The organism is Cellulomonas hominis, assembly GCF_014201095.1.
In the GTDB taxonomy this organism is placed as follows: domain Bacteria; phylum Actinomycetota; class Actinomycetes; order Actinomycetales; family Cellulomonadaceae; genus Cellulomonas; species Cellulomonas hominis.
Genome location: NZ_JACHDN010000001.1, coordinates 3,472,233 through 3,527,614, shown reverse-complemented (window position 1 = coordinate 3,527,614; position 55,382 = coordinate 3,472,233). Strand labels below are relative to the sequence as shown.

57 protein-coding genes (1 of these 57 only partly in view) are annotated in these 55,382 nt (G+C 75.1%); 19 read left to right on the top strand and 38 right to left on the bottom strand.

Features of this window, described 5'->3' with window-relative positions:
* The 12 genes from HNR08_RS16445 to HNR08_RS16390 all read right to left on the bottom strand — a co-directional run.
* A protein-coding gene (locus HNR08_RS16445) for a hypothetical protein (protein WP_146836533.1) crosses the window boundary here: on the bottom strand, nucleotides 1-227 show its 5' portion. The gene continues 61 nt to the left of window position 1, outside the view; the window shows 227 of its 288 coding nt (coding positions 1-227); its start codon is at nucleotides 225-227; its stop codon lies beyond the left edge, outside the window.
* The gene (locus tag HNR08_RS16440; protein WP_146836530.1) at nucleotides 227-874 is read right to left on the bottom strand and encodes a hypothetical protein; all 648 of its coding nucleotides are present in this window, start codon (nucleotides 872-874) and stop codon (nucleotides 227-229) included. The genes HNR08_RS16445 and HNR08_RS16440 overlap by 1 nt, the downstream gene beginning before the upstream one ends.
* Nucleotides 875-935: 61 nt before the next feature.
* Entirely contained in the window at nucleotides 936-1,277 is a 342-nt protein-coding gene (locus tag HNR08_RS16435) for a hypothetical protein (RefSeq protein ID WP_146836527.1), read from the bottom strand.
* Between the two features lie 53 nt (nucleotides 1,278-1,330).
* Nucleotides 1,331-2,359 carry a DNA cytosine methyltransferase gene (locus tag HNR08_RS16430; RefSeq protein ID WP_146836524.1) on the bottom strand — a complete coding sequence of 343 codons (1,029 nt, stop codon included), beginning with the start codon at nucleotides 2,357-2,359 and terminating at the stop codon, nucleotides 1,331-1,333.
* Between the two features lie 109 nt (nucleotides 2,360-2,468).
* Complete coding sequence (locus HNR08_RS16425) at nucleotides 2,469-2,834, bottom strand: hypothetical protein (RefSeq protein WP_183835120.1); 366 nt, start codon at nucleotides 2,832-2,834, stop codon at nucleotides 2,469-2,471.
* A gap of 131 nt (nucleotides 2,835-2,965) precedes the next feature.
* A complete protein-coding gene (locus tag HNR08_RS16420) occupies nucleotides 2,966-3,745 on the bottom strand; it encodes a DcrB/PsbP domain-containing protein (protein WP_146836518.1) in 780 nt (259 codons plus the stop codon).
* 121 nt (nucleotides 3,746-3,866) lie between these two features.
* Nucleotides 3,867-4,277, bottom strand: a complete 411-nt coding sequence (locus HNR08_RS16415) for a hypothetical protein (RefSeq protein ID WP_146836515.1) — start codon at nucleotides 4,275-4,277, stop codon at nucleotides 3,867-3,869.
* A gap of 53 nt (nucleotides 4,278-4,330) precedes the next feature.
* Entirely contained in the window at nucleotides 4,331-4,684 is a 354-nt protein-coding gene (locus tag HNR08_RS16410) for a hypothetical protein (RefSeq protein ID WP_146836513.1), read from the bottom strand.
* Between the two features lie 117 nt (nucleotides 4,685-4,801).
* Nucleotides 4,802-5,311, bottom strand: a complete 510-nt coding sequence (locus tag HNR08_RS21325; protein WP_186812756.1) for a hypothetical protein — start codon at nucleotides 5,309-5,311, stop codon at nucleotides 4,802-4,804.
* Between the two features lie 389 nt (nucleotides 5,312-5,700).
* Entirely contained in the window at nucleotides 5,701-7,926 is a 2,226-nt protein-coding gene (locus HNR08_RS16400) for a DEAD/DEAH box helicase (protein WP_183835118.1), read from the bottom strand.
* A 46-nt stretch (nucleotides 7,927-7,972) separates the two neighbouring features.
* The gene (locus tag HNR08_RS16395) at nucleotides 7,973-8,887 is read right to left on the bottom strand and encodes a TrmH family RNA methyltransferase (RefSeq protein WP_146836505.1); all 915 of its coding nucleotides are present in this window, start codon (nucleotides 8,885-8,887) and stop codon (nucleotides 7,973-7,975) included.
* A gap of 1 nt (nucleotide 8,888) precedes the next feature.
* Nucleotides 8,889-10,202: an amidohydrolase gene (locus HNR08_RS16390; protein ID WP_146836501.1), complete on the bottom strand. Its 1,314-nt coding sequence runs from the start codon at nucleotides 10,200-10,202 to the stop codon at nucleotides 8,889-8,891.
* Between the two features lie 98 nt (nucleotides 10,203-10,300).
* Here HNR08_RS16390 and HNR08_RS16385 point away from each other — a divergent pair, with 98 nt between their 5' ends.
* On the top strand, nucleotides 10,301-13,174 hold the full coding sequence (locus tag HNR08_RS16385) for an AfsR/SARP family transcriptional regulator (RefSeq protein WP_146836499.1): 2,874 nt from the start codon (nucleotides 10,301-10,303) through the stop codon (nucleotides 13,172-13,174).
* Here the strand turns inward: HNR08_RS16385 and HNR08_RS16380 are convergent.
* The 8 genes from HNR08_RS16380 to HNR08_RS16345 form a co-directional block, all read right to left on the bottom strand.
* Entirely contained in the window at nucleotides 13,112-14,194 is a 1,083-nt protein-coding gene (locus tag HNR08_RS16380) for a class I SAM-dependent methyltransferase (protein ID WP_146836496.1), read from the bottom strand. The two genes, HNR08_RS16385 and HNR08_RS16380, sit on opposite strands and share 63 nt — an antisense overlap.
* 118 nt (nucleotides 14,195-14,312) lie before the next feature.
* Complete coding sequence (locus HNR08_RS16375; protein ID WP_246803032.1) at nucleotides 14,313-15,533, bottom strand: MFS transporter; 1,221 nt, start codon at nucleotides 15,531-15,533, stop codon at nucleotides 14,313-14,315.
* Nucleotides 15,534-15,683: 150 nt separating this feature from the next.
* Nucleotides 15,684-17,666 carry an ABC transporter ATP-binding protein gene (locus tag HNR08_RS16370; protein ID WP_146836493.1) on the bottom strand — a complete coding sequence of 661 codons (1,983 nt, stop codon included), beginning with the start codon at nucleotides 17,664-17,666 and terminating at the stop codon, nucleotides 15,684-15,686.
* The gene (locus tag HNR08_RS16365) at nucleotides 17,663-19,396 is read right to left on the bottom strand and encodes an ABC transporter ATP-binding protein (protein ID WP_146836490.1); all 1,734 of its coding nucleotides are present in this window, start codon (nucleotides 19,394-19,396) and stop codon (nucleotides 17,663-17,665) included. Before HNR08_RS16365 ends, HNR08_RS16370 begins: the two co-directional genes overlap by 4 nt.
* Nucleotides 19,397-19,509: 113 nt before the next feature.
* Nucleotides 19,510-20,241: a TetR/AcrR family transcriptional regulator gene (locus HNR08_RS16360; protein ID WP_221286375.1), complete on the bottom strand. Its 732-nt coding sequence runs from the start codon at nucleotides 20,239-20,241 to the stop codon at nucleotides 19,510-19,512.
* A 160-nt stretch (nucleotides 20,242-20,401) separates the two neighbouring features.
* Nucleotides 20,402-21,613: an SPFH domain-containing protein gene (locus HNR08_RS16355; RefSeq protein WP_146836486.1), complete on the bottom strand. Its 1,212-nt coding sequence runs from the start codon at nucleotides 21,611-21,613 to the stop codon at nucleotides 20,402-20,404.
* A gap of 109 nt (nucleotides 21,614-21,722) precedes the next feature.
* A complete protein-coding gene (locus tag HNR08_RS16350; protein ID WP_146836479.1) occupies nucleotides 21,723-22,205 on the bottom strand; it encodes an NfeD family protein in 483 nt (160 codons plus the stop codon).
* A gap of 141 nt (nucleotides 22,206-22,346) precedes the next feature.
* Nucleotides 22,347-23,132, bottom strand: a complete 786-nt coding sequence (locus tag HNR08_RS16345) for an ABC transporter ATP-binding protein (RefSeq protein WP_183835116.1) — start codon at nucleotides 23,130-23,132, stop codon at nucleotides 22,347-22,349.
* A 55-nt stretch (nucleotides 23,133-23,187) separates the two neighbouring features.
* Here HNR08_RS16345 and HNR08_RS16340 point away from each other — a divergent pair, with 55 nt between their 5' ends.
* Nucleotides 23,188-23,985, top strand: coding sequence for a hypothetical protein (locus HNR08_RS16340; protein WP_146838830.1), 798 nt, complete (start codon nucleotides 23,188-23,190; stop codon nucleotides 23,983-23,985).
* Nucleotides 23,986-24,001: 16 nt separating this feature from the next.
* On the opposite strand, the gene glgA is transcribed toward HNR08_RS16340, so the two are convergent.
* On the bottom strand, nucleotides 24,002-25,222 hold the full coding sequence (glgA, locus tag HNR08_RS16335; RefSeq protein ID WP_146838828.1) for a glycogen synthase: 1,221 nt from the start codon (nucleotides 25,220-25,222) through the stop codon (nucleotides 24,002-24,004).
* 69 nt (nucleotides 25,223-25,291) lie between these two features.
* Here glgA and HNR08_RS16330 point away from each other — a divergent pair, with 69 nt between their 5' ends.
* The gene (locus tag HNR08_RS16330) at nucleotides 25,292-26,533 is read left to right on the top strand and encodes a glucose-1-phosphate adenylyltransferase (RefSeq protein WP_146838826.1); all 1,242 of its coding nucleotides are present in this window, start codon (nucleotides 25,292-25,294) and stop codon (nucleotides 26,531-26,533) included.
* Nucleotides 26,534-26,616: 83 nt separating this feature from the next.
* Nucleotides 26,617-27,255, top strand: a complete 639-nt coding sequence (serB, locus tag HNR08_RS16325) for a phosphoserine phosphatase SerB (protein WP_276509373.1) — start codon at nucleotides 26,617-26,619, stop codon at nucleotides 27,253-27,255.
* A 45-nt stretch (nucleotides 27,256-27,300) separates the two neighbouring features.
* On the opposite strand, the gene HNR08_RS16320 is transcribed toward serB, so the two are convergent.
* The 4 genes from HNR08_RS16320 to HNR08_RS16305 form a co-directional block, all read right to left on the bottom strand.
* Nucleotides 27,301-27,816 carry a SixA phosphatase family protein gene (locus HNR08_RS16320; RefSeq protein WP_246803103.1) on the bottom strand — a complete coding sequence of 172 codons (516 nt, stop codon included), beginning with the start codon at nucleotides 27,814-27,816 and terminating at the stop codon, nucleotides 27,301-27,303.
* Nucleotides 27,817-27,835: 19 nt separating this feature from the next.
* Complete coding sequence (gene fabI / locus HNR08_RS16315; RefSeq protein WP_146838822.1) at nucleotides 27,836-28,603, bottom strand: enoyl-ACP reductase FabI; 768 nt, start codon at nucleotides 28,601-28,603, stop codon at nucleotides 27,836-27,838.
* A 35-nt stretch (nucleotides 28,604-28,638) separates the two neighbouring features.
* Nucleotides 28,639-29,373 (bottom strand): 3-oxoacyl-ACP reductase FabG, encoded by a 735-nt coding sequence (gene fabG, locus HNR08_RS16310; protein WP_146838820.1) that lies wholly within the window; start codon nucleotides 29,371-29,373, stop codon nucleotides 28,639-28,641.
* A gap of 101 nt (nucleotides 29,374-29,474) precedes the next feature.
* On the bottom strand, nucleotides 29,475-29,945 hold the full coding sequence (locus HNR08_RS16305; RefSeq protein ID WP_246803102.1) for a GNAT family N-acetyltransferase: 471 nt from the start codon (nucleotides 29,943-29,945) through the stop codon (nucleotides 29,475-29,477).
* 64 nt (nucleotides 29,946-30,009) lie between these two features.
* Here HNR08_RS16305 and HNR08_RS16300 point away from each other — a divergent pair, with 64 nt between their 5' ends.
* The 3 genes from HNR08_RS16300 to HNR08_RS16290 are packed head-to-tail and all read left to right on the top strand — an operon-like array spanning nucleotide 30,010 to nucleotide 31,513.
* Nucleotides 30,010-30,378, top strand: a complete 369-nt coding sequence (locus HNR08_RS16300) for a DUF3099 domain-containing protein (RefSeq protein WP_146838816.1) — start codon at nucleotides 30,010-30,012, stop codon at nucleotides 30,376-30,378.
* The gene (locus tag HNR08_RS16295; RefSeq protein WP_146838814.1) at nucleotides 30,375-30,641 is read left to right on the top strand and encodes a hypothetical protein; all 267 of its coding nucleotides are present in this window, start codon (nucleotides 30,375-30,377) and stop codon (nucleotides 30,639-30,641) included. The genes HNR08_RS16300 and HNR08_RS16295 overlap by 4 nt, the downstream gene beginning before the upstream one ends.
* Nucleotides 30,638-31,513, top strand: coding sequence for an SURF1 family cytochrome oxidase biogenesis protein (locus HNR08_RS16290; protein WP_146838812.1), 876 nt, complete (start codon nucleotides 30,638-30,640; stop codon nucleotides 31,511-31,513). The genes HNR08_RS16295 and HNR08_RS16290 overlap by 4 nt, the downstream gene beginning before the upstream one ends.
* Before the next feature lie 128 nt (nucleotides 31,514-31,641).
* Here the strand turns inward: HNR08_RS16290 and HNR08_RS16285 are convergent, their stop codons facing one another.
* Entirely contained in the window at nucleotides 31,642-33,240 is a 1,599-nt protein-coding gene (locus HNR08_RS16285; protein ID WP_146838810.1) for an ABC-F family ATP-binding cassette domain-containing protein, read from the bottom strand.
* A 350-nt stretch (nucleotides 33,241-33,590) separates the two neighbouring features.
* Between HNR08_RS16285 and HNR08_RS16280 the strand changes: the two genes are divergently transcribed.
* From HNR08_RS16280 to ypfJ, 4 genes are all read left to right on the top strand, one after another.
* Complete coding sequence (locus HNR08_RS16280) at nucleotides 33,591-34,256, top strand: biotin transporter BioY (RefSeq protein ID WP_146838808.1); 666 nt, start codon at nucleotides 33,591-33,593, stop codon at nucleotides 34,254-34,256.
* Entirely contained in the window at nucleotides 34,253-35,035 is a 783-nt protein-coding gene (locus tag HNR08_RS16275; RefSeq protein ID WP_146838806.1) for an energy-coupling factor ABC transporter ATP-binding protein, read from the top strand. Before HNR08_RS16280 ends, HNR08_RS16275 begins: the two co-directional genes overlap by 4 nt.
* Nucleotides 35,032-35,634 (top strand): energy-coupling factor transporter transmembrane component T family protein, encoded by a 603-nt coding sequence (locus HNR08_RS16270; RefSeq protein ID WP_146838804.1) that lies wholly within the window; start codon nucleotides 35,032-35,034, stop codon nucleotides 35,632-35,634. Before HNR08_RS16275 ends, HNR08_RS16270 begins: the two co-directional genes overlap by 4 nt.
* 192 nt (nucleotides 35,635-35,826) lie before the next feature.
* On the top strand, nucleotides 35,827-36,711 hold the full coding sequence (gene ypfJ, locus HNR08_RS16265) for a KPN_02809 family neutral zinc metallopeptidase (protein WP_146838802.1): 885 nt from the start codon (nucleotides 35,827-35,829) through the stop codon (nucleotides 36,709-36,711).
* A gap of 457 nt (nucleotides 36,712-37,168) precedes the next feature.
* Here the strand turns inward: ypfJ and HNR08_RS16260 are convergent, their stop codons facing one another.
* The 9 genes from HNR08_RS16260 to HNR08_RS16220 form a co-directional block, all read right to left on the bottom strand.
* Nucleotides 37,169-38,317, bottom strand: a complete 1,149-nt coding sequence (locus HNR08_RS16260) for a TRAFAC clade GTPase domain-containing protein (RefSeq protein ID WP_146838800.1) — start codon at nucleotides 38,315-38,317, stop codon at nucleotides 37,169-37,171.
* A 121-nt stretch (nucleotides 38,318-38,438) separates the two neighbouring features.
* Nucleotides 38,439-38,774: a metal-sulfur cluster assembly factor gene (locus HNR08_RS16255; RefSeq protein ID WP_146838798.1), complete on the bottom strand. Its 336-nt coding sequence runs from the start codon at nucleotides 38,772-38,774 to the stop codon at nucleotides 38,439-38,441.
* The gene (sufU, locus tag HNR08_RS16250) at nucleotides 38,771-39,259 is read right to left on the bottom strand and encodes a Fe-S cluster assembly sulfur transfer protein SufU (protein ID WP_210736807.1); all 489 of its coding nucleotides are present in this window, start codon (nucleotides 39,257-39,259) and stop codon (nucleotides 38,771-38,773) included. The genes HNR08_RS16255 and sufU overlap by 4 nt, the downstream gene beginning before the upstream one ends.
* Nucleotides 39,256-40,587 carry a SufS family cysteine desulfurase gene (locus tag HNR08_RS16245; protein WP_146838796.1) on the bottom strand — a complete coding sequence of 444 codons (1,332 nt, stop codon included), beginning with the start codon at nucleotides 40,585-40,587 and terminating at the stop codon, nucleotides 39,256-39,258. The genes sufU and HNR08_RS16245 overlap by 4 nt, the downstream gene beginning before the upstream one ends.
* 90 nt (nucleotides 40,588-40,677) lie before the next feature.
* Nucleotides 40,678-41,439, bottom strand: coding sequence for a Fe-S cluster assembly ATPase SufC (sufC, locus tag HNR08_RS16240; protein WP_146838794.1), 762 nt, complete (start codon nucleotides 41,437-41,439; stop codon nucleotides 40,678-40,680).
* 20 nt (nucleotides 41,440-41,459) lie between these two features.
* The gene (locus HNR08_RS16235) at nucleotides 41,460-41,783 is read right to left on the bottom strand and encodes a non-heme iron oxygenase ferredoxin subunit (RefSeq protein WP_146838792.1); all 324 of its coding nucleotides are present in this window, start codon (nucleotides 41,781-41,783) and stop codon (nucleotides 41,460-41,462) included.
* Entirely contained in the window at nucleotides 41,780-43,039 is a 1,260-nt protein-coding gene (gene sufD / locus HNR08_RS16230) for a Fe-S cluster assembly protein SufD (RefSeq protein ID WP_146838790.1), read from the bottom strand. The genes HNR08_RS16235 and sufD overlap by 4 nt, the downstream gene beginning before the upstream one ends.
* On the bottom strand, nucleotides 43,039-44,481 hold the full coding sequence (gene sufB, locus HNR08_RS16225) for a Fe-S cluster assembly protein SufB (protein WP_146838788.1): 1,443 nt from the start codon (nucleotides 44,479-44,481) through the stop codon (nucleotides 43,039-43,041). The genes sufD and sufB overlap by 1 nt, the downstream gene beginning before the upstream one ends.
* A 1-nt stretch (nucleotide 44,482) precedes the next feature.
* Nucleotides 44,483-45,331, bottom strand: a complete 849-nt coding sequence (locus HNR08_RS16220; RefSeq protein WP_183835114.1) for a helix-turn-helix transcriptional regulator — start codon at nucleotides 45,329-45,331, stop codon at nucleotides 44,483-44,485.
* A gap of 170 nt (nucleotides 45,332-45,501) precedes the next feature.
* On the opposite strand from HNR08_RS16220, the gene HNR08_RS16215 reads away from it, so the two are divergent.
* The 3 genes from HNR08_RS16215 (at nucleotide 45,502) to HNR08_RS16205 (ending at nucleotide 48,402) form a co-directional block, all read left to right on the top strand.
* Nucleotides 45,502-46,452, top strand: a complete 951-nt coding sequence (locus HNR08_RS16215; protein WP_146838786.1) for an ABC transporter ATP-binding protein — start codon at nucleotides 45,502-45,504, stop codon at nucleotides 46,450-46,452.
* A complete protein-coding gene (locus HNR08_RS16210) occupies nucleotides 46,449-47,225 on the top strand; it encodes an ABC transporter permease (RefSeq protein ID WP_146838784.1) in 777 nt (258 codons plus the stop codon). The genes HNR08_RS16215 and HNR08_RS16210 overlap by 4 nt, the downstream gene beginning before the upstream one ends.
* A 238-nt stretch (nucleotides 47,226-47,463) precedes the next feature.
* A complete protein-coding gene (locus HNR08_RS16205; RefSeq protein WP_246803101.1) occupies nucleotides 47,464-48,402 on the top strand; it encodes a COX15/CtaA family protein in 939 nt (312 codons plus the stop codon).
* 19 nt (nucleotides 48,403-48,421) lie between these two features.
* Here the strand turns inward: HNR08_RS16205 and HNR08_RS16200 are convergent, their stop codons facing one another.
* Nucleotides 48,422-49,180: a DeoR/GlpR family DNA-binding transcription regulator gene (locus tag HNR08_RS16200; protein WP_146838780.1), complete on the bottom strand. Its 759-nt coding sequence runs from the start codon at nucleotides 49,178-49,180 to the stop codon at nucleotides 48,422-48,424.
* A 75-nt stretch (nucleotides 49,181-49,255) separates the two neighbouring features.
* Here HNR08_RS16200 and HNR08_RS16195 point away from each other — a divergent pair, with 75 nt between their 5' ends.
* Nucleotides 49,256-49,621, top strand: a complete 366-nt coding sequence (locus HNR08_RS16195) for a DUF4406 domain-containing protein (RefSeq protein ID WP_246803100.1) — start codon at nucleotides 49,256-49,258, stop codon at nucleotides 49,619-49,621.
* Nucleotides 49,622-49,640: 19 nt separating this feature from the next.
* On the opposite strand, the gene HNR08_RS21320 is transcribed toward HNR08_RS16195, so the two are convergent.
* Nucleotides 49,641-50,354 carry a D-alanyl-D-alanine carboxypeptidase family protein gene (locus HNR08_RS21320; RefSeq protein WP_146838778.1) on the bottom strand — a complete coding sequence of 238 codons (714 nt, stop codon included), beginning with the start codon at nucleotides 50,352-50,354 and terminating at the stop codon, nucleotides 49,641-49,643.
* Between the two features lie 207 nt (nucleotides 50,355-50,561).
* Here HNR08_RS21320 and HNR08_RS16185 point away from each other — a divergent pair, with 207 nt between their 5' ends.
* The 4 genes from HNR08_RS16185 (at nucleotide 50,562) to HNR08_RS16170 (ending at nucleotide 54,328) form a co-directional block, all read left to right on the top strand.
* Nucleotides 50,562-51,758 carry a sensor histidine kinase gene (locus HNR08_RS16185; protein WP_146838776.1) on the top strand — a complete coding sequence of 399 codons (1,197 nt, stop codon included), beginning with the start codon at nucleotides 50,562-50,564 and terminating at the stop codon, nucleotides 51,756-51,758.
* On the top strand, nucleotides 51,755-52,453 hold the full coding sequence (locus HNR08_RS16180; protein WP_246803099.1) for a response regulator: 699 nt from the start codon (nucleotides 51,755-51,757) through the stop codon (nucleotides 52,451-52,453). Before HNR08_RS16185 ends, HNR08_RS16180 begins: the two co-directional genes overlap by 4 nt.
* 94 nt (nucleotides 52,454-52,547) lie before the next feature.
* The gene (locus HNR08_RS16175) at nucleotides 52,548-53,522 is read left to right on the top strand and encodes an ATP-binding cassette domain-containing protein (RefSeq protein WP_146838774.1); all 975 of its coding nucleotides are present in this window, start codon (nucleotides 52,548-52,550) and stop codon (nucleotides 53,520-53,522) included.
* A complete protein-coding gene (locus HNR08_RS16170) occupies nucleotides 53,522-54,328 on the top strand; it encodes an ABC transporter permease (protein WP_146838772.1) in 807 nt (268 codons plus the stop codon). Before HNR08_RS16175 ends, HNR08_RS16170 begins: the two co-directional genes overlap by 1 nt.
* Nucleotides 54,329-54,348: 20 nt before the next feature.
* Here HNR08_RS16170 and HNR08_RS22795 read toward each other — a convergent pair whose 3' ends face one another.
* Nucleotides 54,349-55,248, bottom strand: a complete 900-nt coding sequence (locus HNR08_RS22795) for a GGDEF domain-containing protein (RefSeq protein ID WP_146838770.1) — start codon at nucleotides 55,246-55,248, stop codon at nucleotides 54,349-54,351.
* Nucleotides 55,249-55,382: the final 134 nt, after the last annotated feature.

Here is a 55,382-nt window from a genome sequence, read left to right as displayed (position 1 = left end):
AGGGACCCGAGCGCGAGCCGGTCCATCGGCTTGCTGGCGCCGCCGTTGAGGGCTCCGAGGGCGATGGCCAACACCATGACGGTGACGGCTGCGACGGCGGCGAGCATCGGCCCGGTGTGGGCGGCGGCGGCCAGGATCGTGAGGAGCACCAGGGCCAGCCCTGCCCCCGTCCAGGCCAGGTCTGCCTTCTCGGCCGGGCTGGGGTCGGTGTGCGGCGGGATGCCCATCAGTGCTCCTGGGGCCGGTCGGCGGTCAGCGGCGGGCGGGCGCCCGACTCGTACTGCTCGAGCAGGGCGCGCAGCGCGCGCACGTTCTGCTGCTCGGTCCGCACGAAGGTCCAGACCTGCTCGATCTCGGCCTGCTTGTCGGCCAGTGCCTCGCGCAGCCGGTCGGCCGGGGTGGTGTACCCGGCGCGGACGTAGTGCACCAGCCCGGCGGCGGACAGGCGCGCTCCGACCCTGCCGGTGCTGTGTCCGTCGAGGATCTGCACCAGGCCGCCGTCCTCCAGCGCGCGCAGCGCCGGGCGGACCTCGGGCTCGAAGGTCCACCGCTGCTCCCCGAGCCGGTGCCGGGCGGCGAGCACCTCCATGACCAGCTCCTGGGTGGGGGTCAGCGCCTTGACCCTCAGCCGGACCAGGACCTGCAGCGGGTTGGGCTGCTGGCCGAGGATCCACGGGATCGGCACGGAGAGCTCGTCGGACAGGCCGACGATGTCGGAGCCGTCCAGCTCCGGGTCGTCACCGGCCAGCCTGGCGTCCAGCTCGTCCTCGGACCAGCCGAACGTGGTGGTGATGGCGCCTCGGGCGCCCGGGGTCGCCTCGAGCATGGCGCGCAGCCGCCCACCGGTGGTGGACAGGTCGACGGTGGTGCTCACGGCGGTACCTCTCGTGTCGGGGGCTCTGACCGGTGGATGTGCGGCACGGGCCGCGACCGCCTCACTGCCCGATGAACAAGGCCCCGGCCATCAGCCCGGCCGCGGCTCCCATGAGCCCGCCGATCACCGCGCCGGAGCGGACCGCGGCCGGTGTTGTGGACACGTCGGCGCCCCGACACACCCCGAGCGCCGCGACCGCGAACAGCGGGCTGGCGATCGCGCCGTCAAGGCCTCCCGGACCCAGCAGCAGCCCGAGGATGGCGCCGACGAACGCCGACCCCCAGGTGGTCGCCCGCAGGGCCCGGTCGCCACGGCGGATCTCCTCCTGCTCGAGCTTGCGGCGGTTGGGGCGCGCCGGCGGCAGCCGGTACCCGGGGCCGTCAGGCATGTGGCTGGTGCTCATGGGGTTCCTCCTGGCTGGCTGGGCGTCACCTGGAGGATGTGCGGCAGGGCCCGCTAGGCGCCGACCAGGGGGACGGCCGCGTCGACAACGGCGAGACGGCGTGCCAGCCAGGCGGAGGTGCCGGTGTGCACGGCGTTGCCCAGCGCCGTCCATCGGGCCGTCAGCGGCATGTCAGAGGTCCAGCCGTCCGGGAAGCCCTGCAGCCGTTCCCACTCGGTGACGCTCAGGGTCCGCAGCCGCCCGGCCTGGGCGATGAGGTGGGTCTGGCGCAGCGGGCCGCCGCCGTCGTACCCGGTCAGGGTGTTCCCGTCGCCATCGGCGACCCAGGTCTCGTACCCGCCCTTGACCAGGGAGGTGCGGGCACGTGCGGACTTGCGCCAGATCAGGGCGCCATCAGGTCCGACAGGACTGAGAGCAGGGCGGGGTCCGCGCGCGTTCCGGCCGAGGACACCCGGGCGTGCAGCTTCGCCGCCTCGCTGCTCGTCACCCAGAACGGCCCATGCGGGTCGGGGGTCGCCTCCACGATGGGCGACCACGAGGACTCGACGCCGTCGCTGGGGCGTGCCGAGGTGTCGCCCGTCCACCACCCGGTATGCCCACCCATACCCGAGCTCCTCCAGGACACCGAAGACGGTGGCTGCGTCCCACCCGGTCCGGTCGACGCCGTCCTTGCCTCTGCCGGGACTGCGGAGAAGCCCGTCGGGGTTCTCGATGACGACCCATCGTGGGCGCTCGTGCTCGGGGTGCTCGTCGAGGATGCGGGCGAACTCCCAGAACATGCCCGAGCGGGCGCCGGCGAGGCCGAGGCGATGTGGAGCGGCGCCGGACAGGTCCTGGCAGGGGATGCCTGCGAAGGCGATGTCAGGGCGGCCCAGGTCTGCGGCAGCGACGTCACGGATGTCTCCCATCAGCGGGGTGTTCGGGAAGTGCCGTGACAGCACGCGCTGGCAGTTCTTGTTGAACTCCACCATGACCGTTGGTTCCCAGTCGGTCTCCGCGTGGATACCGACCTCGAAGCCGCCGATCCCGGTGAACAGGGAGGCGTAGCGCAGCGGGCTGCGGGAGGTTGCGGGGGCTGTCACGTCGGCCGGATGTGCGGCGTTCGTGCAGCTCAGATGGTGTTTCGCCCCGCTGGGCTAGCTGCAGCTCGCTAGGTCGGGTGCGAGCTCGCTCGGGCGGGCTAGCTGCTGTTCACATCGACCGCATGAACGCGTCGAGTTCGCTGACACCCTGCGCGGTGACCTCTGCAGCGAGGCGTGCGCGCAGTGCCTTGAGCTCCGCTGCCCGTGCGACCGAGTCGCGGTAGCTGCTCACGGTCCCGGGTGCGAGCGTTCCCCAAGCGCGCTCGTGGAGGTCGGGCAGGAGGTGCGGCGCACGCCGACGGGCGAGCTCGAGATCCGCGAGCAGCGGTGTCCAGGAGGTTCGGATGGTCGCGCGACCGTAGGTCGAGTCGATGGTGAGCACGGCCGCTGCGGCTGCGAGGAATGCCCAGAGCGCGGCGCCGACGGCAGGGCCTAGGACGAACCCGGCCGCCGCCCCCGCGGTGACGGAGAGCACCTGGCCTGCGGCGATCTCCTGCGCACGGCGCCTGCGGACGCCCTCGTGGTCGTGCGGCGCGAACAGCAGGTACGTCTCCTCCCCCTCGTCGTCACGGTCCGTGGTCCAGACGAGCCATCTCGGTGCGGGTCTCATGAGCCCAGCTCCAGGTCGGCCGCAGCACGCCGCGCGGCGCGCTGCAGGTCCGCGACCCGCTCGTCGAGCTCTGGAACGCACGGCCGACGAGCGCCGGTGAGCTCGCGCGGGCCGATCTCTCCCACGAGCGCGCGCGCAGCGGCGGTCACCTCTGGAGCGAGACCTCGCGAGAGCGCTGACATCGCGGCCACGACGCATTGGATGGGAGCGACCTGTGGGTGAGCGCGGGTCGCGGCCGAGGTCAGAGCGCGCCGGGAGATCGATGTGGCGCGCGCGGCCCGCGACGGGACGCAGGCGAGGGCCGTCGGTGTCGGCGTGCCCTGCTCCTGCACCAGGGACAGGGGTGCGAGGGGACCTTCTCGGTGCACCCACTCCCGCATGCTGTCCGACGGGCGCCCCGACGGGATCACCCGCTGCCAGAACGCCTGTCGCATCACCCACTGCTCGTCGGTTGTGCCCACTGGCGGGTCGGTGTCGTTCCAGTAGCTGAACTCCGTGAACTCCGGGATGGTCGCGACCGCGTCGGCGAGGCGTCGGTGGCCGCGGAGCACGAGCGCCCCGACGTCCCGCGTCTGCGGATCGACCGCCCAGCAGACGGACAGGTGGTGAGGGTCAGACCAGTGGAGCCGGGGGTCTTCTGCGGCCCGTTCGCTCATCACGGAGGCATGGCTCAGCGCGAGCACGGCGACGGGCGCGGGCAGTCGGAAGACGAGAGCGGTGTCGATGGCGGAGACCGCGACGCCGACCACTTCCTCGGCGTCGAGCCGGTCCCGCACGACGTCCAGCGCGGGTCGGTGTGCGTCAAGCACTGCCGGGAGGTCCGTCCCGGCAGCGAGCCGGAACGCTGGGGCGATACGGGTACTCACCCTTGCTGGATGTGCGGCGCGCGGCCGCCCTTCAGCCGGTGAGGTCGAGTTCCACGCCGTCCTGGTCGGCGAGGGCGAGGATGTGGTCGGCAGCCACCCGGGCCCAGAACGGCGCGGCAGGGCCGGTCGCGCCGCGGGCGAGCGCGGGCGCCAGTCGCCAACGCAGGTGGCTGCGGTGGTGCTCGGCGAGCGCGTCGACGAGCATGCGCTGGATGCCGGCGCGGGCGAGGTTCGGGTGGACCGTGATCGAGGTGATCGTGACGGTGCCGTCGCGGGCTTCGGCGTAGTCCAGGTGGGCGCCGCCGTGCCGGGGGTTGGCAGCGCGGATCGACCACTGCAGCGTGGAGCCATCGGCTCCCGTCAGTGATCGCTCGAACGTGTGCTCGGCGGTGGGGAGCGGGTGCCGGTGCACCTGACCTCCAGGTTCGTCCGATTCGAACATCCGTTCCAAGTATGCATCAGAACGGTGCCGAACCGCCGATGACCTGCAGCGAGCTACCTCCAGCCGGCGAAGCCTGCTGGCATGGCGGGCAGCTCGGCAACACGCACACCTCCCGCCTCGCGGAGGGTCGCGAGACGGAGCGTCGCCTGGGCGAGGCCGAGACGGGAGGTTTCGCGCCAGCCGTGCCAGAACCGCTGGACGACCTGCCACGGCAGCGCATTCGGGTCGGTGAGTCCATCGGGCTCCACCTGGCGCAGCACCTCCAGGACGTAGCGGTTCTCGATCGTGCCGACCGGGGCCAGGCCGTAGGCGACGACTCCCCCGGCTGCCAGCTCCTGCTCCAGGGTGACGCGCTGCAGGTTGGTCAGTCGTGCCAGCAGTGTCTTGGTGGGGGTGTGCTCGCTCATCTCCTGGCTATGTGCGGCGGCGTGTGCGCCGCGGCGCCGGCCACGCCGAGCGCTGCCTTTCCAGGATCGGTCAGAGCCGGGTCCGCCCCGACGTTCTCTGCGTGCGGCACCGGCCGCTCAGGCGGCCTCGGCGTGCCGGTACTGCTCGAGCAGGAGGCTGGCGACCTGGGCGGCGCGCTTCTCGATGTCGGGGTACAGCGGTGCACTGTCGCCCAACGCCCACCCGTGCTCTGGGGTCCATCCGTGGTCGGTGGCTGGGAACACCCCGACGTCGTCACGGTCGTAGGCCTCCTCACCGTCGGCGACCGCGTCGCAGTGCTCGGCCCAGTCCACGATCCACAGCTGCTCGTCCTGCAGGCCGTGGACGTCCAGGATCTGGCCACCGGGGGTCCGCACACCGGCGTGGACCCAGCCGGCGACGCCGTGGGGGCCGTCGGAGACCACGACGACCTCCCACCCACTCGCATCGTGCAGCGCCTGAGCGAGCCTGTGGCACTGCTCTGCGGTGAAGGTCAGCTCGTCGCAGTCCCCGATCGGGGGCACCGCGGCGGTCGCTGCCTCGCTGTGCTCCGCGAGCAACTGGCCCGCGAGCTGCATGGACCGCGGGGTGGGACGCGGCGGGTCCACGGCGGGTACCTCAAGCACTGACCGGTCAGCCCCGCCGGAGCGACCTGCCCACGTGGCCTGGTTGTCCACCCCGCCCAAGTGCAGGACGCGGCCGTTCGGTGTCCGAACGGCGAACTGGCCGGCGCTGCTGGTGACGACGGGCCAGCCGGTCACTTCGTGAAGCGCCATCGCGATGCCTCGCCCCCGGTCCTGGACCACCGCTGACCAGTCGGCGCGCGTCGGGCTGTCGTCCAGCGTGATCGACGCCTCGCCGCGCGCTCGGGTCGAGAACTGACCGCCGGAGCGCACCCCGGCCGGGGTGCGCGGATGTGCGGAGGCGTCGAAGCGCTGACCCGTCATGCCGCGTAGATGTGCGGGCGGGCTCTGCCGGCCGTTGCGCGGGCCGAGGCTCAGGCCGCGGCCCGTGTGGTGCGGGACCGCTTGGAGCGTGCCTCCACCCGCTCGGCGACGATCGCGGCGATGATCCCGCCGACGCTCGCGAGTTCGTCCGTCTCCTGAGTCGCGACGGAGGTGTCGTAGCCGCCGCCGAGAACCGGGTCGAGCACGGCTGCCTTGCGACGCTGGACCCGCTGGAGGTGCTCGTCCAGGGTGCCGGAGGCCAGCAGGGTGGTCAGCGTGATCGCTCGCGTCTGCCCGATGCGCTTGGTCCGGTCGCGCGCCTGGGTGAGCGTCGTGGGCTCCCAGTCGGACTCGACGAAGAGGTTGTCGCACGCTCGCGTCAGCGTGATGCCGACGCCGGCTGCCTGCATCGACAGCACCAGCGCCTTGTAGCGCCCGGCCTGGAAGTCCGCGGTGATCTTGCCCCGGTTGCCAGCCGATGTGGCGCCGTCGATCACGGCGACGTCGGCGCCCGCCTCCTCGATCGCGGTGCGCATGGCCGTGGCGACCTCGTTGTGGTGGCACCACACGAGCAGCGGCCGGTCGTGCCTCGCGGCGTCCTGCGCGGCGATCCAGTCGGTGATGTACTCGATGGCGGCCGGCACCTTGGCCACCCCGGCGGCCTTGCGCAGCGGGGAGATGAAGCCGATGTTGCTCGCCGCGAAGGCCCTGACCTCCTCGTCGGTGGGAGTGTGCGCGAGCCCGGCCTTGCGCTCGTACGGGGTCTGCAGCAGGGAGTCGAGCCACTCGTCGACGATGCCGTGCTGCTTGACGATGGCTGCCCGGTAGAGGGCGCTGCCCGTGGCGTCGAGGTCGATGTACTTCGCCCGTGGAGGCAGTACCTCTGGCATGGTCGGGCCGTCCGGGTCCCGGTTGTAGACCTCGGAGGCGTTGCGCCGGACCCACACGCCCGCGCTGAGGGCGACGTTCAGCTGCTCGAGAGCCCGCTTGCGGGGGCTGAACCGGCCGTACTGGTCGACGGTGCAGTAGTCCGTCAGGTACTGGTGCAGCCCGCCGAAGATGGTGTCGAGGTGCCCGCTGATCGCGAGCTGGGAGGCGAGCTGGTACGGGTTGGAGGTCATCGGGGTGCCGGAGATCGGCACGCGCAGGCCGGTGACAGCCTGTGCGACGCTCCGAACGGCCCGTGCCCGGGACGTGGCCCAGTTCTTGTGCCGGTGCGACTCGTCGACTGTGATGCCGTCGGGCGCCCAGTCGCGCAGCTTTGCGCGCAGCTCGGGCCTGGATGCGAGCAGCGAGTCCGGGACCACCACCACGCCCTGATCGGGGAACTCCCGGACCTTGCGGCCGGCAGAGACCATGACGGTCGTGCCGGCCTCGGGGCGGGCGTCAGGGTCCTTGTCCGGGTAGGCGAGCCCGTAGGCCGCGATCTCGCGGACCCAGTTGGTCAGGGCGACGGGCGGGGTGATGACGAGCAGCCGCCGGGTGCCGGCCACCGCGTGCGCGGCGATGGACTGGATCGTCTTGCCGAGCCCGGGTTCGTCGCAGAGGAACGCGTGCCCGCCGACGATGGCATAGGTCCCGGACAGCTGGTAGCCGTACAGGGTGCGCCGGGCCCAGGCAGGAAGCGGCGGCAGACCGTCCGGGGTCTTCTTGGGTGCGCGCGGCATGAGGCCGAGCAGCATCGGCCAGTCGGGCCGAGAGTTGCCGAGCGTTCCGCGGTGCACGCCGTCCACGAGGGAGCGCCCCTGCTCGAGCACCGTGCGGGGCACGCTGGTCCCCGCCGCGGCGACGTGGCGCATGTCGGGGGTGTGGATGAGCCACCGGAGTTGGTCGCGATCCCACTCCGCCCCGAGCGGGACGTGCTCGCCGGCGTCGGAGAAGCGAGGGTACAGGTGCGTGGTCCAGGGGTCGTCGGGGTCTGTCTCGATCCACGGGGTCGCCAGGTCGGCCAGGGCCCTGACGCCGGCGCGGGCGCCGTGGGACAGGTCGAGCTGGAACCCGAGCTCGGACAGCACCCGGTCTGCGTCGGGCCCCGGGTTGTGCACGATCCACGACCCGGTCGGCTTGTCGAAGTGGCGACCGGGCAGCTTGAGCAGCCAGTCGGTCAGTGTCTTGGGTCGTCCCCGGTGCACCTTGGTCTTCCCGGGCCGCGAGACCTTGGGCGCGGGGTAGGTCGGGAACTTCACGGCGACGGGCACGGGCGCGTACCGCGGGAAGGTGAGCACCAGAACGGGCCGGCGGCGGGTGCCGGACAGGGTCGCGGTCGGGGTGCTCACCCCGAGTACATGTGCGGCGGCGGCTCGCCCGGCCGGGCGCCGACCTTCAGCGGGTGCGGATGCGTGTCCCCCAGAGCGCGACGGCGAGTGCGGATGCGACGTTGAGGGAGTCCACTCCTCCGCCCATGGGGATCTTGACGGTGACGTCGGCATGCTCGAGCGTCTCGGGCTTCAGCCCGTGCCCTTCGGTGCCTACGACGAGGGCCAGGCGGTCGGGGAGGTCCTGCTCGAAGTCGTCGAGACTCACGGCGCTCGCCGACAAGGCGAGGGCCGCGACCGTGTACCCGGCGGCCTTGAGCTCGTCCATGCCGCCCTGGGGCCAGGAGTCAATGCGCGTCCAGGGCACCTGGAACACGGTCCCCATGGAGACCCTGACCGACCGCCTGTAGAGCGGGTCGGCGCACCTGGGGGTCACGAGGAAGGCGTCCGCGTTCAGCGCTGCACAGGCGCGGATCCCGGCACCTAGGTTGGTATGGTCGACGAGGTCCTCGAAGACGACGACCCGGCTCGGAGGTTGCTGACTTATCGGGAGATAAGCGCCGACGTTCGTGTGGTCGACCACGTCCTCCAGCACGGCCACCCGGCGGGCGCCGGCCAGCACCTCGGCGACCGGCGGCAGCGGCGGGCGGTGCATGGCGGCCAGCGCGCCGCGGTGCACGTGGAAGCCGGTGATCGCCTCCAGCACCGCCGGCTCCGCGACGTACACCCGCACGGGCGGGTCGCCGGGGTCGCGGGAGGTCAGCATCGCCTCCAGGTCCGGCAGCCAGCGCGGGGACACGAGCACGGACCGGGGCCGGTGGCCCGCGGCGAGCGCCCGGCCGAGCACCGTCGAGCTCTCCGCGATGTACAGGCCCTTGGCCGGCTCGTGCCGCGAGCGCAGCGCGACGTCGGTCAGGGCGACGTAGTCGGCGAGCCGCTCGTCGGCCGGGTCGGTCAGGTGGACGAGGTCGAGGGCGGGCACGTCAGGCGAGGAACTCGAGCGCGGCGGCCACCAGCAGGCGGCGGCCCGCGGCGATGGTCGGCTCGTCCAGCGGGGCGAACTGCGCGGTGTGGTTCCCGGGCACGGCGGGCGAGAACCCGGCCGCGTAGCCCTCGGGGAACAGCGCGGGGTCCATGCCGCCCCAGAACCAGAACGCGTACGGCACGGGGTCGCCGTCGTACCGGCCCTTCGGCAGCCCGTACTCGGAGAAGTCCTCCGAGCCCATGAGCGGCTCGGCCAGGCGGACGGCGCCCTCGGGCATGACCGCGCGCTGCGCCGCCATGACCCGGTCGACCACGGCGGCGGTGTTCACCGTCGCCGGCGGGTTCTCCCGCATCCCGATCGTCGGCGGCTGCGGGCAGCCCGCGGCGGCGGACTCGGCCTCGACGACCCGGCGGACGGCGGCCACCGCGCGCTCCATCGACGCGTCGGACCGGGCGCGCAGGTTCACCGTGAACGTCGCGGTGTCCGGGATGATGTTCGACTTCGTGCCGGCGTGGAACGTGCCGACCGTGACCACGACCGGGTCCTCCGGGGAGGTCTCCCGGGACACGATGGCCTGCAGCCGGGTGACGGCGTAGGCCGCGGTCAGGACCGGGTCCACCGTCACGTGCGGACGGGAGCCGTGGCCACCTCGCCCGTGGATCGTCACGTCGAGGGTGCAGGCGGCCGCCATGAGCAGCTCCCGGGAGTGGTTCGCGACCCCGGCCGGCAGCGGCCCGACGTGCTGGCCGAGCGCGACGTCGGGCTTCGGGAACCGCGTGAACAGACCGTCCTCGAGCATCGCCCGCGCACCCGCCGCGGTCTCCTCGGCGGGCTGGCCGACCACGAGCAGGGTGCCGCGCCAGGCGTCCCGGGCGCCGGCCAGCGCGTCGACGGCCGCCGCGAGCGCCGTCACGTGCATGTCGTGCCCGCAGGCGTGCATCGTGAAGACGGTCTCCCCCGCCGGGTTCACGTCGGTGTGCCGGCTCGCGTACGGCAGGCCGGTCTCCTCGTGCACCGGCAGCCCGTCCATGTCGGCGCGCAGCATGACGACCGGGCCGTCCCCGTTGCGCAGGAGCCCGACCACGCCCGTGCCGCCGACGCCCTCGGTGACCTCGAGCCCGGACGCGCGCAGCTCCGCCGCGAGCGCGGCGGCCGTGCGGTGCTCCCGGCCGGACAGCTCGGGGTGCGCGTGCAGGTCGCGGTACAGGTCCCGCCAGTGGGCGTCGCGCGGGTCGGCGGCGTCGAGCACGCGCAGCGCGCGGGTCGCGTCGGGTGCGGCGGCGGGTGCGGCGGCGGGTGCGTCGTGGGCCATGCGGCGGGTCCCTCCCAGGTCGGCGGTCGGCCCTGGCACGGTACCCCGCGGGTAGTACCCCCTGCCGCCGCGGCGCCCGCGCCCCTACCATCGGCCCCATGCGGTACGGGGTCCTGGGTCCCGTGGAGCTCGTGACCGCGGAGGGGGCGGAACCCGTTCGCGGCAGCCGTCAGCGCGCCCTGCTGGCCGTGCTGCTGGCGCACCGGGGCGCGCTCGTCCCGCGGGAGCGGCTCATCGCGGCGCTGTGGCCGGAGGGCCCGCCGCCGAGCGCCGAGCACACCCTGCACTCGCACGCGTCCCGGGTGCGGGCCCTGGTCGGGCCGGACCTGCGGGCCGTGCCCGGCGGGTACCGCCTCGACCCGCAGGACCTGGACGCCGACCGGTTCGACCGCGCGGTGCGCGAGGCGGCGCGGGCAGCGCAGGAGGCCGCGACCGTGCTCACCGACGCCCTCGCGCTGTGGCGCGGGCCGGCGTTCGGCTCGGAGGCCGACCTGCCGGAGGTGCAGGCGGAGGCCGAGCGCCTGGACGCCGCGCGCCGCACCGCGCACGAGGCGCTCGCCCGGGCGCTGCTCGCGGCGGAGCCCGGCCGGGCGGCGGAGGCCGCGGAGCGCGCCCTGGACGGCGACCCGTACCGGGAGGGCGCGTGGGCGCTGCTCGTGCGGGCGCGCACCGCGGAGGGCAGGCCGGGCGAGGCGGTGCTGGCGTACCTGCGGGCCGCGGCGGCGCTCGACGAGATCGGGCTGCTCCCGTCGCAGGACCTGCAGTCCGCGCACGCCGCGGCGCTCGCGGCGGGCCGGCCCCGGCGCCCGGCGGCGGCGGGGGCACCGGCCCGGGAGCGCGTGCGGCGCGGGCCCCCGGCGGCAGCCGGCGCGGACGGGCAGGTGGTGCTGGACGGCCCGCCGTTCCCGCGGGTGCGCACCTCGTTCGTCGGCCGGGAGGACGCGGTCGCCGCCGTGCTCGGGCTGCTGCCGTCGACGGCGCTGGTCGCCCTCGTCGGTCCCGGCGGAGTCGGCAAGACCCGGCTCGCGCTGGAGGCGGCGGCCCGGGACGGGAGGCCCGCGCGGTTCGTCGAGCTCGGCGCCGTCCGGGACCCCGCGGCGGTGCCGACCGCCGTCGCCGGTGCCCTGTCCTCCGACCCCGAGGACGCCCCGGCGCAGGCGCTCGCGCGGGCGGCCCGCAAGGACCTGCTGCTCGTGCTGGACAACTGCGAGCACCTGTCCGCGGCGGTGGCCGAGTGCGTCGACCTGCTGCTCGCCGCGCCGGGCCCGCTGCGGGTGGTCGCCACCAGCCGCACTCCCCTGCACGTCGCCGGCGAGCACGTGGTCCCCGTGGAGCCGCTCGCCGCCGGCGCCGGGGCGCGGCTGTTCCGGGACCGCGCCCGCGCGGCGTCCGGCCACGAGCCGCCCGCCGGCGCCGCGGACGCGGTGGCCCGGGTGGTCGACCGGCTCGACGGACTGCCGCTCGCCGTGGAGATGGCCGCCGCGCGCACCGCGACGCTCAGCGTCGCCGACCTCGCCGACGTGCTCGAGGCCCGGCTGGACGCGCTGGTCTGGCCGCGCCGCGACGCCCCGCCCCGGCACCGCTCGCTCGCCGCGCTCGTCGCCTGGTCCCGGGAGCTCCTCGGCGACTCCGCGCGACGCGCCCTCGACGGCTGGCCGGTGTTCGCGACCGCCTGCCCGCCGGAGCTCGCGGCCCGGGTGCTCGACGTGCCCCCGACGACCGCCGAGGACCTCGCCGCCGCGTCCCTCCTGGTCCGGGACGACCTGGACGGGCGGACCCGGTACCGGATGCTGCAGACGGTGCGCGCCGTCGTCGGCCCCCCGGCGGAGCCCGTCCGCGCGCGGCACGCCGCCGTGCTGCTCGACGTCGCCCGCGACGCCGACCGGGCCCTGCGCGGGGCAGCCGAGCCCGACGCCCGGGTCCGCCTGTCCGCCCTCCTGCCGGACCTGCGCCTCGCGCACGCCTGGTCCGCCACGCACGACCCGGACCTCGCCGTCCGGCTGACGCGCACCCTGCACCTGCACGCCGTCGACGGGCTGCGCACCGACGTCCTCGCCTGGCCCGTGCCCGGCCGCGAGGACGCCCCCGCCGTGCTGGCCGCGCTCGCCGCCCGCGCGCTGCTGCAGGGCCACCGCGCCGCCGCGGGCCGCCGCGCGGAGGCCGCGCTCGGGGCGGCGAGCGACCCCGCCGACCGGCTGCACGCCCTGGAGGTGCTCGCCGACCTCGCGCTCTTCGAGGGCCGCACCGACGAGGCCGTCGCGCACGGCGCCCGGATCGCCGCGGAGGCGCAGCACGCCGGGGACCCGCACTACCGCGTCATCGGCCTGACCTACCCCGCGCTCGTCGCCGCGTACCGGGACCGCCCGACCACCGCCCGCACCGCCCTGGCCACGCTCTCGCACGCGGTGCAGTCCGCCCCCAGCGACCGCGGCTGGCTGGCGTTCACCACCGGTGAGGTGCTGGCCCGCACCGACCCGGACGGCGCGCTCGCGGCGCTCGGCGAGGCCCGGGACCTCGCCGACCGCGTCGGGAACCGCTACCTGTCCGGCGTGGCCCGCGCCGCGACCGTCGCCGCCGTCGCCCGCCGCCCGGACCCGGCCGGCGCCCTGGAGGAGCTGCTCGACCTCGCCCGGACGTGGGCGCCGACCGGCGACCGCACCCACCTGCTCACGGCGCTCCGCAACGCCGTCCCCCTCCTGGTCCGGCTGGACCGGCCCGCCGAGGCCGCCCGGCTGCTCGGCACGGTCACCGCCCGGCAGCTCCCCGCGCCCTACGGCGTCGAGGCGGACGCGCTCGCGGACGCCCGCGCCGCGCTCGCGGACCGCCTCGGCGCGGCCCGGCTCGCCGCGTGCACCGTCGAGGGCCGGTCCACCGACCTCGCGTCGGCCGTCGCGCGGCTCGCGGCCGCGTCACACGAGCAGGCGGTAGAACCGGAAGAGGTCGTGCTCGACCGGAAGCACCTGCACCCCTGAGAACCCGGCCGCGCGGGCGTACCGGTCCAGGGTCGCGGGCCGCATCACCGTGCCGGTGCCCACGCTGGGCTCGTGCGACAGGCCGTCCGGCAGGCACACCGTCAGCGAGAAGCCGTAGAACCACCGGTCCATCGGCCCGGCCGGGGCGGTGAACTCCTCCGCGACCCGCTCGTCGGCGACCACGACCCAGCCGTCCGGCGCCACCAGCGACCGAGCTGCCGCGAGCACCGCGACCGGGTCCGCCATGTCGTGCACGCACTCGAACGCCGTGACCACGTCGAACCCCGTGTCCCGCACCGCGGCGGCGTCCGACGCGACGAACCGCACCCGGTCCTCCACCCCGAGCACCGCCGCGTGCCGCCGGGCCGCAGCGACCGACGGGGCGTCCAGGTCGATCCCGACGACCTCGAGGTCCCCGTACGCCAGCGCCAGCCCGACCGACGACCAGCCCTCCCCGCAGCCGATGTCCGCGAGCCGCGCCCCGGACCGCAGCCGCGCGTCGAGCCCGGGCAGCGCGCCCGCGACCAGGTCCGCCAGCCCGTGCAGGAAGAACGGCCGGTTCAGCGCGGCCTGCGCCTCCCGGGCGTCCGCGCCCAGCCGGTCCCAGGACACGCCGCCGCCGGACCGGTACGCCGCGTGCAGGTCGTCGACGACCCGCTGGCTCGCGGCGTGCATCCGGCCGAGCGGGGCCAGGTAGTCGGCGGAGTCGGCGTCGGACAGCACCTCCGCCGCGCCCGCGGTGAGCCGGAACGCCCCGTCCTCGGCGGCGACGTAGCCGCAGGACGCCTGGTGCTCCAGCCACTCCCGGACGTACCGCGGGTGGGTGCCGGTGCGGCCGGCGAGCTCGTCGGGGGTGCAGGGTCCGTGCTGCGCGAGCGCCCGGTACCAGCCGAGCCGCTCCCCGGCGTGCACGGCGGCGAGCTCCTGCGCCCCCAGGCTGGCGGCGAGGACGCGCGCGGCGACCTCCGCGGTGCTCGCGCCGACGGGCTCGAACAGGTCGGTCGGGCTGGTGCTGGACATGCGCTCCCCCTCGGGAGGTCGGGCCGCCCGGCCTCGTGCCGGCGGCGGACCTCCAGTGGGCACCCGGGGCCTCGCAGGAGCCTCGCAGGAGGGTCGCGGGGCCCGCCGGGGCGGGGCGTCAGGCCGGGACCGGCACCGCCGGCCGCTCCCGCTGCCACGCCCGCGCCCCGGCGAGCGCCGCGACACCCCCGGCGACGGCGACCACCGGCACCACGACGAACGCGGTGTGCGACCCGACCACGTCCGCGAGCGCCCCGAGCACGAACGGCGCGATGCCGATCGCCAGCCCGCCCGCGACGGTCGCCCGGGCCTGGGCCGCGTCGGTCCGCCCGCCGGAGGCCCCGAGCAGCAGGGAGATGCCGAGCGGGTAGTGCGCCCCGTACCCGAGCCCGGCGAGGAACAGCCCCGCGAGCGCGACCGGCGCGGACGTCGCCGTCCAGAGCACCGCCCAGCCCGCGACCGCCACGCCGAACGCGGCGGCCAGCAGCCGCGCCGGGGACACCCGCAGCGACAGCGGGCCGACGACGAACCGGATGAGCGTCATCCCCGCGACCAGCCCGGCGGTCGTCGCGGTCGCGATCCCCGCGCCGGCACCGGTGCGCTCCCGGACCAGGTCGGTCGCCCAGTACGTCGTGGCGTTCTCGACCGCGATGGCGGCCACGATGGTCACGAGGAACCACCGGGAGGCGCGCACCGCGGGCACCGCCGCGGGGACGTGCGTCCCGGGGTCGGCGGCACGCAGGCCGCGGCCGAGCGCCCCGTCCCCCGGCAGCCGGCGGACCAGCACCGCGGTGCCCACGGCGAGCACCGCGGTGACCGCGACGGCCGGCCGCCAGCCCCAGCCCGCCGCGACGCACGCGCCGACCGCGAGCGGCCCGACCAGGCCGATGCCCGACCCGACGCCGTTCGCCTCGGTCACGGCCGCGGACGCCGCGGGCCCGTGGTGGTCGGCCAGCGCGGCCTGGGCGGCGCTGATCATGACGTTGCCGCCGAGCGCGATGACCACCACCCCGCCGAGCGTGACGCCCAGGGCCGTCCCGGTGGTCAGCAGCGCGGTGCCGACGGCCAGCACGGCCCCGGCGCCCACGACCGCCGCCCGGCGTCCCAGCCGCCGCACGACCCGGGGCGTCACGGCCGCCGCCAGGATCGCCCCGACGGCCATCGCCGTGCCGTGCAGCCCGGCCTGGGCGTTGGACACGCCGAGCTCGCGCGCCAGCAGGGGCACGCTCGGGTTGAACGAGTACAGCAGCCACCCCCACATGACGAAACCGCCGTACAGCGTGAGGGTGAACCGGTCCCGGTGGAGCCGCGGCGGGTCCGCCACGGTGCGCGTCGTCACGAGCGGAACCCTACTGTCCCGCCGCGCGCGTCCCGCGGGCCCTCCGCCCCGCCCGGCCGGCTGCCCGCCCCGCCCGCGCGCGACGAGACGGCAGCACCCGGGGATCGCGGTCGTGCCGGGGTCCCGGGTGCTGCCGTCCCGTGGAGCGCCTCAGTCGTCGACGGCGACCGCGGCGGCGAACTGGCTCGCGTACAGGCGCGCGTAGGCGCCGCCCGCGGCCAGCAGCTCGTCGTGCGAGCCCTGCTCGACGATCGAGCCGTGCTCCATCACGAGGATCACGTCCGCGTCCCGGATGGTCGACAGCCGGTGCGCGATGACGAACGACGTCCGCCCGGACCGCAGCGCGTTCATCGCCTGCTGCACCAGCACCTCGGTGCGGGTGTCGACCGAGGACGTCGCCTCGTCCAGCACGAGGATCGCGGGGTCGGCCAGGAACGCGCGGGCGATGGTCAGCAGCTGCTTCTCCCCCGCCGACACGTTCGCGGCCTCGTCGTCGATCACGGTGTCGTACCCGTCGGGCAGCGACCGCACGAACTGGTCGACGTGCGTCGCCACCGCCGCCTCGACCAGCCGCTCCTCGGGCACGTCCGGGGCGCCGTAGGCGATGTTCTCGCGGATGGTGCCGCCGAACAGCCAGGTGTCCTGGAGCACCATGCCGACCTGCGAGCGCAGCGCGTCCCGCGTCGTGGCCCGGGTGTCGACGCCGTCCAGGGTGATCCGGCCGCCGTCGATCTCGTAGAACCGCATGAGCAGGTTCACCAGCGTGGTCTTGCCCGCACCGGTCGGCCCGACGATCGCGACCGTCTGCCCGGGCTCGGCCACGAGCGACAGGTCCTCGATCAGCGGGGTGTCCTCGACGTACCGGAACGACACGCCCTCGAACACCACGCGGCCCTGCACCCGCTCCGGCAGCCGCGCGGGCTCGGCCGGGTCGGGCTCCTGCTCCGGGGCGTCCAGCAGCTCGAACACGCGCTCCGCGGAGGCGACGCCGGACTGCAGGAGGTTCATCATCGAGGCGATCTGGGTGATCGGCTGCGTGAACTGCCGCGAGTACTGGATGAACGCCTGCACGTCGCCCAGCGTCATCGCGCCGGACGCCACCCGCAGGCCGCCGACCACCGCCACGATCACGTAGTTGAGGTTCGCGATGAACCCCATCGCCGGCTGGATGATCCCGGAGATGAACTGCGCCTTGAACGACGCCTGGTAGAGCTCGGCGTTCTGGTCGTGGAACTCCCCGACCGCCTGGCGCTGCCGCCCGAAGACCTTCACCAGGGCGTGGCCGGTGTACATCTCCTCGATGTGGGCGTTCAGCGAGCCCGTCCACTTCCACTGCGCCACGAACTGCGGCTGCGAGCGCTTGGCGATCGCCGCGGTCACGACCACCGACAGCGGGATGGTCACGAGCGCGACCACCGCGAGCAGCGGCGAGATCCAGAACATCATCCCGAGGACGCCGACCACGGTCAGCACCGAGGTGATGAGCTGGGACAGCGTCTGCTGGAGGGTCTGGGCGACGTTGTCGATGTCGTTCGTGACCCGGCTGAGCACCTCGCCGCGGGGCTGCGCGTCGAAGTACTTCAGCGGCAGCCGGCCGAGCTTGGCCTCGACCTCCTCGCGCAGCCGGAACACCGTGCGCTGCACGACGCCCGTCGTGATGAGGCCCTGCACCCAGGAGAACAGCGCGGACGCGACGTAGATCGCGACCACCGCGAGCAGCAGGTTCCGCAGCGTCGTGAAGTCGACGCCCTCGCCGGGGACGACGTCCATCCCGGACAGCATGTCCGCGAGCTGGTCCTGCCCCTGCTGGCGCAGCCCCTCGACCGCCTGGGCCTTCGTGACCCCCTCCGGGAGCTGGGCCCCGACGACGCCGTTGAAGATGACGTTCGTCGCGTTGCCGAGCACCTTCGGGCCGCTCACGGCCAGCGCGACCGAGGCGATGCCGAGCAGCACCACCGCGACGAGCTTCCACCGCTCGGGGCGCAGCACGCCGAGCAGCCGGCGCCCGGACTCCTTGAAGTTCAGCGACTTCTCGCCGGGCATGCCCATGCCGCCGCCCATCGGCCCCATGCCGCCGCCGCGCGGGGGCCGGCGCCGTGCCGGGGCCGGGGCGTTCTCCGTCTCGGCGCTCATGCCGCCTCCTCCGCGCTGATCTGGGAGAACACGATCTCCCGGTACGTCTCGCAGGTGTCCATCAGCTCGGCGTGGGTGCCGGTGCCGACGACGGCCCCCTCGTCGAGCACGACGATCCGGTCCGCGTCGCGGATCGTCGCGACCCGCTGGGCGACCACGACGACCGCCGAGTGCCGGGTCTCCGGCACCAGGGCCGCCCGGAGCGCCGCGTCGGTCGCGAAGTCCAGGGCCGAGAACGAGTCGTCGAACAGGTAGATCGCCGGCTTGCGGACCAGGGCCCGCGCGATGGCGAGGCGCTGCCGCTGCCCGCCGGACACGTTCGTGCCGCCCTGCGCGACCGGGGCGTCCAGCCCGCCGGGCATCTCCGCGACGAACGACCGCGCCTGCGCCACCTCGAGCGCGTGCCACAGGTCCTCGTCGGTCGCGTCGGGGTTGCCGTAGCGCAGGTTCGAGGCGACGGTGCCGCTGAACAGGTACGGCCGCTGCGGCACCAGCCCGATGAGCGACCAGAGGTCGTCCGGGGCCAGGTCGCGGACGTCCACGCCGTCGATGCGCACCGTCCCGGCCGTCGCGTCGAACAGGCGCGGCACCAGGTTCACCAGCGTGGTCTTGCCGGAGCCGGTGGACCCGATGACGGCGGTGGTCCGCCCGGGCTCGGCGACGAGGTCGATCCCGTGCAGCACCGGCCGCTCGGCGCCCGGGTACCGGAACTCGACGTCCCGCAGCTCGAGGCGGCCCCGCGGCTGCTCGAGCCGCACCGGGGCGGACGACGCCACGACCGACGACTCGGTGTCCAGCACGTCCGTGATGCGCTCGGACGACACCACGGCCCGCGGCACCATCACGAACATCATCGAGGCCATCATCACGGCCATGAGGATGTACATGATGTAGGACAGGAACGCCGTCAGGGCGCCGATCTGCATGTCCCCCGCGTCGATCCGCCCGGCGCCGAACCACAGCACGCCGACGCTGGTCAGGTTCATGATCAGCATGACCGCGGGGAACATCAGCGACATCAGCCGGCCGACCCGCAGCGAGGTGTCGAACAGCGCGTCGTTCGCCTCCGCGAACCGCTCGGCCTCCCGGCGCTCGCGGACGAACGCCCGGATGACCCGCAGGCCGGTGATCTGCTCGCGCATGACGCGGTTGATCGCGTCGATCCGCGTCTGCATCACCCGGAAGTACGGGACCATCTTCGACACGATCAGCCCGACGACGACCCCGAGCACCGGGACCACGACGAGCAGCAGGCCGGACAGCGCCACGTCCTGCTGCAGGGCCAGGACGACGCCGCCGACCAGCATGATCGGGGCCATCACCATGATGGTGAACGTCAGCAGCACGACCATCTGGACCTGCTGGACGTCGTTGGTCGTGCGGGTGATCAGCGACGGTGCGCCGAACTGCCCGACCTCGCGGGCCGAGAAGTCCTGCACGCGGGTGAACAGCCCCTCGCGCAGGTCGCGGCCGAACGACATGGCGACCTGGGCGCCGAAGTACACGGCGAGCACCGAGCAGGCGACCTGCAGCAGGCTGACGCCGAGCATGACCCCGCCGATCCGCAGGATGTAGCCGGTGTCGCCCACGGCGACGCCCTTGTCGATGATGTCGGCGTTCAGGGTGGGCAGGTAGAGGGTGGCGATGGTCTGCGCGAGCTGGAGCAGCATCACGTAGACCACCTGGCTGCGATACGGCCGCAGGTACTCGCGGAGCAGGCGGAGCAGCATGGGACTCCCGGGGCGGGTGTGTGCGAGGTGGGGGGCTCGGGCCGGTCCGGGGAGGACGGGCCCGGTGCGGCGTCCGCGGCGGGGCGGGCGTCGGATCGGGTGGCGCGCGGACCTCAGGTCCGGGTGGCGCCGTGCAGCAGCACGTCGACGAGATCGGCGATCGCGTCGTCGGGATCCTCGGGCAGCACGGGGAAGCCGTGGCCCATCACGGCGGCGAGCAGCACGCGGGCGAGCCGCTCGGGCTCGACCCGCAGCTCGGCACCGTACGCCGCGAGCCGGCGGGCCACGACGGCCCGCTCCTCGGCCATCGCGCGGGTCAGCGCGTCCCGGCCGGGCATCGCCGGGTGGCCCCGGCCGTGCGGCACGGGCTGGCGGACGGGCTCCGCGCCCGGGTCGAGGTCGCGCGGCGCGTGGCCGGGGACCGGGCGGCCGGTGAGGTCGGCTCCCCGGGCCTCGCGGACCTGCTCGGCCCGGCGGCCCTCCTCGGAGGCGAGCAGCGTGTGCAGGCCGACCATGACGCGGCGGACCCGGCGGCCGTGGTCGAGGACGACGCGGGCGACCTGGGTCATCTCCTCGCCGAGCGTCACGTCGCGCGGCAGCGCCTCGATCTCCTGGACGCCGACCCGCGGGTCGAGCGCCCGCTCGGCGGCGGTCCGCAGCAGCTCGACCTTGTCGTCGAAGGCGCGGAACAGGGTGCCCTCCGCGACGCCGGCCGCCAAGGCGATCTGCCGCGTCGAGACCTGCGCGCCGTGCTGGACGAGCAGCGGGATGGTGGCGGTCGCGATGGCGGCACGGCGCTCCTCGCGGCTCATCGGCCGCGCCCGCCCGCTCCGCGTCTCCTTCACGCCGCCGATCATAAGTGAGTGAGCACTCACTCGTCCAGTCCGCCCCTCCCGTGCCGGGCCGGGCGGCGCCGAGCACGGCGACGCCCGCCGTGCGGGCTGGTGCACGGCGGGCGTCGTCGGGGCGGGGTGGCGGCAGGGCGCCGCGTCCCGCGGGGTCAGGTCAGGGCTGGACCGGCGGGACCGTTCCGGCGTCCGGCTCCTCCCCGCCCGCCGGCGCGGCGGGCGGCGGCGGGGTCGTCGGGTGCGTCGCCCCGTGCCGCGGGCGCTGCCCGGCCTCGGCGACCGGGTCGAACGGCCGGCCGCTGAACGTCCCCGCGCTGGTCGCGTCGGCGGTGGCCGCCTCGGACTCGCGCCGCGCCTCGGCCAGGGCCTCCTTGGGGTCGGTCAGCGCGATCGGCGGCAGGTCGTCCGCGGACAGCGGCGACTCCCCCGGGGGCCGGGTGGGCGCCGGCGCGGCGCCACCCTCGGCCGCGGGACCCCCGAACGCCCCGGCGAACCCCTGCGCGAACTGCCCGAGCGCGCCGGTCAGCTCGGACGGCACGATCCAGACCTTGTTCGCCGGCGTGGCCGCGAGCTTCGGCAGCGCCTGCAGGTACTGGTAGGCCAGGAGCTTCGGGTCGGCGTCGCCGCGGTGCACGGCGTCGAACACCTGCAGGATCGCCCGGGACTCGCCCTCGGCGGTGAGGATCGCGGACTGCGCCGCACCCTCGGCCCGCAGGATCGCGGCCTGCTTCTCGCCCTCGGCCGTGAGGATCTGGGACTGCTTGACGCCCTCCGCGGTGAGGATCGCGGCGCGGCGGTCGCGCTCGGCCCGCATCTGCTGCTCCATCGCGCCCTGCACGGAGGCGGGCGGGTCGATGCTCTTCAGCTCGACGCGGTTCACGCGGATGCCCCACTTGCCGGTGGCCTCGTCGAGGACCCCGCGGAGCTGGCCGTTGATCTGGTCGCGCGAGGTCAGCGTCTGCTCGAGGTCCATCGAGCCGATCACGTTGCGGAGCGTGGTGACCGTGAGCTGCTCGATGCCGGTGATGTAGTTCGCGATCTCGTAGACCGCGGACTTCGGCTCGGTCACCTGGAAGTAGATGACGGTGTCGATGCTCACGACCAGGTTGTCGGACGTGATCACGGGCTGCGGCGGGAAGGAGACCACCTGCTCGCGCAGGTCGACGCCCGCGCGCACCCGGTCCACGAAGGGCACGATCAGGTGCAGGCCGGCGTCCATCGTCCGGTGGTACCGGCCCAGCCGCTCCACGAGGAGCGCGACGGTCTGGGGCACGATCCGCACGGCCCGGACCAGGGTCACCACGACGAAGATCGCCAGGATGGCGACGAACACCCATCCGACGATCGTGCCGACGTTCGCGTCGTCCACTGCGTTCCTCCTCGCCTCGGCCCGCGCGTGGGCCGACGTCGGGCGGTGACCGGCCGGCCGCCGCCTCCCTCTCGTGCCGCGCCGGGCGAGCCGGGGCGGCGGTCCTCCGTCAGATCCCGGCGGGCGCCCCCGGCGTCTCGGGCGCACCCGGCGCGGCGGGCCGCTCCACCGACTCGACGACGGCGGTCGCCCCGTCGATCCGCGTCACGCGGACCTCGGCCCCGGCCGGAAACGTCGCGCCCTCCACGGCGGCGCGGGCGGACCACACCTCGCCGGAGAGCTTCACGCGGCCGCCCTGGTCGTCGGTCGGCGCGACCACCACGGCGGGGCGGCCGACCAGCGCGGCGGAGTTCGTCTCGACCAGCTCGGTGCGCTCGCGCAGCCGGCGCAGCAGGAACGGCCGCAGCGCGAACAGCAGGAGCAGCGACGTGACGGCCGCGATGACGATCTGCCAGGCCAGCGAGAGCCCGAGCGCCGCCGCCAGCGCGCCCGCGAGCGCGCCGCCCGCCAGCATGAGGAAGATCAGGTCGAGGGTGAACATCTCGGCCACGCCCAGCAGCATCGCGCCGCCGAGCCACCAGAGCCAGTCCATCGTCGGCCCCCTTCCCTGGGGTCGTGCCCGCCGGGCGGGCACCGTCGTCGTGGGCGGCGGGACGCGGCCGCTCACGGACGATCCTAGACGATTCCTTGACTCTTCACAGAGAGAAGGGCCGACCCTGGGGACGACGCCGGGTCAGCGGGTGCCGCGCGCCGTCCAGCGGTCGCCCGACTTCTCCACCTGCAGCGACGTGCCGAACGCGGCCGACAGGTTCGGGGAGGTGAGCACCTCGTCGACCGGCCCGGCGGCGTGCACCCGCCCGTCCGCCAGCAGCAGGAGGTGCGTGAAGCCCGGGGGGATCTCCTCGACGTGGTGCGTCACGAGGACCAGCACCGGGGAGCGCCGGTCGGCGGCCAGCTCGGACAGCGCCGCGACGAGCTCCTCGCGCCCGCCGAGGTCCAGCCCGGCGGCGGGCTCGTCCAGCAGCAGCAGCTCGGGGTCGCTCATGAGGGCGCGGGCGATCTGCACGCGCTTGCGCTCGCCCTCGGAGAGGGTGCCATAGCGCCGGTCGGCGAACCGCCCCACCCCGAAGGCCGCCATGAGGTCCGCCGCACGGGACTCGTCGACCGACTCGTAGGACTCCCGCCACCGGCCGGTCATGCCGTAGGCCGCGGTCAGCACGACGTCGCGCACGACCTCCCCCGGCGGGATGCGCTCCGCGAGCGCGGCGCTGGCCAGCCCGATCCGCGGGCGGAGCTCGAAGACGTCCACCCGCCCGAGCCGCGAGCCCAGCAGGTCCGCCGTGCCCGACGTGGGGTGCATCCGGCCCGACGCGACCTGGAGCACCGTGGTCTTCCCCGCGCCGTTGCGGCCGAGCACCACCCAGCGCTCCCCCTCGCGCACCGTCCAGGACAGTCCGTCGAGGATGGTGGTGGTGCCGCGCCGGATGGTCACGTCCTGCAGGTCGAGCACGTCGGTCATGGACACCAGACCCTAGCCGCCCGGGACGGCGGGCACGGGGACGTACGTTGGTGGCGTGGACCATGCTCTCGACCTGCCGCGCTCCGTGCTGCTCGCCCTGTGGCTCGCCGAGCCGGGACCGGGCTCCGGGCCGGTGCAGCGCACCCTCGACGCGGAGCAGGGCGACGACGAGCCGCACCGCGTCGAGGTCGTCGGGACGACCCCGCCGGGCCTCGGCGAGGAGGGCGCGACGCTCGCCGACCTCGTCGCCGCGTGGGCGAGCGGGCCGCGGACCGTGGCCGCCGTCCTGCCCGCGCCCGGCGATCCTGCGGGCGCGCCGGCCGCGGTGGCCGGCCCGGCGCAGGAGTCCGGCGAGGCCGTGCTGATCACCACGCCGGACGGGGACTTCGCGGCCGTGCCGCGGGTCGAGGTGTTCGGCAGCGTCTACGAGGCCGGGCACCTGGTGACGTGGCGGGTGCACGCGGTTCCGCCGTGGCAGAACGCCCTGGTCGGCCACGTCGGCACCCTCGCGGAGGCCGAGCGGGAGCTGACCACCGCGCTGGCCCGGGCGACCGAGGCGCTGACCACCCTGGACGTCGCGCGCTGGCGCCCGGACGCCGCCCACCGGATCGCGGCCCTGCGCAGCACCCCCGACGCCCGCGGCGTGCTCCCGCCGGGCCTGGAGCCGCGGCGCGTGCGCGTCATCGGGTCCGCGCTCCGGCTGCGGGCGATCGTCGACCTCGCGGCCGCGGACGACGGCGCGGCGGTGAACCTGTGGCAGGCCGACCAGCGCACGACCGCGCTGCGGGACGTCGACCGGGCGGCGCGCCGGGCGCTGGCCGTGGCGACGCACCCCGGGCCGCCGCGGGCCTGAGCGGGCTGAGCCGGCCTCAGCCCAGGACCGAGCGGTACACCTCGAGCGTCCGGTCGGCGATCGCGTCCCAGGAGAAGTGCTCCTCCACCCGCCGCCGCGCCGCGACCCCCCACGCGCGCGCCCGCGCCGGGTCGGAGACCGCCTCCGCGAGCGCCGCGCCGAGGTCGGCGACGAACCGGTCCGGGTCGACGGGCGTGCCCGTGCCGTCCTGCACCTGCTCGATCGGGACCAGCCAGCCGGTCGTCCCGGCGTCCACGACCTCCGGGATGCCCCCGGTGGCCGTGCCCACGACGGGCAGGCCGACGGCCATGGCCTCGAGGTTGACGATGCCGAGCGGCTCGTAGACCGACGGGCACGCGAACACGGTGCCGGTCGCGAGCACCGACACCAGCTCGTCCCGCGGCAGCATCCGCTCGATCCACACGACGCCGCCGCGCCGTTCCCGCAGCGCCTCGACCAGGGCGGTGACCTCGGCCATGATCTGCGGCGTGTCGGGGGCACCGGCGCACAGCACGAGCTGCACCTCCGGCGGCAGCGCCTCGGCGGCCCGCAGCAGGTAGGGCAGGCCCTTCTGCCGGGTGATCCGCCCGACGAACACGACCGACGGCCGGTCCGGGTCGATGCCGTTCTCGACGGCGACCCGCCGGGCCGCGGCCCACTCCTCGTCGTTCTCCGGCCGGCGCCAGCCCGCCAGGTCGATGCCGTTGTGCACGACGCGCACGCGCTCGGGGTCGATCGCCGGGTAGCAGCGCAGGATGTCCGCGCGCATGCCGGCGCTCACGGCGATCACAGCGGCGGCCGACTCGAACGCGGTCTTCTCCGCCCACGACGAGAGCGCGTACCCGCCGCCGAGCTGCTCCGCCTTCCACGGCCGCAGCGGCTCCAGGCTGTGCGCGGACACGACGTGCGGGACGCCGTGCAGCAGCGAGGCCAGGTGGCCGGCGAGGTTGGCGTACCAGGTGTGCGAGTGCACCAGGTCGGTCGGCGGCCCGTCCCCGCGGCCCACGCCGTCCACGATCGCCAGGTCCACCCCGAACGTCGCCAGCGCGGGGTTGGCGTCGGCCAGCGCGACGGGCACGTCGTACCCGGCGACGCCGGCCTCCTGGCGCGGGCCGTCGAAGCAGTGCACCCGGACGTCGACGGCCCGCCGCAGCACCGCGGCGAGCTCGGCGACGTGGACTCCGGCCCCGCCGTAGACGTGCGGCGGGTACTCGCGGGTCAGCAGGTCGACTCTCACCTCGGACACGCTAGCGCGGAACCTCGGTTCGCCTCGCCTCGGGGGCCCGGTTGCCTCTAGGGTCGGGGCATGGCAGCGCCGCGCATCCTGGCAATCGTCCTCGCAGGTGGAGAGGGCAAGCGGCTGATGCCGCTGACCGCCGCCCGCGCCAAGCCGGCCGTCCCGTTCGGGGGCATCTACCGCCTGGTGGACTTCGCGCTGTCGAACCTGGTCAACTCCCGGTACCTGCACATCATCGTGCTGACCCAGTACAAGTCCCACAGCCTCGACCGGCACGTGTCGAAGACGTGGCGCATGTCGACCCTGCTGGGCAACTACGTCTCCCCCGTCCCCGCGCAGCAGCGGGTGGGCAAGCACTGGTACCTGGGCAGCGCCGACGCGATCTACCAGTGCCTGAACATCCTCGACGACGAGCGGCCGGACATCGTGGTCGTGGTCGGCGCCGACCACGTGTACCGCATGGACTTCTCGCAGATGGTCGACCAGCACATCGCGACCGGCGCGGAGATCACGGTGGCCGGCATCCGGCAGCCGATCTCGATGGCCGACCAGTTCGGCGTCATCGAGACCGATCCGTCCGACCCGACCAAGATCGCCGCGTTCCGCGAGAAGCCGTCCGACCCGGTCGGGCTGCCGGACTCGCCGAACGAGATCCTGGCGTCGATGGGCAACTACGTCGTCAACACCGACGCCCTGCGCCGCGCGGTCACCGAGGACGCCGAGAACCCGACCAGCCGGCACGACATGGGCGGGGACCTGGTCCCGGCGTTCGTCGAGCGCGGCACCGCGTCGGTCTACGACTTCATCCACAACGACGTGCCCGGCTCGACCGACCGGGACCGCGACTACTGGCGCGACGTCGGGACCCTGGACTCGTACTACGACGCGAACCAGGACCTCATCTCGATCGAGCCGGTGTTCAACCTCTACAACGACGCCTGGCCGCTGTACACGGGCTACACGGGGCTGCCCCCGGCCAAGTTCGTGCACGCGGGCGCGGGCCGGCTCGGCCACGCGGCCGACTCGATCGTCTCCCCCGGCGTCATCGTCTCGGGCGCGACGGTCTCGGGGTCGGTGCTCTCGCCCGGGGTGTACCTGCACTCCTGGGCGCAGGTCACCGACTCGGTGCTCATGGACGGCGTCGTGGTGAACCGGTACGCGCAGGTGCACCGGGCGATCCTCGACAAGAACGTCGTCGTGCACGAGCGTGCCCGGGTCGGCATCGACCGCGAGCACGACCTCGAGCGCGGGTTCACCGTCACCGAGTCGGGCATCACCGTGGTGCCGAAGGGCTCGGTCGTCGACCTCTGACCGCCGGCGCGCGCCGGTCGCGCGGGCCGGCGTGGACGCCCGCAGCGGCCCGCGCGACCGGCCGCTAGCCTGCCCGGGTGAGCCTGCCGCGACCCACCCGCCTCGTCGTCATGGACGTCGACTCCACGCTGATCACGCAGGAGGTCGTCGAGCTGCTCGCGGCGCACGCCGGGTCGCGCGCCGAGGTCGCGGACATCACCGAGCGGGCGATGCGCGGGGAGCTCGACTTCGCGGCGTCGCTGCGCGCCCGGGTCGCGACGCTGGCCGGGCTGCCGGTGTCGGTGTTCGCGGCGGTCCTCGACGAGGTCGTCGTGACGCCGGGCGCCGTCGAGCTGCTGGCCGAGCTGGACCGCCGGCGGTGGCCCGTCGGGCTGGTGTCCGGCGGGTTCGTCGAGGTCGTGGCGCCGCTGGCCGCCCGGCTCGGCATCACCCGGTTCCGGGCGAACGCGCTCGAGGTGGAGCACGGGGCGCTCACCGGGCGGGTCGCGGGCGAGGTCGTGGACCGCGCCGTGAAGGCCCGCACGCTGCGGGAGTACGCGGCCGAGGTCGGCGTGCCGATGGAGCGCACCGTCGCGATCGGCGACGGGGCGAACGACCTCGACATGCTCGGGGCCGCCGGGTTCGGGATCGCGTTCAACGCCAAGCCGGTGGTGTGCGCGCAGGCGGACGCCGAGGTGCGCGACCGGCTCGACGCGGTGCTGGACCTGCCGCCGTTCCGCTGACCGGCGCGGGGTCGCCCGGCGCCCCGGCCGGGCTGCCGCCCGCGCTCAGGCCGGCGTGACCACCCGCAGCAGCCGCGCGGCGTCCGGGACCACCTCGGCCCACGGGCCGTCGACCTCGAGCACGCTGTACGCGGCGGTCGGCACGCCGACCCGCACCCGCGCGACGGCGGCGTCGTCCGAGTCCGGCCCCGCGAGCGCCGCGGCGGTCTGCGAGACGGTGGGCTCGTGCCCGACGACCAGCACCGTGCCCGCGGCCTCGTCCAGCCCGCGGATCAGCCCGATCAGCGAGCGGACGCCCGCGGAGTAGAGCTCGTCGCTCAGCTCGGCGACGTCGGCGGGCACGTCGAGCGCGCCGCGCACGAGGTCCCAGGTCTGCCGGGTGCGCAGCGCGGACGACACGAGCACGCGGTCCGGGACGAGGCCCGCCGCGCGCAGGCCGGTCCCCACCTCGGTGGCCTGGCGCCGCCCGGTGAGGGCGAGCGGGCGGAGGTGGTCCTCGAGGGAGGCGGGGTGCTCCGCCTTCGCGTGGCGGAGCAGGACGAGCTGGTGCGCGTGGGTCACGCGCACCAGCGTCGCACGACTACTGCCCCATCGCGTGCACGCCGCCGTCGACGTGCACCATCTCGCCGGTGGTCTTCGGGAACCAGTCGGACAGCAGCGCGGCGACGGCGCGCGCGGTGGGCTCCGGGTCGGTGACGTCCCAGCCCAGGGGCGCGCGGCCGTCCCAGCCGCCCTCCATCGACTCGAAGCCCGGGATGGACTTCGCGGCGGTCGTGCGGATCGGGCCGGCGGACACCACGTTCACCCGGATGCCGGACGGGCCGAGGTCCCGGGCCAGGTAGCGGGAGGTCGCCTCGAACGCGGCCTTCGCCACGCCCATCCAGTCGTAGACCGGCCAGGCGAACCGCGCGTCGAACGTCAGGCCGACGATCGAGCCGCCCTCGGTGAGCAGCGGCTGGGCCGCGGTCGCGAGCGACTTCAGCGAGAACGCGGACACCTCGAGCGCCGTGGCGACGTCCGCCCACTCGGCGGCCAGGAAGTTGCCGCCCATGACGGACTGCGGGGCGAAGCCGATCGAGTGCACGACGCCGTCGAGGTGGTCGACGTGCTCGCGGACCCGCTCGGGCAGCGCCGCCAGATCCTCGGCGTCGGTCACGTCGAGCTGGACCACGGGCGCGGGCTTCGGCAGCCGGCGTGCGATGGCCTGCGTCAGCCGGAACTGGCGGCCGAACGAGCTGAGCACGACCTCGGCGCCCTCCTCCTGCGCGAGCCGCGCCACGTGGAACGCGATCGAGCCGTCGGTGAGGACGCCGGTGACGAGGAGCTTCTTGCCGTCGAGGAGGCCCATGGTGTTTCCGATCGTTCGAGGGTGCGGGGAGGAGGTCAGTGGCCCATGCCGAGGCCGCCGTCGACCGGCAGCACGGCGCCCGAGATGTACCCGGCGGCGGGCGAGGCGAGGAACTCGACGGCGGCGGCGATCTCGTCGACCGCACCGAACCGGCCCGCGGGGATGGAGGACAGGTACGCGGCCTGGCGGTCCTCGGTCAGCTCGGCGGTCATCGCGGTCTCGATGAAACCCGGTGCGACGACGTTCGCGGTGATGCCGCGCCCGCCGAGCTCGCGGGTCACGGAGCGCGCCATGCCGACGAGGCCGGCCTTGGTGGCGGTGTAGTTCACCTGGCCCGCATTCCCGTACAGGCCCACCACCGAGCCGATCATGACGATCCGCCCGCGGCGCAGCCGGATCATCCCCTTCGACGCGCGTCGCACGCAGCGGAACACGCCCGTGAGGTTGACGTCGAGCACCTGCTCGAAGTCCTCGTCGGACATCCGCATGAGCAGGCCGTCGCGCGTGACGCCGGCGTTGGCGACCAGCACCTCGACGGGGCCGTGCTGGGCCTCGACCTCGGCGAAGCCCGCGTCCACGGAGGCGGTGTCGGTGACGTCGCCGGTCACGGCCAGCACGCCGTCGGGGGCGCCGCCGCTGCGGACCAGGGTCGCGACCTTGTCGCCGTTCGCGAGGAACCGCTCGGCGATCGCGCGGCCGATGCCGCGGTTGGCGCCGGTCACGAGCACGCTGCGCGGCTCCGGGCGGGGGGCGGTGGAGTTCTCGGACACGGAAGCCGACGCTATCCGACCGCCCGCGGGCCGCGGGGCAGCGGCGCGGCACAGGATGCCGGGCCGGTGTTGTCCGGTCCCCACAAAGGCGCCGGTCGCGGTCAGGGCGTCAGCAGGGCCCGCCGCATCCGGTAGTTCGTCAGCTCGACGCCCCTGCGGACCGGGTGCTGCTCGGCCTCGACGACGAACCCCCGGGCCGCGAAGAACGGGAGCGCCGTGATGCTCGCGTGCGTGGTGAGCTCGGTCGCGCCCAGCGCAGCGGCCGTCCGCACCGCCCAGCCGAGCAGCGCCGACGCGACGCCCTGCCGGGTCGCGTCCGGGTCGACGAACAGCATGTCGATGTACCCGGCGGGGTCCACGTCCGTGAACCCGACGACGGCCCCGCCCCGCACGGCGACGACGGTCCGGGACGCGGCGCGCCGTGCGGCCCACGCCGCCGGGTCGACGTCCGGCGGCGCCCACGCCGCGATCTGCTCCGGCGTGTAGTCCCGTGCCGCCGTGACCCGGATCGCGCGCAGGAACACGTCGAGGGTCGCGGCCGCGTCGTCCGCGGTGTAGTCGCGCAGGTCCACGCCAGCGACGGTAGCGCGGCCGGGCGGGGGCGGCGGTGCCGCCGCCGGGTGCCTACGATCAGGTGTGAGCAGGCGGACCCCCGACGACGCGCAGCGCATCACCAGCGCGCCCGAGTCGCTCGCCGCCGACCAGGCGCGGCGCGAGCGCCGCTACCTGCTCCAGATGGGCATCCGCGTCGTCTGCTTCCTGCTGGCCGTGCTGCTCTGGCGGCACGTGCCGCTCTGGCTGAGCCTCGTGTTCATCGTCGGGGCCGTCGTGCTGCCCTACGTCGCCGTGCTGTTCGCCAACGCCGGCCGCGAGCGCCGCGACGAGGCCCCGCCCGGGATGGTGCCGCGGATGCTGGACGCCGCGCCGCCGGTGCGGCCCGTCGCTCCCCCGCCCGGGCCCAGCGACGCCCCCGGCCCCCACCCCACCGACGGAGGACCCCGATGACCGCCCCGACGCCCGACGCGGTCGGCGACGAGCTCGACTGCAGCGCCCGCGGCTGCCACGCCGACGCCTCCTGGGGCGTGCTGTGGAACAACCCGCGGCTGCACACCCCGGACCGGCGCAAGGTCTGGCTGGCGTGCGACGAGCACCGGGAGCACCTCGAGGAGTACCTGCGCGTCCGGGCGTTCTGGAAGGACACCGTGCCGGTCGCCGACCTGCCGCGGCTCGACCTCGGCACGCGGCCGGGGATCCCGGGGCTCGGATGACGCTGCCGACCCTGCGCGGGAACCCGGCGGCGCGGCGCGCGGTCGGACTCGTGCTGCTCGCCGTCGTGCTGTCGACGGCGTGCGTGTTCCTCGGCCGGTGGCAGTGGCACCGGCACGTCGCCCGGGACGCCGCTATCCGGCTCGTGGAGCAGAACTACTCCGCCGGCCCGGTGCCGCTCGCCGACCTGCTGCCCGCGCCGGGCGCCGCGCTCGGCCCCGGCGACGTCTGGCGGCAGGCCACCGCGACCGGGACCTACGACGCGGACGCCGCGGTGCTGCTCCGGAACCGGCCGGTCGACTCGCAGCCCGGGTTCCACGTGCTCGTGCCGCTCGAGCTGGCCGACGGGTCCGTGCTCGTCGTGGACCGCGGCTGGGTGGCCTGGGACGACGACGCCAGCGGCGAGGTGTCCGTGCCGGCGCCGCCCGCCGGCGAGGTCACCGTGACGGTGCACCTGCGGCCGGACGAGCCCGCCAGCACCCGGTCCGCGCCCGCCGGGCAGGTGCAGGCGATCCACGTCGCGCAGGTGCTCGACGCCGGCGGGGTGGAGGCCGAGTCCTACGGGGCGTACGGGGGCGTCGTCGACGAGCGGCCCGCCGCCGCGACCGCGCTGGGGGCGCTGCCCGCGCCGAGCACCGACCCGGGGTCGCACCTGTCGTACGCGTTCCAGTGGTGGACGTTCGCGGTCGGCGGGCTCGTGGCGTTCGCGTGGCTCGCACGCCGGGAGCTGCTGGAGGGCGCTGCCGAGCCGGACGGCGACGGGCCGGACGACCCGGACCGCCCCGCGCGCCCGGCCCCGCCGGCGCCCCCGCGCCGCCGGCGGCCGTCGGACGAGGAGACCGAGGACGCCCTCATCGACTCCCAGCTCGGCTGACCCCGCCCGTCGGCTCGCCGAGTGGAGGGTTTCGCCGGACACGCCCGGCGTGTCGTGGCAGAGACCTCCACTCGGTGCGGGGTTCGGCTGACCCCCGCCGGGGTCGAGGGCCGCCGGGCGGCGGGCCCTCAGGCCAGGGTCACCAGGTCCAGGTAGGACGGGTTCCACAGGTCCTCGTCGCCGTCCGGGAGCAGCACGACGCGCTCCGGGTTCAGCGCCTCGACCGCGCCCTCGTCGTGGCTGACCAGGACGACCGCGCCGGTGTACGCGCGCAGCGCCGCCAGGATCTCCTCGCGGCTGGCCGGGTCCAGGTTGTTGGTCGGCTCGTCCAGCAGCAGCACGTTCGCGCTGGACACGACCAGGGCCGCGAGCGCCAGGCGGGTCTTCTCGCCGCCGGACAGGACCTTCGCGGGCTTGTCGGCGTCGTCCCCGGAGAACAGGAACGAGCCGAGCACGGAGCGCACCTGGGTGTCGGTGAGGTCCGGCGCGGACGAGCGGAGGTTCTCCACGACGGTCCGGTCGAGGTCCAGGGTCTCGTGCTCCTGGGCGTAGTACCCGAGCTTGAGCCCGTGCCCCGGGGTGACCTCGCCGGTGTCGGACTCCGACAGCCCGGCGAGGATCCGCAGCAGCGTGGTCTTCCCGGCGCCGTTCAGGCCGAGGACGACGACGCGCGAGCCCCGGTCGATCGCCAGGTCCACGCCCGCGAACACCTCCTGCGAGCCGTACGACTTCGACAGGTCCGACGCGGTCAGCGGCGTCCGGCCGCACGGCGCGGGCTCCGGGAACCGCAGCTTCGCGACCTTGTCGGAGACCCGGACCTCGTCGAGCCCGGACAGCATCCGCTCGGCGCGGCGGGCCATGTTCTGCGCGGCGACCGCCTTGGTGGCCTTCGCGCGCATCTTGTCCGCCTGGGCCAGCAGGGCGCCGGCCTTCTTCTCGGCGTTCGCGCGCTCGCGCCGGCGCCGCTTCTCGTCGGTCTCGCGCTGCAGGACGTAGGCGTCCCAGCCGAGGTTGTACTGGTCGAGCTCGCCGCGGTTCGCGTCCAGGTGGAACACCTTGTTCACGGTGGCGCGCAGCAGCTCGACGTCGTGCGAGATGACGATGAAGCCGCCCGGGTACACCTTGAGGTAGTCCCGCAGCCAGGCGATCGAGTCGGCGTCCAGGTGGTTGGTCGGCTCGTCCAGGAGCAGCGTCTCGGAGCCGGAGAACAGGATGCGCGCGAGCTCGACCCGGCGGCGCTGGCCGCCGGACAGCGTCCCGATCTCCTGCGCGAGCACCCGGTCGTCCAGGCCGAGGTTCGCGGTGATCCGGTGCGCCTCGGACTCCGCGGCGTACCCGCCGGCCGCGAGGAACCGGGCCTCGAGGCGGGCGTACCGCGCCATCGCGGCCTCCCGGGTCTCGTCGTCGGCCGAGGCCATCTGGCCCTCGGTCTCCCGCATCGCCCCGACGATCTGGTCCAGGCCGCGGGCCGACAGCACCCGGTGCAGGGCGAGCGTGCCGAGGTCGCCGGAGCGCGGGTCCTGCGGCAGGTAGCCGACGTCCCCGCTGCGGGACACCTGGCCGCCCGTGGGCTGGGCCTCGCCGGCCAGGGTCTTGGTCAGCGTGGTCTTGCCGGCGCCGTTGCGCCCGACCAGGCCGATCCGGTCCCCCGGCGCCACGCGGAACGTCGCCGACGACAGCAGCATGCGCGCGCCGACGCGCAGCTCGACGCCCTGGGCTGTGATCACTGGCTTCCTCGTCCCTCCACCGTGCCGCGGACGTGGTTCGACCCGGCTGCGATGCCGCGCGCCCCCGTCGCCGTCCCGGCACAAACGCCGGACATTCTACGAGCCCCGGGGGCCGGGGGCCGAACGGATTCCGCCGCGCGAGGTCGGCGGTTCGGCGCGAGGTCGGCGGTTGCGCGCGAGGTCGTCGGTTGCGCGCCCCGGGTGAGGGGCGGAACCGTCGACCTCGGCGGGCGGTGTGCCGGTTCCGACAGCGCCCGGGGGCGATCGTTGGGCGGGTCCGCCGGGGCCGGGCCGCGGCGCGCCGGGCTAGCGTGACCCGCGTACCGTCCGCCGCACCCCCTCGAGGAACGATGACCGAGCCGCACGACGCCGCCGCCCCCGCCGCGCAGGCCGCACCCGGCGTGCCCGGCGCCCCGGCCGCACCCGCCGCGGCCGCTGCCCCGACCCCCGTCGTCCGGGCGTCCGTCGCCACGGACCTCGCGCTCGTCGCCACGTTCGCGGCGTTCGTCGCCGTGTGCGCGGTGCTCCCGGCGATCCCGACGGGCGGCGCCGTGCCGATCACCCTGCAGACGTTCGGCGTCGTGCTGACCGGACTGGTGCTCGGCCCGCGCCGCGGCGCGCTCGCGCTGCTGCTGTACGTGGCCGTCGGGCTGGCGGGGCTGCCGGTGTTCTCGGGCGCGGTCGGTGGCCTGGGCGTGCTCGCCGGGCCGTCCGCCGGGTACCTGCTGGCCTTCCCCGCCGCCGCGGCCGTCGCCGGCGGGCTGGGGCTGCTCGCGCGCCGTGCGGCGCCGCGGTGGCGGGTGCCCGCACTGTTCGGCGCCGCGGTCGCCGCGACCCTGCTGACGGTCCACCCGCTCGGCATCGCGGTCCTCGGCTGGCGCCTGGGCCTCGCGCCGTCGGAGGCGGTCGCCGCCGGGGCCGTGTTCCTGCCCGGCGACCTGATGAAGAACGCGCTGGCCGCCGTGGTCGCCGCAGCGGCCATCCGGGCGTTCCCGGACCTGCTGCGCGGCCGGTGATCGAGCTCGACGGCGCGGTCGTCACCGCGTACGGGCCGGACCGGGGCGTCGTCACCCTGCTCGGCCCGGTCACCTGCACGCTCACGGAGCGCCGGGTGGCCGTCGTCGGCGCGAACGGCTCGGGCAAGTCGACGCTGGCCCGGCTGCTGAACGGCCTGACGCTGCCGTCCGCCGGGTCGGTGCGGGTGCACGGCCTGGACACTGCCCGGGACGGCGCCGCGGTGCGCCGGCGGGTCGGGTTCCTGTTCACGGACCCCGACGCGCAGGTGGTCATGCCGACCCCGGCCGAGGACGTCGCGCTGTCCCTGCGCCGCACCGGCGTCCCCGCCCGGGAGCGGGACGCCCGGGCGCGCGAGGCCCTGGCGCGCGTCGGGCTCGCGGACCGCGCCGACGTCCCGGTGCGCGCGCTGTCCGGCGGGCAGCGGCAGCTCCTGGCCCTGGCCGCCGTGCTCGCCACCGAGCCGGACGTCCTCGTGTGCGACGAGCCGACGACGCTGCTCGACCTGCGCTGGCGCCGCGCCGTGGACGCGCTGCTCGCCGGGCTCCCGCAGCAGGTGGTGCAGGTGACGCACGACCTGGACGCCGCCGCGCGCGCCGACCGGGTGCTGGTGGTCGACGGCGGCCGGGTCGTGCACGACGGCGCGCCCGGCCCCGCGCTCGACGCGTACCGGGCGCTGATGGCGGAGCCGCTGCCGGCCGGGACCCGCGAGGTCGCCGCTCCGGCAGGAGGTCGCGGGTCGGACCTGACGAGCCCGTCGGCAGAGGACGACCTCGCGTGACGCTGCTCGGCGTGCACCGGACCGCCCGCACCCCGCTCGACCGGGCGCCCGTCGCCACGAAGCTCGTCGGCCTGGCCCTGCTGGGCGTCGCGGTGGTCGCGAGCCGGGGCGTCGCCGCGTCGCTCGCCCTGCTCGCCGTGCCGGTCACGGCAGCCGGGATCGCGGCGCTGCCGCTCCGGCCGACCGTGCGCGGGCTGCTCCCGGTGCTCGTCACCGCCCTGCTGGCCGGGGCGTACCAGGCGTGGGCCCGCGGCTGGGGGCCGGCGGTCGAGGTGGTCGCCGACCTGCTGACCCTGGTGCTCGCCGCCGCCGTGGTCACGGCCACCACCCCTGCGGACCGGCTGCTCGACGCCCTGGCCCGCGCGGCCCGCCCGCTGCGGCGGGTCGGGCTCCCGCCGGACCTCGTGGCCCTCGCCGTGGCGCTGGTGCTGCGGACCGTCCCCGAGATCGCCCGCACGGTGCACGAGGTCCGCGACGCGGCCCGCGCACGCGGCGTGGAGCGCGACCCGCGCGTGTGGCTGACCCCGGCGGTCCTGCGCGTGGTCGGCCGCGCGCGCGACCTGGGCGAGGCCCTGGCCGCGCGCGGCATCGTGGACTGACCCGGCCCCGGCCCCGCTCCCCCGCGGAGGTCCAGAGACCTGCGCGGCTCGTGCGGGATGTCCCCAGGGCCGTAGCCCCTCGCCGACCCCCGCGCACCGCGCGGGCCCGCGCACCGAACCCCCAGCCGATCCCGCCGGGTGACCGACCGCGCTCGGCGCGCGCCCTCAGCGCCCCGGGGTTAGCGTCCCCGCATGACGTTCCAGGGCGGCGGTCAGTTCGAGGGCGGGCGGGTGCAGTCCCGCCGCGGCGGCGGTGGCCGCGGCATCGCGGTCGGCGGCGGGCTCGGCGGTCTCGTGCTGGTGATCGCGGTGGTCCTGCTGGGCGGCAACCCTGCGCAGCTGTTCTCGGGCGCCACCGGCGGGGGCGGCGGCAGCGAGACCGTCAGCGAGGTCGGCGCGTGCAGCGCCGAGCAGGCCAACGCCGAGCGCGCGTGCCGGCTGTCCGCGACGGTGCAGGCGCTGGACGCCTACTGGGCGCGGGCCGGCCTGCCCGTCGCCGCCGCCGACGTCCAGCCCGGCGTCGTCGAGTTCGCCGCCGCCACCGACACCGGCTGCGGCGCCGCGTCCGCGAGCACCGGGCCCTTCTACTGCCCGCCGGACCGCACGATCTACCTCGACCTGTCGTTCTACGACGTGCTCGCCCAGCAGTACGGCTCCTCGGCCGGCCCGCTCGCCGAGATGTACGTCGTGGCGCACGAGTACGGCCACCACATCCAGAACCTCACGGGCGTGTTCGACCGCGCGGACCGGTCCGGCACGGGCGACGACTCGGACTCCGTGCGCGTCGAGCTGCAGGCCGACTGCTACGCCGGGATGTGGGCGGGCGACGCCGCGACGACCGTCGACCCGGACACCGGCGTGACGTTCCTGGAGCCGATCACCCGCGAGCAGCTCGCCGACGCCCTGTCCGCCGCCGCGGCGGTGGGCGACGACCACATCCAGGCGCAGTCCGGCGGCGGCGTGAACCCGGACACCTGGACGCACGGCTCGAGCGAGCAGCGCCAGCGCTGGTTCACGACGGGCTACGAGCAGGGCACCCTGGCCGCCTGCGACACGTTCGCGGTCGCGGAGCCGTAGGCCTGGGGCGGCTGCCGCACGACGGTCGATGCCACGCGGTTTCAGGGCCCCCGCGGCGGTCCGGGAGCGCCGGCCGCGGCCACGAGCCCGTGCGGATCGTCGCCGAACGCGAGGGCGATCTGATGCTGCGTCGGGGGCGCCGGAAGGTCCCAGAGGGATGCGTACGCGTCGGCGACCAGCGGCCAGACCACCCGGATGCCGTCAGCCGCGGACCGCACGTCGTCGGCGACGGGTGATGCGACCACGAACTCGTGCGCGAGAGGGCGGGCCGCTTCGTCCCGCCGACCGGCGGGGTCGGGGAAGCGCAGGGCCACTCCGCGCGTGGTGCGGCGGAACACGGTCGGCTCCCCCTGGAGCCCCGCGAACGCCTCACGATGCGCTCGGAACGGGGCCGGCGAGCCACCGGTCAGCAGGAAGCGGAAGCCCCAGGTCCGTCCACCGGCGACCCAGATCAGCGTCACTGCCCGCCCCGGCGCAGAACCTTGCGCTCCTCGCCCTCGGCGAGGTCACGACCGAACCTCGCGAGCGTGGCCGCGCCGTAGTCCTTCCGCGCGAGCGCGGCCCGGTAGGCGTGCTCGAGCTGGTCCTTGGCCACCGGTTCCAGCTGCTCGAGCGCCGGGATCAGCCACAACGACACCAGCGGTCCGACCTTGGGGATCTTCGTGGCGACGATCTGCAACGCCGTCATGAGCTTGGGCAGGTAGTCGTCGATGTTCTCGACGAGGCTCGCGAGGACCTTGGCCGAGATGTCGTACTTCCTGGCCCACTGCGCCACGCGCTCGAGGGGCAGGACCGTCGCGACCGGCAGGATGAGGTCGAGGCCCACGCGCTCGTGCACCCGGATCGCGCCCGGCTCGAACTTCGCGGACGAGAGGAGGATGAAGTCCTCTCCGATCGACAGAGCCTCGTCGGTGGTCACGAACTCCTTGAGCGCGTCGCCGAGCGCGGCCATGTCGCCCTGCGCCTTCTTGACCATGAGGTTCCGGAATCGCTGGACATCCATGTCCGGGTGCAGATCCGCCTTCGAGAGCGCGAAGACCCAGATGCGCGGGAACCGCTCCTGCTTCTCGCCGTCCAGGAGGATCTGGTCCTTGCGGTTGAGGAGCTCGTTCCTGAGGTCGGCGAGCAGGAGCTTGAGGTACTTCTCCTCCTGGCCGGCGTAGTCCAGGAGCTTCTGGCCGTCGACCAGGACGAACGCGACGTCCGATCGCATCAGGTTCCTGAAGGTCCGGACCCGGACCTCGAGCTCCTCCGGGTCCTGCGTGCTCGGGTCCTCGGTGAACCACTCACCGGGGTAGTCGTGCCAGACCAGGCGGAGACCGTCGAACTCCTTCGGCCTGGCCTCGCCGGTGAGGTCCAGGACGAAGGTGAACGACTGGGCGTCGCCGGCCGCGGTGCTCAGCGGCGGTGTGTCGTCCTCGAGCATCTGGAGGTAGTTGGCGAGGAGCGCGTTGCCCTGCTTGGTGCTCTCCGAGCGAACCGCGTAGAGCGACGTGTCGTACGACGGGTCCTGCGTCATGCCGTAGAACGACGAGATCAGGACCGTCTTGCCGGATCCGCGCTCGCCGAACACGGCGATGTGCTGGTCCTTCAGCTTCAGGGACATGCCGAGACTGTGACGCAGCCGTCACTCCGACCGCAAGCGGACTCGATCGCCGCGGGGCACCGCCACAGCGCGGCGACACCGCCCGGCGACACGGCGCGGCGACCGGCCCTCGCTCCCACCGTCAGATGTTGAACCCCAGCGCCCGCATCATCGCGCGGCCGTCCTCCGTGATCCGCTCGGGGCCCCACGGCGGCATCCACACCCAGTTGATCCGGAACGAGTCCACGAGCCCCTCCAGCGAGGTCCCCGCCTGGTCCTCGATGACGTCGGTCAGCGGGCAGGCGGCCGACGTGAGCGTCATGTCGATGGTCACGTGCCGGTTCGGCTCGACCGAGATGCCGTAGACCAGGCCGAGGTCCACGACGTTGATCCCGAGCTCGGGGTCGATGACGTCCCGCAGCGCCTCCTCGATGTCGGCGGCGTTCGCCGGCGCCTGCTCGGCCGTGGTGTCGCTCATCGTGCCTCTCCGTCCGTCGCCGCGCTGGCCTGCGCCACCGCGTCCTTCATCGCCGCCCAGCCGAGCAGCGCGCACTTGATCCGGGCCGGGTACCGGGCGACGCCGACGAACGCGACCGCGTCCTCCAGCGACTCGTCCAGGTCGTCCCCGGCGAACTTCTCGGGCAGCACCCCGCGCGAGTCCATGAGCTCGCGGAAGTCGTCGGACAGCGCGAGCGCCGCCTCGACGGGCCGGCCCGACACGGCCTGCGACATCACGGACGCCGAGGCCTGGGAGATCGAGCAGCCCTGGCCGGTCCAGGTGAGCTCGCCGATCACGGGCCCGGAGTCGCCGGCGTCGAGCCGCACGCGCAACGTCACCTCGTCCCCGCAGGTGGGGTTCACGTGGTGCACCTCGACGTCGTAGGCGTCCTGCGCCCCGCGGTGGGCGGGGTGCTTGGCGTGGTCGAGGATGAGCTGCTGGTAGAGCTGCTCCATGGCGGTCATCGGCTGTCCTCCGGGTCGTCCAGTCCGAAGAACGCCCGGACCCCCGCCAGTGCTTCCCGGAACACGGCGATCTCCGCGTCGGTGGTGTACACGGCGGCCGAGGCGCGCGCGGTGGCGGCGACGCCGAACCGGCGGTGCAGCGGCTGGGCGCAGTGGTGCCCGACGCGCACGGCCACGCCGGCGTCGTCGAGGACCTGGCCGACGTCGTGCGCGTGCACGCCGTCCACGACGAACGACACGGTCGCGAGCCGGTCGACGTTCTCGGTCGGGCCGATCACCCGGACGCCGGGCACCGACGCGACGGCGTCGAGCAGCAGGCCGGCGAGGTGCCGCTCGTGCGCGGCGACCGCGTCCATGCCGAGCTCGGCCAGGTACGTCGCGGCGGCGCCCATGCCGACGGCCTGGGACACCATCTGGGTCCCGGCCTCGAACCGGCGCGGCGGCGGGGCGTAGGTGGTGGCCTCCATCGTGACGACCTCGACCATCGACCCGCCGGTGGTGACGGGCGGCATCGCCTCGAGCAGCTCCCGGCGGCCGTACAGCGCGCCGACGCCGGTGGGCCCGAGCATCTTGTGCCCGGAGAACGCGGCGAAGTCGACGCCGAGCGCGGCCAGGTCCACCGGCAGGTGCGGCACGCTCTGGCACGCGTCGAGCACGGTGAGCGCCCCGACCTCGCGGGCCCGGGCCACGAACGGCGCGACCGGCGTGATCGCCCCGGTGACGTTGGAGGCGTGCGTGAACGCCAGCACCTTCGTCCGCTCGGTGACGACCGTGTCGAGCTCGTCGACCCGGATGCGCCCGTCGTCGGCCACCCCCAGCCAGCGCAGCGTGGCCCCGGTGCGGGCGGCGAGCTCCTGCCACGGCACGAGGTTCGCGTGGTGCTCGGCCTCGGTCACGACGATCTCGTCGCCCGGGGCGAGCGCGAAGCGGCGCGCGGCCGCTCCCCCGCGCCCGGCGGTCGCGTTCGACAGCGCGTAGGCGACCAGGTTGAGGCCGGCGGTGGCGTTCGACGTCCACACGAGCTCGTCGTCGGCCACGCCCACGAACGACGCGACCTGGGTCCGCGCCGTCTCGAAGGCCTCGGTGGCCTCCTCCGCGAGCTGGTGCGCGCCGCGGTGCACGGCGGCGTTGCGCTGCGCGTAGAAGTCCTGCTCGGCGTCGAGGACGACCTCGGGCTTCTGCGAGGTCGCGCCGGAGTCGAGGTAGACCAGCGGTCGCCCGCCGCGCACCGTGCGGTGCAGCAGCGGGAAGTCGGCCCGCACCGCGGCGAGCTCGGCGGCGCCCAGCGTGGGGCCGTCCTGCGCCGCGCGGTCCAGCGTCTCGGTCATCTCTCGTCCCTCGTGCTCGGGTGGTGGCGGGTCTCCCGCCGGGGTGCGGGACCCGGGGCGGCGTGCGCGCCCCGGGTCCCGGCGAGGTCCTCAGGCGGTCGCGCCCGTCAGGAACCGGTCGTAGCCCTCGTTCTCCAGCCGCTCGGCGAGCTCCGGCCCGCCCTCCTCGGCCACGCGCCCGTCGACGAACACGTGCACGAAGTCCGGCGTGATGTAACGCAGGATGCGGGTGTAGTGCGTGATGAGCAGGACGCCGACCTCGGTCGACTCCTTCACCCGGTTCACGCCCTCGGACACGATGCGCAGCGCGTCGACGTCCAGGCCCGAGTCGGTCTCGTCGAGGATCGCGAAGCGCGGCTTGAGCAGCTCCATCTGGAGGATCTCGTGGCGCTTCTTCTCGCCGCCGGAGAAGCCCTCGTTGACCGAGCGCTCGGCGAACGCCGCGTCCATGCGCAGCCGCTCCATGGCGCCGTTCACGTCCTTGATCCACGTGCGGAGCGCGGGCGCCTCGCCGTCGATCGCGGTCTTCGCGGTGCGCAGGAAGTTCGACACCGACACGCCCGGGACCTCGACCGGGTACTGCATGGCGAGGAACAGGCCGGCGCGGGCGCGCTCGTCGACGGACATCGCGAGGACGTCCTCGCCGTCGAGCGTGACGGTGCCGGAGGTGATCTCGTACTTCGGGTGCCCGGCCAGCGAGTACGCCAGCGTGGACTTGCCGGAGCCGTTCGGGCCCATGATGGCGTGCGTCTCGCCGCTGCGGACGGTCAGGTCGACGCCGCGCAGGATGGGCTTGGGGCCCTCCTTCGTCTCGACGCTGACGTGCAGGTCGCGGATCTCCAGGGTGGACATGCGGAACTCCTCGGGAAGTCTCAGTCGACGTCGACGAGCACGCGCTCGCCGTCGACGGTCAGGGGGTAGACGGGGACGGGGCGGACGGCCGGGGGGCCCAGCGGCTCGCCGGTGCGCAGGTCGAACCGCGACCCGTGCAGCCAGCACTCCACGGTGCAGCCCTCGACCTCGCCGTCGGACAGCGAGACCGCGCCGTGCGAGCAGATGTCGCTGATGGCGTGCAGCTCACCGTCGGCGTCGCGGACCACCGCGACCTCGACGACGCCGGACGGGCCGTCGAGCTCGACGCGGAGCGCGCCCTCGACGGGCACGTCCGACGTCAGGCAGGCGAGCTGGGCCGTCATGCGGACTCGCCCGCGACGGCCGCGTCGGCGAACTCGGTCATCGACTGCGCCAGCTCGGCCTCGATCGCCGCGATCAGGCGCTCCTCGACCTCCGGCACGCCGATCTGGTGGATCAGCTCGGCGAAGAAGCCGCGCACCACCAGGCGGCGGGCGTCGGTCTCCGGGATGCCGCGCGAGCGCAGGTAGAACAGCTGCTCGTCGTCGAACCGGCCGGTCGCCGACGCGTGGCCCGCGCCCTCGATGAGGCCGGTCTCGATCTCCAGGTTCGGCACGGAGTCCGCGCGCGCCCCGTCGGTGAGGACGAGGTTGCGGTTGAGCTCGTAGGTGTCGGTGCCCTCGGCCTCCGCCCGGATCAGCACGTCGCCGACCCACACGGTGTGCGCGCCCTCGCCCTGCAGCGCGCCCTTGTAGGTGACGCGCGACGTGCAGCTCGGGACGGCGTGGTCGACGAACAGCCGCTGCTCCTGGTGCTGGCCGGCGTCGGCGTAGTACACGCCGAGCATCTCGACCGAGCCGCCCTCGCCGGTGAACTCGGCGTCCGGGGTGATCCGCACGACGTCGCCGCCCAGGGTGACGACGATGTGCTTGACGGTCGCGTCCCGGCCCAGCCGCACGCGGTGCGCGGCGTTGTGCACGGAGCCCTCGGCCCAGTCCTGCACCGACACGACGGTCAGGTGCGCGCCGTCCTCCGCCACGACCTCGACGGTCTCGGTGAGCAGCGCCGAGCCGACGTGGTCGATGACGACCGTCGCCTCGGACAGCGGCTTGGCGTGCACGAGCAGGTGGCTGCCGGTGGGCTCCAGCTGTCCCTCGACGCCCTCGACCCGCACGGACGTCACGGTCGACGCGACGGCCTCCGTCGGGATCGTCACGACGGTGGCGCGCGGGAACGAGGCCCACGCGACGGCCGCGGCGCGGTCGCCCGGCTCGCCGGCCAGGCCCAGGCGGGCGTCGTCGCGGTCCACGATCTCGACCTCGACCTCGGGCGCGTTCACGACCGTGGTGAGGACGCCGTGGCCGGACAGCGCGCCGGACTCCGGGGCGAACAGCGGCGCGAGGCGGTCGACGGGCGAGAACCGCCACTCCTCCTCGCGGCCGGTCGGCACGGCGAAGTCCGCGACCTCGAAGGAGGTCGGCCGGGCGGCGCGGGACGACTCCGGCACGGCGCCCGCCGCGCCGACGCCGTGGCTGTGCGCCTCGTCGGCGGTCGCCCGGGAGTGGTCGGTCGACAGACCGTTCTCAGTGGTGGTCGACATCAGCCGACGGCCCCTTCCATCTGCAGCTCGATCAGGCGGTTCAGCTCGAGGGCGTACTCCATCGGCAGCTCGCGCGCGATGGGCTCCACGAACCCGCGCACGATCATCGCCATGGCCTCCGTCTCCGGCATGCCGCGGGACATCAGGTAGAACAGCTGGTCCTCGCTGACGCGGGACACCGTGGCCTCGTGGCCCATCGACACGTCGTCCTCGCGGACGTCGACGTACGGGTAGGTGTCCGACCGGGAGATCTGGTCGACCAGCAGGGCGTCGCACAGCACGTTCGACGCCGAGTGCGACGCGCCCTCCAGGACCTGCACGAGGCCGCGGTAGGACGTGCGGCCGCCGCCGCGGGCCACCGACTTCGACACGATCGAGGACGACGTGTGCGGCGCGGCGTGCACCATCTTCGAGCCGGCGTCCTGGTGCTGGCCCTCGCCCGCGAAGGCGATGGACAGCGTCTCGCCGCGGGCGTGCTCGCCCAGCAGGTAGATCGCCGGGTACTTCATGGTGACCTTGGAGCCGATGTTGCCGTCGACCCACTCCATCGTCGCGCCCTCGGCCGCGGTCGCCCGCTTGGTCACGAGGTTGTAGACGTTGTTCGACCAGTTCTGGATCGTCGTGTACCGCACGCGGGCGTTCTTCTTCACGATGATCTCGACGACCGCGGAGTGCAGCGAGTCCGACTGGTAGATCGGCGCGGTGCAGCCCTCGACGTAGTGCACGTACGAGCCCTCGTCCGCGATGATCAGCGTCCGCTCGAACTGGCCCATGTTCTCGGTGTTGATCCGGAAGTAGGCCTGCAGCGGGATCTCGACGTGCACGCCCGGCGGCACGTAGACGAACGAGCCGCCCGACCACACGGCGGTGTTCAGCGACGCGAACTTGTTGTCCCCCGGCGGGATGACCGAGCCGAAGTACTGCTCGAACAGCTCCGGGTGCTCGCGCAGGCCGGTGTCGGTGTCGACGAAGATGACGCCCTGCTTCTCCAGGTCCTCGCGGATCTGGTGGTACACGACCTCGGACTCGTACTGGGCCGCGACGCCCGCGACCAGGCGCTGCTTCTCCGCCTCCGGGATGCCGAGCCGGTCGTACGTGTTCTTGATGTCCTCGGGCAGCTCCTCCCAGGAGGTCGCCTGCTTCTCCGTGGACCGCACGAAGTACTTGATGTTGTCGAAGTCGATGCCCGACAGGTCCGCGCCCCACCAGGGCATCGGCTTCTTGTCGAACAGGCGCAGCGCCTTCAGGCGCGTCTTCAGCATCCACTCGGGCTCGTTCTTGAGCGCCGAGATGTTCCGCACGACCTCCTCCGACAGGCCGCGCTGCGCCGTGGCGCCCGCGGTGTCGGAGTCGTGCCAGCCGTAGCCGTAGTTCCCGATCGAGGCGATGGCCTCGTCCTGGGTCATCGGCTCGGCGGTGCGGCCGGGATCCGTGGTCGTCATCTCATCGTCCTTCCGTGAACCGCACGGGGGCGGGGGCATCGGGTCGAGCGGGCGCGTCGGTCGGGGGTGGTGACGCGCCCTCGGGGTCGTCCGCCGCGCGGGGGCGCCGGACCGGGATGATCGGGATGTTCGTCGTGCAGACGTGGCCGCCGCCCGCGAGCGTCGCGAGGCGCTGCACGTGCACCCCGAGCATCCGGGAGAACGCGTGCGCCTCGGCCTCGCAGAGCTCCGGGAACTCGCTGGCGACGTCCTGCACGGGGCAGTGGCCCTGGCAGAGCTGGATGGCGTACCCGCCCGGGACGGGGCGCGCGGTGGCGGCGTACCCGTCGTCGGCGAGGCCCTCGGCGAGGATCCGCGCGCGGCGCACCGGGTCGTCCCCCGCCTCGGCGAGCGCGACGGCGTGCCGGCGCTCCAGCTCGCCGACCCGCCGCTCCGCGAAGTGCCGCACGGCGTCCGCGCCGCCGATCTCGGCGACGAAGCGCAGCGCCTGCGACGCGAGCTCGGAGTACTGCTGGCTGAGCGCGGCCTGGCCCTCGGCGGTCACGACGTACCGCTTGGCGGGGCGGCCGCGGCGGACCGGCCCGACGTGGGCGCCGGCGTCGTGGACGCCGATCTGCCCTTCCGCCTCGAGCACCGCGAGGTGCCGGCGCACGGCGGCGGCGGTCAGGACGAGGTCCGCGGCGAGCTCGGCGGCGGAGACCGGGCCGTCGGCCGCGATCAGGTCGAGCACGCGGCGCCGGGTGCCGGCCTCCGACTCGCTCTCCACGGGGCGCAGACCGCCGGGAGGACAGTCGGGGTCCTGCACGCCCGTCGCGGGCCCGGCGCTGGTGCTCGGCGTCGTCGGGCTCATGCACACACCTCCGGTTCGCTGCTGCGCGGCTGACGGGGCGCGGCCGCGGCCGCGGGCGCCCCCGGGTGCCCTCGCGAGGGCTCCCGATATCGGCAACATCCTTGTTGCCGAATTAAGTCCCCGCAAGCAAGGTTCGCCTCACACCGGCCGCCGCCACCTACACTCGCCGGGTGCCCGGCCAGTCCTCCACCCCGCCCGCCGTCGAGGTCCGCGGGCTCGTCAAGCGGTACGGCGGCCGCGCCGTCGTCGACGGGCTCGACCTGCACGCCTCCCCCGGACGGGTGACGGCGGTGCTCGGCCCGAACGGCGCCGGGAAGACCACGACGGTCGAGTGCTGCGAGGGCCTGCGGACGCCCGACGGCGGGTCCGTGCGGGTGCTCGGGCTCGACCCGCTCGCCGACGCCCGGGCGCTGCGGCCCCGGGTCGGCGTGATGCTCCAGGACGCCGGGCTGCCGACGGGCGTGCCCGCGCTCGGGGTGCTGCGGCACGTCGCCGCGATGTACGCCCGGCCGTGGGACCTCGACGACCTCGCCGGCCGGCTCGGGCTCGAGCCGTTCGCCCGCACCACCGTGCGCCGGCTGTCCGGCGGGCAGCGGCAGCGGCTCGCGCTCGCGACGGCCGTCGTCGGCCGGCCGGACGTGGTGTTCCTCGACGAGCCGTCCGCCGGGATGGACCCGCAGGCGCGGCGCGCCGTGTGGTCGCTGGTGCAGGAGCTGCGCGCCGAGGGCGTCGCGGTCCTGCTCACCACGCACCTCATGGACGAGGCGGAGGCGCTGGCCGACGAGGTCGCCGTCGTGGATCACGGCCGGGTCATCGCCCGCGGCACCGTGCCCGAGCTGCTGGCCGGCGCCGACGGGTCGACGCTCGCGTTCCGCGCGCCGCCCGGCCTGCCGGTCGCGGACCTCGGGCTCGCGCTCACCGCGCCCGGCGCCGCCGCCCCCACCGCGGTGCACGAGACCGGGCCCGGGTCGTACGTCGTGGACTCCCCCGCCGACCCCGCGCTGGTCGCGGCGCTCGCCACCTGGTGCGCCGGGCGGGACGTGCTGCTGGCGCGGGTCGACGTGGGGCGCCGCACCCTCGAGGACGTGTTCCTCGACCTGACCGGACGGAACCTGCGATGACCGCGACCTCCTCGGCGGCCCCGGCCGATCGCGCCGCGCCCGCCGCCCGGCGCGTGCTGGCCCAGGCCCGGTTCGAGACCCTGGCCGTCCTGCGCAACGGCGAGCAGCTGCTCGTCACCCTCGTCATCCCCGTCGTGGCGCTGGTGGCGCTCGGCGTGGGCTCGTTCGTCGAGGTGGACACCGGCGGCGCCGCGCGGATCGACGTCGTGACGCCGGGGGTCCTCGGGCTCGCGGTCATGGCCGGCTCGCTGACCTCGCAGGCGATCGCCACCGCGTTCGACCGGCGGAACGGCGTGCTGCGGCTGCTCGCGACGACGCCGCTGGGCCGGGGCGGGCTGCTGGCCGGCAAGGTGCTGGCGGTGCTCGCCGTCGCGGCGCTGCAGGTGGTCGCCGTCGGGGTCGCGGCGCTCGTGCTCGGCTGGCGGCCCGACCCCGCGGGGCTCGCGCCCGCCGCGCTCGCGCTGCTGCTCGGGGTCGCGGCGTTCACCGCGCTGGCCCTGCTGCTCGCGGGGACGCTGCGGGCCGAGGCGGTGCTGGCGGTCGCGAACCTGCTGCTCGTGGTGCTCGCGGTGGTCGGCGGCGTGGTGCTGCCGGTCGCGGAGCTGCCCGCTGCGTGGGCGTCGATCGCCCGGTGGCTCCCGCCGGGGGCGCTGGGCGAGGCCCTGCGCGCCGCGCTGCTGGACGGCGCGTTCCCCGCGGCGCACCTCGCGGTCCTCGCGGCGTGGGCGCTGGCGCTGGCCGCCGCGGTCCGCCGCTGGTTCCGCTGGCACTGACCCCCGCCCCGCCCCACCCGCCAGGCGGCCCGCCCCACCCGCCAGCCGGCCCGCCGGCCCGCCGGCCCGCACCCGGGCGGCGAGAGTGCAGCAGATGCTGCATCCAGCGGCGTCGGCCCCGCATCGTCTGCAACCTCGGCGGCGCGCGCCGGCCTCGGGACCGGACCCGGGCCCGCGTGAGCAAGGACTCGTGCCGAGGGCGCCCGCGGGTCGCCGGGCGGACCGTACCCTGGACGGCGTGAGCCGCCCCGACGTCGCCGCCGACCCCCAGCCCGAGCCCGCCGCCCGGGCGTCCCGGTTCGCGGACCTCCGCGAGCGGTTCACGCAGCCGGTCCTGGTGGCGAACCTCGTCGGGCAGATCGGCATCGTCGTCACCGGCGGCGCCGTGCGCCTCACCGGGTCCGGCCTCGGCTGCTCGACCTGGCCGCAGTGCGAGCCCGGGCAGTTCGCGCCGGTGTTCCACGAGGCGGCGACGTACCACCGCTTCGTCGAGTTCGGGAACCGGACCCTCACGGGCGTCCTCGGCGTCCTGGCCGTGCTCGTCATCCTCGTGGTCTGGACCGACCGCCGCCGCTCACCCGCGTACCGCTGGCTGGGGTTCGCCCCGCTGGTCGGCGTCGCGGCGCAGGCGGTCATCGGCGGCGTCATCGTGCTGCTGCACCTGCACCCGGCCTGGGTGAGCCTGCACTTCCTGGTGTCGATGCTCCTGGTGGTGACCTCGACGCTGCTCGTGCACCGCAGCCAGGAGGGCGACGGCGCCCCGGTGCCGGTCGTCGGCCCGGCCGTGCGCCGGCTGGCCCCGGTGCTCGCGGTGCTCATGGCCGTGGTGCTGGTGCTGGGCACGATCACCACCGGCGCCGGCCCGCACTCCGGGGACGAGGAGGTCGGCTACCGGATCGCGGTGGACCCCTACCTCATGGCCCGGGTGCACGCCGCGTCGGCGTGGCTGTTCGTCGGGGTGCTGGCCGCGCTGCTCTGGCTGAACCGCCGGGGTCCCGCGGTGCTGCGCCGGCGGGGCTGGGTCATGGTCGCGCTCGTCGCGCTGCAGGGCGTGATCGGCTACGTGCAGGTCGCGACCGACCTGCCGGTCCTCCTGGTGCTGCTGCACATGCTCGGTGCCGCGCTGCTCGCCGGCGGGACGACGCGGTACCTGCTGACGTTCCGCACGCGGGCCTGACCGGCGCGCACCCGGCCGGTCACGGCGCCGGGATCAGCGGCGCCCCCGCCTCGCGCAGCGCCCGGGCGCTCGGGTCGTCCTCCGGCACGTCCGTGACGATCCCGGTCACGTCGGCGAGCGGCAGCACCCGGAACGGCGACGCCGCCCCGATCTTCTCGGCACTGGCGAGGACGTACGTGTCGCCCGCCCGGCTCGCGAGCGTGCGCTTGGTCGCCGCCTCCTCCGCGTTCCCGGTGGTGAGCCCGGCCTCGGGGTGCACGCCGGTGACGCCGAGCAGGAACACGTCGGCCCACACCCCGGCGGCGGCCTCGGCGGTGATCGCCCCCGACGCGACGACCGAGTGCTTGTCCAGCCGCCCGCCCAGCACGAGGACGTCGACCGTGGGGTGCTCGGCGAGCGCCGCCGCGACGGTCGGGCTGTGCGTGACGATCGTCGCCCGCAGGTCGGGGGGCAGCGCCCGGGCCACCGCGAGCGCCGTCGTGCCGCCGTCGAGGATCGCCGTGCAGCCGGGCGTGACGAGCCCGGCCGCCCGGCGTGCGACCCGGTCCTTGCTCTCGACCGCGACCGTCTGCCGTCCGGCGTAGTCCGCGAGCGCCGGGGAGACCGGGAGCGCCCCGCCGTACACGCGCTGCGCCAGGCCCGCCGCCGCGAGGTCGCGCAGGTCGCGCCGCACGGTGTCCTCGGACAGGCCCAGGCGCTCGGCGACGTCGCGGGCCACCACCCGGCCCTCGGTGCGGAGCACCCGCAGGAGCTCGTCGCGTCGCTGTGCCGGCAGCATGTCGCCTCCGTGTTCTCGCCCGGTGTTCCGCGTTCATGCCTAGTCTTGCACGGTTCTGCGGGTTATGGTGCCGCCATGACTGCTCAGATGATCCTCATCGCCGGCCCCTACCAGTCCGGCACCGACGGCGACCCCGCCGCGATGGCCGCCAACCTGCGCCGCCTGGAGGAGGCCGCGTGGCCCGTTTTCCGGCTCGGGCACGTCCCGATGATCGGCGAGTGGGTCGCGCTGCCGGTCCTGTCCAGCATGGGCGCCGACGGTCCGACGGACCCCCGGGCGGGCGACGTCCTCTACCCGACGGCCGAGCGGCTGCTGGAGCACTGCGACGCGGTGCTGCGCCTGCCGGGCGAGTCGCGCGGCGCGGACAACGACGTCGCCATCGCCCGCCGTCGCGGCCTGCCGGTGTACACGTCCGTGGACGAGATCCCGCCGGCCGCCTGACGCCGCCCCGGGTGCGGGCTCACCACCCCCACGACGAGTCCGCGTGCGGCTCCGGGCAGGCCGTCGCGCCCTCGGGGAGCATCTCGAAGTGCCACACCTCGTTGAGGTACGTCCGGCACAGCCCGTGCTCGAGCCCGTGCTCCCCCAGCCACAGCGCCCCGTCGGTCGGCCCGACGTCGACGGCGAGCCCCTGCACGTGGGCGGAGTGCTCCGGCGGCAGCACCCAGCGGTACGCCTCCGGGGTGCCGTAGCGCTCCACGGCCTGGTCGACGAGGCGCTGCTGCTCCTCGACGGTGCGCCACCCGGACGTCAGGGTGAGGTCCACCCCCTCCGCGGCGGCGGCCGCCTGCGCGGCCGCGAACCGGCGCTCGAGCTCGGCGTCCAGCCCGGTGGCGGGGTCCGACCCCGTGACGGGGGCGTCCCCGGCCGCGTGGGCGTCCCCGGCCGCGGGGGCGTCCCCGGCGGCGGTGCCGACCGGCCGGACCGCGGCGGTGCCCGGCGGCGCACCGGGGACGTCGCCCGCACCGGCGGCACCGCGGTCGAGGCCGAGCGCCGCCCAGGCGCACGCCCCGAGCACGAGCAGCAGCACGAGCAGCACGCCCCGCACCCGCGCCACGCGGCTCCGCTCGGGGGCACGGTCGTCGGTGCGGCCGGCGGCGCGGTCGGCAGCGCGCCCCTGGGCGCGGCCGGGGGTGTGCTCGGCCCGGCCGTGCCGGGAGGTCGTGGTCGTCATGGCTCCACCGTCGCGGCCGCACCGGCCCGCGGGCATCGGACGCCGGGGCGATCGTGCGCCGGCCCCCGCACCGCCGTCCGGAGGTGGCGCATCCGCTCGCGGTCGGACGGGCCGGGCGTGGCCCCCACCGAAGGGTGGGCCCGGGTCGCGCGCCGGTCCGCCCCGCCGCCGACGCCCGACGGACGCCCGCCACCCTAGGCTCGCCGTATGCCCGAGACGCCCCTGCGCCGCGCCGCGACCCGCGACGGGCTGGTGGCCCTGGGCGTGCTCGCCGCGTGGACCGTCGCGGTGACGCTGCTGGCGCGCACGGACGTCTGGCACCCGCGCTGGCAGGACGCGCACCTGTGGGCCGGCGTGGGGCTCGCGGTGCCGCTGGCACTGCGGCGGGTGGCCCCCGCCGCGGGGCTGTGGCTCACGGTGGTCGGGTACCCGCTCGGCTACGCCCTGCTCACGTACGGCAGCCCCGTGCAGGCCGACCTGCACGTGCTGCCGCTGCTGGTGGCCGCCTACGCCGCGACCCGGGCCGGTGCCGTGCACCCGGTGCTCACCGGGGCGGCCGGCGCCGCGAGCACCTTCGCGCTGGTCGTCGGGGCCGACGGGGTGCGGTCGCTGACCGGGCCGGCACCGACCGTGGGCGACCCGTCCGACACCGTGCTGCTCCTCGCGCTGGTGCTGGCGGCGACCGCGCTCGGGACCGTCGCCGGACGCCTCGCCGCCACCACCCGGTCTCTGGAGCTCCGGAACGCCGAGCTGCGTGCCCTGCAGGCGGTCCGCGAGCGCGCCGCGGTGCGCGCCGAGCGCACCCGGATCGCCCGGGAGCTGCACGACGTGGTCGCCCACCACGTCAGCGCGATCGTCGTCCGGGCCCAGGCGGCGGACCGGGTCGGCGGCGACCGCCCCGAGGAGTACCGCGAGGCCGTCCGGTGGATCGCCCCGGCCGGCAAGGAGGCGCTCACCGCGATGCGCTCCGTCGTCCGCGTGCTCCGCGCCCCGGACGAGGGCGGCGCCCCCCTCGCGCCGCTGCCCGGGCTCGACGACCTGGCCGGGGTGCTGGACCGCGTGCGCGGGTCGGGGCTCGCCGTCGACGCGGACCTGCCCGACCCGCTGCCGCCCTGCCCGCCCGAGGCCGGCCTGGCGCTGGTGCGGGTCGTGCAGGAGGCGCTGACCAACGTGCTCGTGCACTCGGCCGCGGCCCGGGCCGGCGTGACGCTCGCCGCCCGGCCCGGGCGGCTGACGCTCCGGGTGCACGACGCCGGCCCGGCGCGGGCGGGCACGGGCGGCACGCACGGCGGCGGCAACGGCGTCGTGCACATGCGCGAGCGCGCCGCGGCCTGCGGCGGGACGCTGACCGCCGGCCCCGGGCCGGACGGCTGGACCGTGACGATGGAGGTGCCGGTGCCGTGACGCCGATCCCCGTGCTGCTCGCCGACGACCAGGCGATGATCCGCCTCGGCCTGCGGATGATCCTGGACCACGAGCCGGACCTCGCCGTCGTCGCGGAGGCCGCCGACGGCGAGCAGGCCGTCACGCTCGCCCGGGAGCACCGGCCCGCCGTCGTGCTGATGGACATCCGGATGCCGGGGCTCGACGGCATCGAGGCCACCCGGCGGCTGCGCGCGGACCCCGGCCTGGCCGACGCCCGCGTGCTGGTGCTCACCACCTTCGACGACGAGGAGTACGTCACCAGCGCGCTGCGGGCGGGCGCCGACGGCTTCCTGCTCAAGGACACCGATCCCGCCACGCTCGTGGACGCGGTGCGCCGCGTCCACGGCGGCGGCTCGGTGCTCGACCCGGCGGTCGCGCCGCTCGTGCTCGACCAGTGGCGCCGGTGGGGCCGCACCCGTCCCGACGCCGGCCCCACCCCGGGCGCCCTCGACGGCCTGAGCGCCCGGGAGCGGGACGTGCTGCTCGCGGTGGCGCGGGGCCGGTCGAACCAGGAGGCCGCGGACGCCCTCGGGCTGGCCGTCGCGACGGTCAAGGCCCACGTGCACGCCCTGCTCGCGAAGACCGGCTGCGCGTCGCGGACGCAGCTCGTCGTGCTCGCCTACGAGGCGGGCCTCGTCGTCCCCGGGTCGGCCGGCCCGGGGACGACGAGCTGACTCAGCGGGAGATCTCGGCCGCGACGGTGCAGGTCAACCGGGAGGTGGCGAATCGCCCTTCAGGTGTGTCGTACGTCACATCTACGCTCGACCCATGGAACAGGCGATCGAGGCCCGCGGGCTCGTGAAGCGCTACAAGGGCGTCACCGCCCTCGACGGCGTGGACCTCACGGTGCCGTCCGGCACCGTGCTCGGTCTGCTCGGCCCGAACGGGGCCGGCAAGACCACCATCGTGCGCGTCCTGTCCACCCTGCTGCGGCCGGACGGCGGGACGGCGCGCGTCATGGGCGTCGACGTCCTCGCCCGCCCGGCCGAGGTGCGGCGGCGCATCGGGCTGTCCGGGCAGTACGCCGCCGTCGACGAGTACCTGTCCGGCTACGAGAACCTCGAGATGATCGGCCGGCTCTACCACCTCGGCGCGCGGCGGTCCCGGGCGCGGGCGCGCGAGCTCCTGGCGTCCTTCAACCTCGAGGACGCCGCGGACCGCCCCACCCGCACCTACTCGGGCGGCATGCGGCGGCGGCTCGACCTCGCCGGGGCGCTGGTGGCCGATCCCCCGGTGATCTTCCTCGACGAGCCGACCACGGGTCTCGACCCGCGCGGCCGCACCGACATGTGGGACGTCATCCAGACGCTCGTCGCGGGCGGCACGACGCTCCTGCTCACGACGCAGTACCTGGAGGAGGCCGACCTGCTCGCGGACGAGATCGTCGTCATCGACCACGGGCGGATCATCGCGCAGGGCACCGCGGACCAGCTCAAGCGGCAGGTCGGCGGCGAGCGGCTCGAGCTGACGGTGTCCGACGTGGCGTTCCTCGCGGAGGTCGAGGAGGCGCTCGCCCCGCTCGGCGTGGGTCGGCCCGCGCTCGACGACGGGCGGCGGTCCTTCGTCATGCCGGTGTCGGGCGGCCCGGAGGTGCTCAGCGAGGCGCTGCGCCGGCTCGACGCGCGGCAGGTGCGCCTCGAGGACGTCGGCCTGCGCCGCCCGACGCTGGACGACGTGTTCCTCGCGCTGACGGGGCGGTCGGCCGAGGAGGACGGGCAGACCGACCAGGAGGGTGGTGCGTGATGGCCGTGCCGAACGTGCTGGCGGACGCCTCGGTCGTCGCCAAGCGGAACATCATCAAGATCAAGCGGGTGCCGGACCTGCTGGTCTTCACCACGCTGTCGCCGATCATGTTCGTGCTGCTGTTCTCCTACGTGTTCGGCGGCGCGATCGACCAGGAGGAGGGCGGCCAGGCGTACCGCGAGTTCCTCATCGCGGGGATCTTCGCCCAGACCGTGATCTTCGGGGCGACGGTCACCGGGTCCGCGCTGGCCGAGGACCTGAAGAAGGGCATCCTCGACCGGTTCCGGTCGCTGCCGATGGCCCCGTCCGCGGTGCTGACCGGCCGGACGTTCTCCGACGTCGTCAACAACGTCCTCGTGCTCATCGTCATGGGGCTCACCGGCCTGGCGGTCGGCTGGCGGATCCGGTCGTCGTGGCTGGAGGCGCTCGCCGGGTTCGGGCTGCTGCTCGTGTTCGCTTACGCCATCAGCTGGATCATGGCGTGGATCGGCATGCTCGTGCCGAGCCCCGAGGTGGTGAACAACGCCTCGTTCATCGTCATCTTCCCGCTGACGTTCGTCGCGAACACCTTCGTGCCGCTGGAGACGCTGCCCGCGCCGCTGCAGACCTTCGCCGAGTGGAACCCGGTGTCGGCCGTGACGCAGGCCGCGCGCGAGCTGTTCGGGAACATCCCGCCCGGGACCCCGGTGCCGGACGTGTGGTCGCTGCAGCACCCGGAGGTCTACACGCTCATCTGGTCCGGGTTGTTCCTGGCGATCTTCGTGCCGCTGGCCAACGCCCAGTACCGGGTGTCGACCAGCCGCTGAGACGCGACCGGCGCGGGGCTTCAGTGCCCCGCGTCGGCGCGGCCGTTCTTCCGCGCGTACAGCGCGGCGTCCGCACGCGCCAGGGCGTCGCGCACCGGCTCGTCCCGCCGCGCCTGGGCGACGCCGTGGCTCCACGTCGGGTCCGCCGGAGCGCGCAGGCCGCTCGCCCGCAGCGCCCACTCCTCGGCACCCTCGGCGGTCCGGCCGGCGAGGACGACGGCGAACTCGTCGCCACCCATCCGTCCGATCAGGTCGTCCCGCTCCAGCGCGCCCCGCCAGCCCTCGACCAGCCGGACCAGCACCTCGTCCCCCGCCTGGTGGCCGTGGGTGTCGTTGACCTCCTTGAAGTCGTCGACGTCGAGGCACACCACGCTGGCGGGCCGGCCGCTGACCGCCGCCCGGTGCAGCAGCGTCGCGGCACGCGCGTCGAAGGCGGCCCGGGTCAGCACGCCGGTCAGGTCGTCCGTCGTGGCGAGCACCCGCAGCGCGTCCAGCAGGTGCTTGACCAGCCAGCTCGTCACCACCGTCATGAGCGCGAGCACCAGCCACCGCACGGGGCTGAACGGCACCGGCGACGCGGCCATCGCGAGCGGCAGCGCGACGAGCACGAGCACGAGCAGGCTGCGCACGGACCGCTTCCCGCCGAGCAGCGGGGCCGCCTGCCCGGCCATGACCAGCCCGAGCGACGTCGTCACCACGCCCGCCTCGGTCTGGCACCGGGCGACCAGCACCGCCCCGACGGCCACCCCGAGGACCGCCCCGGCGAGCGGGGTGCGCGGGTGGTGCCGGGCGAGCACCGACCCCGCGGCGACCAGCGCGAGGACCAGCGACGCCGCGCCCCAGACGGCCACCTCGGTGCGCGGCGACGGCGGCCAGATCGCGCCGGCCGCGCAGAGCAGCGCGCACAGCCCGAGCACCACGGCGGTGTGCGTACCGGTGAGGAACAGGCGCGCACCGCCCCGGGGGGGTCGGGTGCGGGGGCTCACACCGGATGCATCGGCGTGCAGGTCCGATCCCTGACCCGTCAGCGGGCGACGTCAGCCGATCGGACTAC

Coding starts and splice junctions, on each gene's coding strand:
- HNR08_RS16435 (WP_146836527.1), bottom strand. CDS start 1,277: ATGAGCACCAGCCACATGCCTGACGGCCCCGGGTACCGGCTGCCGCCG.
- HNR08_RS16415 (WP_146836515.1), bottom strand. CDS start 4,277: ATGTTCGAATCGGACGAACCTGGAGGTCAGGTGCACCGGCACCCGCTC.
- HNR08_RS16410 (WP_146836513.1), bottom strand. CDS start 4,684: ATGAGCGAGCACACCCCCACCAAGACACTGCTGGCACGACTGACCAAC.
- HNR08_RS16390 (WP_146836501.1), bottom strand. CDS start 10,202: ATGGCCCACGACGCACCCGCCGCCGCACCCGCCGCCGCACCCGACGCG.
- HNR08_RS16385 (WP_146836499.1), top strand. CDS start 10,301: ATGCGGTACGGGGTCCTGGGTCCCGTGGAGCTCGTGACCGCGGAGGGG.
- HNR08_RS16380 (WP_146836496.1), bottom strand. CDS start 14,194: ATGTCCAGCACCAGCCCGACCGACCTGTTCGAGCCCGTCGGCGCGAGC.
- HNR08_RS16370 (WP_146836493.1), bottom strand. CDS start 17,666: ATGAGCGCCGAGACGGAGAACGCCCCGGCCCCGGCACGGCGCCGGCCC.
- HNR08_RS16365 (WP_146836490.1), bottom strand. CDS start 19,396: ATGCTGCTCCGCCTGCTCCGCGAGTACCTGCGGCCGTATCGCAGCCAG.
- HNR08_RS16350 (WP_146836479.1), bottom strand. CDS start 22,205: ATGGACTGGCTCTGGTGGCTCGGCGGCGCGATGCTGCTGGGCGTGGCC.
- HNR08_RS16345 (WP_183835116.1), bottom strand. CDS start 23,132: ATGACCGACGTGCTCGACCTGCAGGACGTGACCATCCGGCGCGGCACC.
- HNR08_RS16330 (WP_146838826.1), top strand. CDS start 25,292: ATGGCAGCGCCGCGCATCCTGGCAATCGTCCTCGCAGGTGGAGAGGGC.
- fabI (WP_146838822.1), bottom strand. CDS start 28,603: ATGGGCCTCCTCGACGGCAAGAAGCTCCTCGTCACCGGCGTCCTCACC.
- HNR08_RS16295 (WP_146838814.1), top strand. CDS start 30,375: ATGACCGCCCCGACGCCCGACGCGGTCGGCGACGAGCTCGACTGCAGC.
- HNR08_RS16290 (WP_146838812.1), top strand. CDS start 30,638: ATGACGCTGCCGACCCTGCGCGGGAACCCGGCGGCGCGGCGCGCGGTC.
- HNR08_RS16280 (WP_146838808.1), top strand. CDS start 33,591: ATGACCGAGCCGCACGACGCCGCCGCCCCCGCCGCGCAGGCCGCACCC.
- ypfJ (WP_146838802.1), top strand. CDS start 35,827: ATGACGTTCCAGGGCGGCGGTCAGTTCGAGGGCGGGCGGGTGCAGTCC.
- HNR08_RS16260 (WP_146838800.1), bottom strand. CDS start 38,317: ATGTCCCTGAAGCTGAAGGACCAGCACATCGCCGTGTTCGGCGAGCGC.
- HNR08_RS16255 (WP_146838798.1), bottom strand. CDS start 38,774: ATGAGCGACACCACGGCCGAGCAGGCGCCGGCGAACGCCGCCGACATC.
- sufU (WP_210736807.1), bottom strand. CDS start 39,259: ATGACCGCCATGGAGCAGCTCTACCAGCAGCTCATCCTCGACCACGCC.
- HNR08_RS16245 (WP_146838796.1), bottom strand. CDS start 40,587: ATGACCGAGACGCTGGACCGCGCGGCGCAGGACGGCCCCACGCTGGGC.
- sufC (WP_146838794.1), bottom strand. CDS start 41,439: ATGTCCACCCTGGAGATCCGCGACCTGCACGTCAGCGTCGAGACGAAG.
- HNR08_RS16235 (WP_146838792.1), bottom strand. CDS start 41,783: ATGACGGCCCAGCTCGCCTGCCTGACGTCGGACGTGCCCGTCGAGGGC.
- sufD (WP_146838790.1), bottom strand. CDS start 43,039: ATGTCGACCACCACTGAGAACGGTCTGTCGACCGACCACTCCCGGGCG.
- sufB (WP_146838788.1), bottom strand. CDS start 44,481: ATGACGACCACGGATCCCGGCCGCACCGCCGAGCCGATGACCCAGGAC.
- HNR08_RS16220 (WP_183835114.1), bottom strand. CDS start 45,331: ATGAGCCCGACGACGCCGAGCACCAGCGCCGGGCCCGCGACGGGCGTG.
- HNR08_RS16210 (WP_146838784.1), top strand. CDS start 46,449: ATGACCGCGACCTCCTCGGCGGCCCCGGCCGATCGCGCCGCGCCCGCC.
- HNR08_RS16200 (WP_146838780.1), bottom strand. CDS start 49,180: ATGCTGCCGGCACAGCGACGCGACGAGCTCCTGCGGGTGCTCCGCACC.
- HNR08_RS16195 (WP_246803100.1), top strand. CDS start 49,256: ATGACTGCTCAGATGATCCTCATCGCCGGCCCCTACCAGTCCGGCACC.
- HNR08_RS21320 (WP_146838778.1), bottom strand. CDS start 50,354: ATGACGACCACGACCTCCCGGCACGGCCGGGCCGAGCACACCCCCGGC.
- HNR08_RS16185 (WP_146838776.1), top strand. CDS start 50,562: ATGCCCGAGACGCCCCTGCGCCGCGCCGCGACCCGCGACGGGCTGGTG.
- HNR08_RS16175 (WP_146838774.1), top strand. CDS start 52,548: ATGGAACAGGCGATCGAGGCCCGCGGGCTCGTGAAGCGCTACAAGGGC.
- HNR08_RS16170 (WP_146838772.1), top strand. CDS start 53,522: ATGGCCGTGCCGAACGTGCTGGCGGACGCCTCGGTCGTCGCCAAGCGG.